50 protein-coding genes and 2 tRNA genes are annotated in these 45,987 nt (G+C 68.1%); 26 read left to right on the forward strand and 26 right to left on the reverse strand.

Annotation, left to right across the window (positions count from 1 at the left end):
* The 5 genes from ACT6QK_RS06300 to ACT6QK_RS06320 all read right to left on the reverse strand — a co-directional run.
* A partial coding sequence (locus ACT6QK_RS06300; RefSeq protein WP_444596965.1) for a cation diffusion facilitator family transporter occupies window positions 1–563 on the reverse strand: 563 nt, incomplete at its 3' end.
* A gap of 73 nt (window positions 564–636) precedes the next feature.
* Entirely contained in the window at window positions 637–1,296 is a 660-nt protein-coding gene (locus ACT6QK_RS06305) for a hypothetical protein (protein ID WP_444596966.1), read from the reverse strand.
* A 64-nt stretch (window positions 1,297–1,360) separates the two neighbouring features.
* A complete protein-coding gene (locus ACT6QK_RS06310) occupies window positions 1,361–2,107 on the reverse strand; it encodes an IPTL-CTERM sorting domain-containing protein (protein ID WP_444596967.1) in 747 nt (248 codons plus the stop codon).
* Between the two features lie 140 nt (window positions 2,108–2,247).
* Window positions 2,248–3,864 carry a hypothetical protein gene (locus ACT6QK_RS06315; protein WP_444596968.1) on the reverse strand — a complete coding sequence of 539 codons (1,617 nt, stop codon included), beginning with the start codon at window positions 3,862–3,864 and terminating at the stop codon, window positions 2,248–2,250.
* Between the two features lie 45 nt (window positions 3,865–3,909).
* Window positions 3,910–5,223, reverse strand: a complete 1,314-nt coding sequence (locus ACT6QK_RS06320) for a class I SAM-dependent methyltransferase (protein ID WP_444596969.1) — start codon at window positions 5,221–5,223, stop codon at window positions 3,910–3,912.
* A gap of 202 nt (window positions 5,224–5,425) precedes the next feature.
* Between ACT6QK_RS06320 and rplU the strand changes: the two genes are divergently transcribed.
* The 3 genes from rplU (at window position 5,426) to ACT6QK_RS06335 (ending at window position 7,046) form a co-directional block, all read left to right on the forward strand.
* Complete coding sequence (rplU, locus tag ACT6QK_RS06325) at window positions 5,426–5,968, forward strand: 50S ribosomal protein L21 (protein WP_444596970.1); 543 nt, start codon at window positions 5,426–5,428, stop codon at window positions 5,966–5,968.
* 91 nt (window positions 5,969–6,059) lie between these two features.
* Window positions 6,060–6,344 carry a 50S ribosomal protein L27 gene (gene rpmA, locus ACT6QK_RS06330; RefSeq protein ID WP_444596971.1) on the forward strand — a complete coding sequence of 95 codons (285 nt, stop codon included), beginning with the start codon at window positions 6,060–6,062 and terminating at the stop codon, window positions 6,342–6,344.
* Between the two features lie 168 nt (window positions 6,345–6,512).
* The gene (locus ACT6QK_RS06335) at window positions 6,513–7,046 is read left to right on the forward strand and encodes a GNAT family N-acetyltransferase (RefSeq protein WP_444597013.1); all 534 of its coding nucleotides are present in this window, start codon (window positions 6,513–6,515) and stop codon (window positions 7,044–7,046) included.
* A gap of 102 nt (window positions 7,047–7,148) precedes the next feature.
* Here the strand turns inward: ACT6QK_RS06335 and ACT6QK_RS06340 are convergent, their stop codons facing one another.
* A complete protein-coding gene (locus tag ACT6QK_RS06340; RefSeq protein WP_444596972.1) occupies window positions 7,149–7,346 on the reverse strand; it encodes a hypothetical protein in 198 nt (65 codons plus the stop codon).
* Between the two features lie 122 nt (window positions 7,347–7,468).
* The gene (locus ACT6QK_RS06345) at window positions 7,469–7,978 is read right to left on the reverse strand and encodes a hypothetical protein (protein WP_444596973.1); all 510 of its coding nucleotides are present in this window, start codon (window positions 7,976–7,978) and stop codon (window positions 7,469–7,471) included.
* A gap of 202 nt (window positions 7,979–8,180) precedes the next feature.
* Between ACT6QK_RS06345 and ACT6QK_RS06350 the strand changes: the two genes are divergently transcribed.
* Window positions 8,181–9,383 (forward strand): threonine ammonia-lyase, encoded by a 1,203-nt coding sequence (locus ACT6QK_RS06350; protein ID WP_444596974.1) that lies wholly within the window; start codon window positions 8,181–8,183, stop codon window positions 9,381–9,383.
* Window positions 9,364–9,906 (forward strand): FKBP-type peptidyl-prolyl cis-trans isomerase, encoded by a 543-nt coding sequence (locus ACT6QK_RS06355; protein ID WP_444596975.1) that lies wholly within the window; start codon window positions 9,364–9,366, stop codon window positions 9,904–9,906. Before ACT6QK_RS06350 ends, ACT6QK_RS06355 begins: the two co-directional genes overlap by 20 nt.
* A gap of 663 nt (window positions 9,907–10,569) precedes the next feature.
* Here ACT6QK_RS06355 and queG read toward each other — a convergent pair.
* Genes queG through ACT6QK_RS06370 form a run of 3 tightly spaced genes read right to left on the reverse strand, consistent with a single transcriptional unit; the run spans window position 10,570 to window position 13,382 of the window.
* A complete protein-coding gene (gene queG, locus ACT6QK_RS06360) occupies window positions 10,570–11,631 on the reverse strand; it encodes a tRNA epoxyqueuosine(34) reductase QueG (RefSeq protein WP_444596976.1) in 1,062 nt (353 codons plus the stop codon).
* Window positions 11,632–11,682: 51 nt separating this feature from the next.
* Window positions 11,683–12,366 (reverse strand): FtsZ-binding protein FzlA, encoded by a 684-nt coding sequence (gene fzlA / locus ACT6QK_RS06365; protein ID WP_444596977.1) that lies wholly within the window; start codon window positions 12,364–12,366, stop codon window positions 11,683–11,685.
* Between the two features lie 50 nt (window positions 12,367–12,416).
* Entirely contained in the window at window positions 12,417–13,382 is a 966-nt protein-coding gene (locus ACT6QK_RS06370) for a cation diffusion facilitator family transporter (protein ID WP_444596978.1), read from the reverse strand.
* Window positions 13,383–13,516: 134 nt separating this feature from the next.
* Between ACT6QK_RS06370 and ACT6QK_RS06375 the strand changes: the two genes are divergently transcribed.
* A complete protein-coding gene (locus ACT6QK_RS06375) occupies window positions 13,517–14,317 on the forward strand; it encodes an undecaprenyl-diphosphate phosphatase (protein ID WP_444596979.1) in 801 nt (266 codons plus the stop codon).
* A gap of 14 nt (window positions 14,318–14,331) precedes the next feature.
* Here the strand turns inward: ACT6QK_RS06375 and ACT6QK_RS06380 are convergent, their stop codons facing one another.
* Both ACT6QK_RS06380 and ACT6QK_RS06385 read right to left on the reverse strand, forming a co-directional pair.
* Window positions 14,332–15,321: a complex I NDUFA9 subunit family protein gene (locus tag ACT6QK_RS06380; RefSeq protein WP_444596980.1), complete on the reverse strand. Its 990-nt coding sequence runs from the start codon at window positions 15,319–15,321 to the stop codon at window positions 14,332–14,334.
* A 125-nt stretch (window positions 15,322–15,446) separates the two neighbouring features.
* Window positions 15,447–15,533 (reverse strand) — tRNA-Leu (locus tag ACT6QK_RS06385).
* A gap of 174 nt (window positions 15,534–15,707) precedes the next feature.
* On the opposite strand from ACT6QK_RS06385, the gene ACT6QK_RS06390 reads away from it, so the two are divergent.
* Genes ACT6QK_RS06390 through ACT6QK_RS06410 form a run of 5 tightly spaced genes read left to right on the forward strand, consistent with a single transcriptional unit; the run spans window position 15,708 to window position 18,697 of the window.
* Window positions 15,708–16,322 carry a ribonuclease D gene (locus tag ACT6QK_RS06390; protein WP_444596981.1) on the forward strand — a complete coding sequence of 205 codons (615 nt, stop codon included), beginning with the start codon at window positions 15,708–15,710 and terminating at the stop codon, window positions 16,320–16,322.
* A gap of 3 nt (window positions 16,323–16,325) precedes the next feature.
* The gene (lptC, locus tag ACT6QK_RS06395) at window positions 16,326–17,012 is read left to right on the forward strand and encodes an LPS export ABC transporter periplasmic protein LptC (protein WP_444596982.1); all 687 of its coding nucleotides are present in this window, start codon (window positions 16,326–16,328) and stop codon (window positions 17,010–17,012) included.
* A gap of 20 nt (window positions 17,013–17,032) precedes the next feature.
* Complete coding sequence (locus tag ACT6QK_RS06400; protein WP_444596983.1) at window positions 17,033–17,515, forward strand: LptA/OstA family protein; 483 nt, start codon at window positions 17,033–17,035, stop codon at window positions 17,513–17,515.
* 20 nt (window positions 17,516–17,535) lie between these two features.
* Window positions 17,536–18,327 (forward strand): LPS export ABC transporter ATP-binding protein, encoded by a 792-nt coding sequence (lptB, locus tag ACT6QK_RS06405; protein WP_444596984.1) that lies wholly within the window; start codon window positions 17,536–17,538, stop codon window positions 18,325–18,327.
* A 19-nt stretch (window positions 18,328–18,346) separates the two neighbouring features.
* Entirely contained in the window at window positions 18,347–18,697 is a 351-nt protein-coding gene (locus ACT6QK_RS06410; protein WP_444596985.1) for an EF-hand domain-containing protein, read from the forward strand.
* A 3-nt stretch (window positions 18,698–18,700) separates the two neighbouring features.
* Here ACT6QK_RS06410 and ACT6QK_RS06415 read toward each other — a convergent pair whose 3' ends face one another.
* The 3 genes from ACT6QK_RS06415 to ACT6QK_RS06425 form a co-directional block, all read right to left on the reverse strand.
* Window positions 18,701–18,916: a DUF4287 domain-containing protein gene (locus tag ACT6QK_RS06415; RefSeq protein WP_444596986.1), complete on the reverse strand. Its 216-nt coding sequence runs from the start codon at window positions 18,914–18,916 to the stop codon at window positions 18,701–18,703.
* 65 nt (window positions 18,917–18,981) lie between these two features.
* Window positions 18,982–19,776, reverse strand: a complete 795-nt coding sequence (lepB, locus tag ACT6QK_RS06420) for a signal peptidase I (protein ID WP_444596987.1) — start codon at window positions 19,774–19,776, stop codon at window positions 18,982–18,984.
* Between the two features lie 93 nt (window positions 19,777–19,869).
* On the reverse strand, window positions 19,870–20,718 hold the full coding sequence (locus tag ACT6QK_RS06425) for a DUF805 domain-containing protein (RefSeq protein ID WP_444596988.1): 849 nt from the start codon (window positions 20,716–20,718) through the stop codon (window positions 19,870–19,872).
* A gap of 168 nt (window positions 20,719–20,886) precedes the next feature.
* Between ACT6QK_RS06425 and rpoN the strand changes: the two genes are divergently transcribed.
* The 3 genes from rpoN to ACT6QK_RS06440 all read left to right on the forward strand — a co-directional run bounded on the left by rpoN (window position 20,887) and on the right by ACT6QK_RS06440 (window position 23,722).
* Entirely contained in the window at window positions 20,887–22,395 is a 1,509-nt protein-coding gene (gene rpoN, locus ACT6QK_RS06430; protein WP_444596989.1) for an RNA polymerase factor sigma-54, read from the forward strand.
* Between the two features lie 104 nt (window positions 22,396–22,499).
* Complete coding sequence (gene hpf, locus ACT6QK_RS06435; RefSeq protein ID WP_444596990.1) at window positions 22,500–23,174, forward strand: ribosome hibernation-promoting factor, HPF/YfiA family; 675 nt, start codon at window positions 22,500–22,502, stop codon at window positions 23,172–23,174.
* A gap of 83 nt (window positions 23,175–23,257) precedes the next feature.
* Entirely contained in the window at window positions 23,258–23,722 is a 465-nt protein-coding gene (locus tag ACT6QK_RS06440) for a PTS sugar transporter subunit IIA (RefSeq protein WP_444596991.1), read from the forward strand.
* Between the two features lie 144 nt (window positions 23,723–23,866).
* On the opposite strand, the gene ACT6QK_RS06445 is transcribed toward ACT6QK_RS06440, so the two are convergent.
* The 6 genes from ACT6QK_RS06445 to ACT6QK_RS06470 form a co-directional block, all read right to left on the reverse strand.
* Window positions 23,867–24,127, reverse strand: coding sequence for a DUF1150 family protein (locus ACT6QK_RS06445; RefSeq protein WP_444596992.1), 261 nt, complete (start codon window positions 24,125–24,127; stop codon window positions 23,867–23,869).
* 63 nt (window positions 24,128–24,190) lie between these two features.
* On the reverse strand, window positions 24,191–24,607 hold the full coding sequence (locus tag ACT6QK_RS06450; RefSeq protein WP_444596993.1) for an Hsp20 family protein: 417 nt from the start codon (window positions 24,605–24,607) through the stop codon (window positions 24,191–24,193).
* Between the two features lie 135 nt (window positions 24,608–24,742).
* On the reverse strand, window positions 24,743–25,030 hold the full coding sequence (locus ACT6QK_RS06455) for a hypothetical protein (protein WP_444596994.1): 288 nt from the start codon (window positions 25,028–25,030) through the stop codon (window positions 24,743–24,745).
* Window positions 25,031–25,090: 60 nt separating this feature from the next.
* Window positions 25,091–25,666, reverse strand: coding sequence for a DsbE family thiol:disulfide interchange protein (locus ACT6QK_RS06460; protein WP_444596995.1), 576 nt, complete (start codon window positions 25,664–25,666; stop codon window positions 25,091–25,093).
* Entirely contained in the window at window positions 25,663–25,824 is a 162-nt protein-coding gene (gene ccmD / locus ACT6QK_RS06465; RefSeq protein ID WP_444596996.1) for a heme exporter protein CcmD, read from the reverse strand. Before ccmD ends, ACT6QK_RS06460 begins: the two co-directional genes overlap by 4 nt.
* Before the next feature lie 10 nt (window positions 25,825–25,834).
* Window positions 25,835–26,554, reverse strand: a complete 720-nt coding sequence (locus ACT6QK_RS06470; RefSeq protein ID WP_444596997.1) for a heme ABC transporter permease — start codon at window positions 26,552–26,554, stop codon at window positions 25,835–25,837.
* Between the two features lie 145 nt (window positions 26,555–26,699).
* Here ACT6QK_RS06470 and ACT6QK_RS06475 point away from each other — a divergent pair, with 145 nt between their 5' ends.
* On the forward strand, window positions 26,700–26,948 hold the full coding sequence (locus tag ACT6QK_RS06475; protein ID WP_444596998.1) for a hypothetical protein: 249 nt from the start codon (window positions 26,700–26,702) through the stop codon (window positions 26,946–26,948).
* Between the two features lie 28 nt (window positions 26,949–26,976).
* On the opposite strand, the gene ACT6QK_RS06480 is transcribed toward ACT6QK_RS06475, so the two are convergent.
* Together ACT6QK_RS06480 and ACT6QK_RS06485 are read right to left on the reverse strand one after the other, a co-directional pair.
* Window positions 26,977–28,761 carry an IlvD/Edd family dehydratase gene (locus ACT6QK_RS06480; protein ID WP_444596999.1) on the reverse strand — a complete coding sequence of 595 codons (1,785 nt, stop codon included), beginning with the start codon at window positions 28,759–28,761 and terminating at the stop codon, window positions 26,977–26,979.
* Between the two features lie 73 nt (window positions 28,762–28,834).
* Window positions 28,835–29,572: a FadR/GntR family transcriptional regulator gene (locus ACT6QK_RS06485; RefSeq protein WP_444597000.1), complete on the reverse strand. Its 738-nt coding sequence runs from the start codon at window positions 29,570–29,572 to the stop codon at window positions 28,835–28,837.
* Window positions 29,573–29,731: 159 nt separating this feature from the next.
* On the opposite strand from ACT6QK_RS06485, the gene ACT6QK_RS06490 reads away from it, so the two are divergent.
* The 7 genes from ACT6QK_RS06490 to ACT6QK_RS06520 all read left to right on the forward strand — a co-directional run bounded on the left by ACT6QK_RS06490 (window position 29,732) and on the right by ACT6QK_RS06520 (window position 39,285).
* Window positions 29,732–32,143: a glycoside hydrolase family 3 N-terminal domain-containing protein gene (locus ACT6QK_RS06490; RefSeq protein WP_444597014.1), complete on the forward strand. Its 2,412-nt coding sequence runs from the start codon at window positions 29,732–29,734 to the stop codon at window positions 32,141–32,143.
* Between the two features lie 88 nt (window positions 32,144–32,231).
* The gene (locus ACT6QK_RS06495; RefSeq protein ID WP_444597001.1) at window positions 32,232–33,392 is read left to right on the forward strand and encodes a fumarylacetoacetate hydrolase family protein; all 1,161 of its coding nucleotides are present in this window, start codon (window positions 32,232–32,234) and stop codon (window positions 33,390–33,392) included.
* The gene (locus ACT6QK_RS06500; protein WP_444597002.1) at window positions 33,389–34,147 is read left to right on the forward strand and encodes an SDR family NAD(P)-dependent oxidoreductase; all 759 of its coding nucleotides are present in this window, start codon (window positions 33,389–33,391) and stop codon (window positions 34,145–34,147) included. Before ACT6QK_RS06495 ends, ACT6QK_RS06500 begins: the two co-directional genes overlap by 4 nt.
* Window positions 34,148–34,195: 48 nt before the next feature.
* Entirely contained in the window at window positions 34,196–35,632 is a 1,437-nt protein-coding gene (locus ACT6QK_RS06505) for a sugar porter family MFS transporter (RefSeq protein WP_444597003.1), read from the forward strand.
* 74 nt (window positions 35,633–35,706) lie between these two features.
* Window positions 35,707–37,149, forward strand: a complete 1,443-nt coding sequence (locus ACT6QK_RS06510; RefSeq protein ID WP_444597004.1) for an aldehyde dehydrogenase family protein — start codon at window positions 35,707–35,709, stop codon at window positions 37,147–37,149.
* Between the two features lie 5 nt (window positions 37,150–37,154).
* Complete coding sequence (locus ACT6QK_RS06515; RefSeq protein WP_444597005.1) at window positions 37,155–38,009, forward strand: SMP-30/gluconolactonase/LRE family protein; 855 nt, start codon at window positions 37,155–37,157, stop codon at window positions 38,007–38,009.
* Window positions 38,010–38,208: 199 nt separating this feature from the next.
* The gene (locus ACT6QK_RS06520; RefSeq protein WP_444597006.1) at window positions 38,209–39,285 is read left to right on the forward strand and encodes a LacI family DNA-binding transcriptional regulator; all 1,077 of its coding nucleotides are present in this window, start codon (window positions 38,209–38,211) and stop codon (window positions 39,283–39,285) included.
* A 225-nt stretch (window positions 39,286–39,510) separates the two neighbouring features.
* Here the strand turns inward: ACT6QK_RS06520 and ACT6QK_RS06525 are convergent, their stop codons facing one another.
* From ACT6QK_RS06525 to ACT6QK_RS06535, 3 genes are all read right to left on the reverse strand, one after another.
* Window positions 39,511–40,626, reverse strand: a complete 1,116-nt coding sequence (locus ACT6QK_RS06525; protein ID WP_444597007.1) for an aldose epimerase family protein — start codon at window positions 40,624–40,626, stop codon at window positions 39,511–39,513.
* A 293-nt stretch (window positions 40,627–40,919) separates the two neighbouring features.
* Window positions 40,920–40,995: transfer RNA gene (locus tag ACT6QK_RS06530), tRNA-Ala, on the reverse strand.
* A gap of 174 nt (window positions 40,996–41,169) precedes the next feature.
* The gene (locus tag ACT6QK_RS06535; RefSeq protein ID WP_444597008.1) at window positions 41,170–41,631 is read right to left on the reverse strand and encodes a TIGR02300 family protein; all 462 of its coding nucleotides are present in this window, start codon (window positions 41,629–41,631) and stop codon (window positions 41,170–41,172) included.
* A gap of 132 nt (window positions 41,632–41,763) precedes the next feature.
* Between ACT6QK_RS06535 and aroA the strand changes: the two genes are divergently transcribed.
* The 4 genes from aroA (at window position 41,764) to rpsA (ending at window position 45,912) form a co-directional block, all read left to right on the forward strand.
* Window positions 41,764–43,095: a 3-phosphoshikimate 1-carboxyvinyltransferase gene (aroA, locus tag ACT6QK_RS06540; protein WP_444597009.1), complete on the forward strand. Its 1,332-nt coding sequence runs from the start codon at window positions 41,764–41,766 to the stop codon at window positions 43,093–43,095.
* 4 nt (window positions 43,096–43,099) lie between these two features.
* Window positions 43,100–43,414 carry a hypothetical protein gene (locus tag ACT6QK_RS06545; RefSeq protein WP_444597010.1) on the forward strand — a complete coding sequence of 105 codons (315 nt, stop codon included), beginning with the start codon at window positions 43,100–43,102 and terminating at the stop codon, window positions 43,412–43,414.
* Window positions 43,411–44,061 (forward strand): (d)CMP kinase, encoded by a 651-nt coding sequence (cmk, locus tag ACT6QK_RS06550; RefSeq protein ID WP_444597011.1) that lies wholly within the window; start codon window positions 43,411–43,413, stop codon window positions 44,059–44,061. Before ACT6QK_RS06545 ends, cmk begins: the two co-directional genes overlap by 4 nt.
* 147 nt (window positions 44,062–44,208) lie before the next feature.
* Window positions 44,209–45,912 (forward strand): 30S ribosomal protein S1, encoded by a 1,704-nt coding sequence (rpsA, locus tag ACT6QK_RS06555; protein ID WP_444597012.1) that lies wholly within the window; start codon window positions 44,209–44,211, stop codon window positions 45,910–45,912.
* Window positions 45,913–45,987 lie beyond the last annotated feature (75 nt).

The raw sequence follows: 45,987 nt of genomic DNA on the forward strand, positions 1-45,987 counted from the left end.
ACCCCCGCGTCGGCCATCATGTGCAGATAGGCGCCGCGCACGTTGAGGTCGGCATGCTGGTCCTTGAGGAACATCAGGGCGGTGCCGAGATTGATGACGAAGCCGATGCCGGCGGTGATCATGACGATCCCCTCGGCCACCGGGGCCGGGTTGCTCAGGCGATGCACGGCCTCGACCGCGATCCAGCCGCAGGCGAGGATAAGCAGGAGGGCGTTGGCCAGGGCCGCCAGCACCGTCGCCTTGCGGTAGCCGTAGGTGCGCTGGGCGCCCGCGTTGCGTCGGGCCAGCCAGGTCGCGAACCCGGCCATGGCCAGGCCGAAGACGTCGGACAGATTGTGACCCGCATCGGCCATCAGGGCGGTGGACTGGGCGAACCAGCCGGCGCCGAACTCCACCGCGACGAAGGCGAGGTTGACGATCAGGGCGACCAGATAGCGCCAGTCGTCGGTATTGGCCGGGGCGTGGCTGTGGCCCGCATGGCCGTGGGAATGGCCGTGGCCGTGCGAATGCCCATGGGAATGGTCATGGTGCGCGTGATCGTGATCGCCATGATCGTGGGCCATGCGGCGCTGTAGTCCCCTGCCGTCGTTCCGTCAAATCGAGGGGCGGCTAAAGCCTTGAATGTAAATGTATAACCTAATGCTGATGGGTGACGACCAGCAGGCCGAGAGCGATCAGGGCGACGCCCAGAACCGCGCCCTCGTAGCGGGCCCAGCGCTCCAGCCTCAGGATCGAGAAGCCCGCCCGCGCCACTGCGGTCAGCAGCACCATCCCGCCGACGGTGCCGAGGGCGAAGGCCAGGGTCAGCAGGGCCAGAACATGCAGTCCCTCGGTGGCCGACGACAGATAGAGGGGCAGCAGCACCTCGCCCGGCGACAGGGCCATCATGGCCACCAGTCCGCCCAGCGCCGCCGCGTCGGACACGCGCGGCTCGGGCATTTCGAACTCCGGCCCGCCCGCCACGGCCGGGCGTTTGAGCAGGGCGCGGCTCAGATAGAAGGCGCCGAACAGGAACAGCATCACGGCCGACAGATGGGGCAGCAGGCCCTCCACCCAGCGGTCCAGCGCCAGTCCCGCCGCCACGATCAGCCCGCCGACCACGGCGGTCGAGACGATGTGGGCGATCCCCGCCGCCGCGGCGGCCCCCAGGGTCCGCCCCATGCCCCAGCCCTGGGCCCGGCCGACCAGAACGAAGGGCAGCCAGTGGGTGGGCAGGACCGCATGCAGGAAGGCGGCCACGAACCCGCCGCCCAGAAGCGACAACAGGACCGGTTGTTCGAGATCGGACGGCGACATCGCCGACCCCATAGCGCGTTACTTTATAACAGTCGAGAGAGAATCGCCATTCAGACGTCTCCGGTCAGGCCATCCGTCGGCGCTGGATCGTCATCGCCGCTCCGCCCGCCAGGATCAGGCCGAACAGGATCATGGCCCATTCGGTCATCGTCGGCACGGGTGTGGGCGCCACGACCGGATAGGGTGCGGTCGGGGCGACGGCCTTGGACGCGTTGGGATCGGTGCCGACGGCAGCATAGCTTGTGCAGCTTTCGGCCGTGCCGCTCGGGCTCGCGCCGCGCCTAGTGCAAGACAGATTGTGATAGGCCTCGGGCGGAGTGGTGAGGAAGATGAACAACTGATCGATCTTGTTCTCCGGGTCCACATAGCCGGCGCTCGTGTGCGTGGTCGGAGAACTGCAGGTGCGGGCTTCGCAGATCGGCAGATAGTTGGAGACCCTCCATCGTTGAATGATGGTGGAGATGCCGGTCAGGTTTCCGGCCGCGTCGGTCCAGACGTAAAAGCGATAGAGCCGGCTCTGTGGATCGCTCTTGTCATAGAGCGTCAGACCATCGTTGAACTGGTAGGCGGTGACTTGCGAGGTGATGTCCACCTGCGTCAGCCCGCCTGCGAGCGGCGTCGCCGTCTGGAACGTGCCCACGGGACGCTGGGCCGAGGAGAAGTTGGCGCAACCGCTTCCCGAAGAGCAGTTCGAGAAGTTGGTGAAGGTGTCATAGAGGTTGCCGTTGTAGCTGTAGGTCGTCTGCGCCGCGGCCGATCCGGCGACGAGCATCACGGCGCCGACCAGCAGCGCGCCAAGAGTTCTGAACATGATCGCGATCCCCGGACGCCCCGTGCGTCCCGGGATTCAAATTGCCCGAACCTAGCATGCGGCCGCGTGTCGCAAATCGTTGCAATGTGGTGCAAATCGCTGCGCCGCCCTGATCACTGGCGGAGCGCGGTTCCCCGGAGTCAGTTGGGGCGGGCCCCCGGGTCGGACAGCTTCAGGGCCGGCGCGTCCAGAACAGCCCAGACTTCGGGCATGTCCAGCGGCGCATCGCAGACCGCCTCGAGCGTGCGCCCGTCGCGGGTCAGATAGCGGACCGACAGGCCGGCGGCGCAACGGGCCTGAACCGCGTCGAACATGGCGCGGCTCTCGGTCTGGGGGTTGAAGCCCTCGACCGTGTCGATGATCGGTTCGCCCGACAGCACGCCGCAGTCAGCGCCGTCCAGCTTCAGGGCACCGGGGTTGTCGAAGAAGCCGTAGGAGCCGGTCTTGCAGTTGCGTTGGGCGACATGGAACAGGGCTGCGCCTTGCAGGTCCTTGTCGCCCGGCCGGTTCTCGATGCGGACGCCCAGGGCTGTTAGGCGGGCCTTGATCGTCGCCCACCGCTCAGCGCCGGGCCCATCGAGCAGGATGGCGACCGAGCTGTCCGGAGCAAGGCCGGCCCGGAAATCCGCCACGCCATAGCCTGTTTGAGGGTTCATGCGCGCGGCGTCGAGCATGGCCTTCCACAGGGTGAAGGCGTCGCCGGATCCGGCCTGACGCAGCTCCAGATCTGCGATCCACTGGATCAGGGCGCCGCAGTTGTAGGGGCCGCTGCCGGAGCGAAGGGTGGCGGGGCGAAGGTCGCGGTCGCCGAGGGTGCGCCGGCAACCATTCAGATAGCCGGTCAGCACGTCGCGGCCCTGAGTCTCGGTCAGGCTGTCCGTCGAAACGGCGCCGATGAGGGCCGCGAGATTGGCGCCGCCTTCGTGCAGCCAGGGCGCTGAGTCGCCGTCGCGGCTGACGACGCCGTGCCCGTTCCAAAGATGGAAGGTCTCGTGCCAGATGAAGGTCGTCAGCGCCTCCTCCGCGCCGCGCCAGGCGTCCCCCTGAAAGCGGAGCGAGATCACCCCCGTGTCCGTTACGTCGCCCCGGAAGGTGGCCGGCCCGGGACTGTCCACGCTGACAAGAAGCGCCGGGCGATAGGGCAGGGCCGCCCCGAGTTGGGCCTCGTAGAAGGCCATGGAGCGGAAGAAGGCGGGGTTGAGCTGGCTGACCAGATCGGCGTCGACACTGTCGCCGGTCGCCACATCGCCGCGCGGGTCCGCGACGATTCCGGACGCGGGCCCGATATAGGCGTAGCCGTCGATGGCGTCGGTCTCAGGCAGGAACGCCTCGCCGGGCGCGAGAGCAAACTCCAGCATGGTCTCACCCGTCGCGGCCTTGAGGCCCGGGCCATAGATCACCTGCCCCTGCCCGATACGGCTGAGGCCCGGATAGACACGGTCCACCTCGGCGGCATCGGGCTTCAACTCCAGCTCAAAGGTGTCGAAGGGCTGATCGCTGCTGACCGCGCCGTCCGCGAGAACCAGACCCGGGGTGGTCACCGACCAGAGGGTGCGGATGGTGTCGCGGTCGGCGAAGGCAAAGGTCGTGACGGGGGCGGGAAGGCGATAGCGGACACGGATCCCGTCCGGCGTGCGGGCCGCCACGGCCTGGGTGGTTCCGGGCGACGCCGCATCCTGTGCGACGACCGGACTTGCGAGGAGCAGCGATGCGCAGAGCATCATCGCTGCGCCCAGAACCCTCGCACGATCAAACATCCGGAAACTCCGCCGTAAGTATCAGGCCAACGCCGGTGGCCGGCGTCAGGAGTAGAGCGACGCCCGATCCAGCGGCAGGCCAGAGGGGCCCGGGCGGCGTTTCTGGGCGACGGTCTGGTAGACGAGCACCGAGCCGCGCTCGAAGGCCTTTTTGAACAGGGCGAAATAGATCAGCCACAGCCGGGTCCGGGGTTCGCCGACGAGGGCGTAGGCCTCCTCGCGCCGGTCGTAGAGCCGCTCGGTCCAGTGCTTCAGCGTCAGTTCGAAATGCTCGCGCATGTCTTCGACGTCGAGGGTCTCGAAGCCGAGGCGGCCCAGGTTGGTCACCGTCATGCCGATGGTGTCCAGTTCGCCGCCGGGGAAGATGAAGCGGGTGATGACCTTGGTCGTGTCGGTCGGCTTGATCGGGTCGCGCCCACCGCGCCGCACCGAGGCCTGGTGGAAATAGAGGCCGCGCGGCTTCAGCAGGCGATGCATCTCGAGGAAGTGACGCTCGTGGTTGGCGAAGCCGACGTGCTCGAACATCTCGACCTGGGAGATGGCGTCATACTGGCCGGTGACGTTGCGGTAGTCCTTGAGCTCCAGGGTGATCCTGTCCGACAGGCCCTCGCGTTCGACCTTGGCGCGGCCGTAGTCGAGCTGGGCCTGGGACAGGGTCACGCCGTGGACGGTGACGCCGTAATGTTTCGCCGCCCAGCAGGACAGGCCGGCCCAGCCGCAGCCGACGTCGAGCAGTGTCTGGCCGGGTTTCAGCCGCAGCTTCTTGCAGATCCGGTCCAATTTCTCTTCCTGGGCCCGCTCCAGCGTCGTGGCGTGGTCGAGGAAATAGGCGCTGGAGTAGACCATCTCCGGGTCGAGGAAGAGCCGATAGAAGTCGTTGCCGACGTCATAGTGGAACTGGATGAAGTCCTGATCGCTGCGACCCGCCTTGTCGGCGCCGATGCCGTCGTTCCCCGTCTTGTCCCATTCCGGCAGTTCGGTGGCGCCCGCGTCCGAGCCGCCCAGCAGGAAGGGCACGGCGGCCTTCGCGACCAGCATCTTGTCGGCCCGCTTGGCCAGATGGACGGCGCGGCCGTGGTCCCAGCGGTCGGCGGCCTCCAGCGGGCTGCCGCCCTCGATGCGCAGGTCGCCCGAGGCGAACATCTCGAACAGGGTCATCAGGCCGGGTTTGAGCAGCAGCCGGCGCACGGCCGAGGGACGGGCCACCACGATCTGGATGTCGTCGCGCGCGTTCGGACCGAGCGGCAGGACCTCGCCGTTCCACAGCCTCAGCGACAGGTCGGCCTGCAGCAGGTCGGCGACATGGGCGGCGATGCGGCGGGCGGCGACGATACGGCTGTCGGAGACGTCGGAAGGCATGCAGGCGTCCTGATTTGGCTTGGGCGTTCTATGCACACAGATGCAGGTCAGGGCCAGACCGGGGCCGGTTTCGCTCCGGATGCGCCGTTTTGAGGCCCTTCGGCGTTGACTCGGACGGCCCCATCCGTATATGTCGCCGCTCTTCGCCCGCAGGGTCCCCTGTCGGGCGCTTCCTTTTTTGCGTTTACGCCGAGGCTTCAACATGTACGCGGTGATCAAGACCGGCGGCAAGCAGTACCGGGTCCAACCGGGCGACACCATTGTCGTGGAAAAACTGGCGGGCGACGCCGGCGCCAATGTTTCGCTGGGCGAAGTCCTGATGCTGGGCGGCGACAAGGGCGTGACCCTGGGCGCCCCGCTGATCGACGGCGCCACCGTCGCCGCGACCCTGATCGAGACCCGCAAGGGCGAGAAGATCAAGATCTTCAAGAAGACCCGCCGCCAGGGCTATCGCCGCACCAACGGCCACCGCCAGCAGGAAACCGTCCTGCGCATCACCGGCATCGAAGGCGCCGGCGAGAGCGCCAAGTGGGACGGCGAAGTCTCGCTGCTGACAAAGGCCGAGATCAACTTGCGCGCCCGCAACCTGGCCTCGCGCACCGCCGTGACCGCCGAGACGGTCGTCGTCGATCATGACGGCGCCCATGTCGACGCCGTGGTGGTCGAGGGTTCGGCTCCGGCCAAGAAGGCCCCGGCCAAGAAGAAGGCCGCGCCCAAGGCTGAAGTTTCGGGCGACGAAGCGTAAGAATTTCTGCTGCGCCGGAAACGGCGCGGCGGTGTATGGAACATGAGCGCGGACGGCCTGGGGCCCGAGGCGTAGAGGACGGAGCAGACCTATGGCTCACAAGAAATCCGGTGGTTCGTCGCGTAACGGTCGCGACTCCGAGTCGAAACGCCTTGGCGTCAAGAAGTTCGGCGGCGAGCGCGTGCTGGCCGGCAACATCCTGGTGCGCCAGCGCGGCACCCAGTTCCATCCCGGCGTGAACGTCGGCCTCGGCCGCGACCACACCCTTTTCGCCCTTGAGCACGGCTCGGTGAAATTCGCCCGTAAAGCCAACGGCCGTTGTTACGTGTCGATCGTACCGGCCAATGACGACGCCAAGGCGATGGCCGCCGAGTAACACGCCCGACATCGCCGGGTCGTGTTGCTCCTTCAAAGAAGCAGCCGATCCGGACCAGGGAAAATTTTCCGCGGGGAGTCTGGAACACCAGGCTCCCCGTTTGCGTTCCCCGCCTCGAAGACCGCCCGAGCCCTCCAAGGAGGCGGATCCGTGAGTGAGGCCGCGTCCATGTGCATCATCGAAACCCAGCCGGTCATCGAGACCCGGCGGCTGACCCTGCGCTCGCCCGGGGCCCAGGACATTCCCCGCATCGCCGCCCTGGCCAATGATCCCGAGATCGCGCGCATGACCCAGCGGATGCCCCATCCGTTCGGTCTCGGCGACGCCGAGGCCTTCGTCCTGCATGTCGCGGCCCAAGACCCGGCGCGGGCCGTGGCCTTCGTCATCGAGCACGAGGACCTGGGGCCGGTCGGCGTCATCGGCTTGCACGAGAGCGGAGACCCGGCGCCCGAGACCGGCTACTGGATCGGGCGAGAATTCTGGGGCCGGGGCTTCGCCACCGAGGCTCTGGAAGGGGCCCTGGTCTGGGCGGGTCGCAAGTGGAAGCGCCGCGCCCTGATGGCCGGGCATTTCGCCGACAACCCGGCCTCGGGACGCGTGCTGGAGAAGGCGGGCTTCCTCTACACCGGCGAGGTGCGGCGGCCGTTCAGTGATGCGCGGGGCGCGACGGCCGACAAGCGGATGATGGTCTGGCTGGCTTGACCACTAGGCCGCGGTCGTCGGCTCTTCGGGGCCTCCCGACCCGACCCGACCCGCGCGGGCTGGCGGCAAAGCCGCTGGCCCATGTCTGAGGACGAGGGTCGCCTAACCTCCCGCCAGACCCGGACCGAAGGCGAGGAAGGCAGCGGTGAGGCCGGCGGCGGTGGCGGCCACGGCGCCGGCGGCGAAGGCCACGACGATCCGCAGGCGGCGACGGCGGCGCCCGCCGGCCGGAAGCGTCCGGATCAGGACGAAGGGACCGCGCTTGAACGCTTCGGACCCGCTGATGTTGTGCTGGGACAAGGACGCCTCCCCGACTGTGACAGGCGACCGTCAGGCAGGCGCGGGATGGCCGAATGAAGGCGAACGCCGCTCGGCGACGAAGTCGTGATCCGCCAGCCGATGTTCCGTGTCCGGCGTTATCTCTACATCGAGACGGTGATCATCCGGCCGCCGCGCGTCTCGACCCGCTTCATCAGGACCACGCGCTCGCCCCCGGCGCCGGCCGAGACGGGCACGATCACGAACCAGCTTCCGTCCGGCAGACCGGCGACGGTGAACCGGTTGTCGGCGCAGGTTCCAGCCCGGACGAAGGAGCGATAGTCCGCGTTCGGATCGGCGACGGTGCGGGCCCGGACGACAGCTTCGGGCACGGCGGCCTGTTCGGTCGAGCCGTAAAGGGTGCGGAAGCGCGCGCGGGTATAGGGGGTGTCCGGCGTGAGGGCGACCGAGCCGGTGCAGCCAAAGGCCACGCCGTCGCGGCGATAGCCGATGCGGCCCTCGACAGAGGCCTGGCCCTGGCGGGTCGACCAGCCGAAGGCCTCGGCGTTGAAGGCGGAAGACGGCGGCGGGCCGTAGTTGGCGGCCGGGCCGGTGGCGCAGGCGGCGGTTCCGGCGACGAGGGCCGCCACGACGAGGATGGAGCGAACGGACATGGGCGGCCTCCCTTGAAGCGATGCGGCCCGTTTGCCCGGACCGGCCCTTCGAGACATACGCCCGGTCTGTGACAGGTCAAGGTCGCGGGGCCCGTGTCATCGCGGCGCAGGATCACGGATGGTTGCGGGGAGGGTCTGCGGGCGCCACAACCCGTGCAAAGGCCGGCGACCAGATCGGCCGACAGTTCCAGGGATTTTCCGCATGACCGTCGTCTTCGCCGATATCGAGGCCGCCCGGGCCCGCATCATGGGTCAGGTGGACCGCACCCCCGTCCGCCATTCACGCCGCCTGTCGGAACTGACCGGCGCCGAGGTCTGGGTGAAGTACGACAACCTGCATTTCACCGGCAGCTTCAAGGAACGGGGGGCGCTGAACCGGCTCCTGCTGCTGAGCCCGGAGGAGCGGCGGCGCGGGGTGGTGGCGGCCTCGGCGGGCAACCACGCCCAGGCCCTGGCCTATCACGGCGGCCGTCTGGGCGTGCCGGTGACCATCGTCATGCCCGAGGGCACCCCTTTCACCAAGATCGACGGCACCCGCAGCCACGGGGCCAATGTGGTCATCCACGGCGCCGACTTCTCCGCCTCGACCGAGGAGGCCCACCGGCTTGAAGAGGAGAAGGGCTATATCTTCGTCTCCGCCTTCGACGACGCGGGGATCGTCGCCGGCCAGGGCGTCTGCGCCATCGAGTTTCTGGAGGATGCGCCGGACCTCGACAGCCTCATCATCCCCATCGGCGGCGGGGGACTGATCGCCGGCTGCGCCATCGCGGCCAAGGCGATGAAGCCGGACATCCGTGTGTTCGGGGTGGAGGCGGCCATGTACCCGTCCTTCTCGGCCAAACGCCGGGGCGAGGCGCCGAAATGCGGCGGCGCCACCATCGCCGAGGGCATCGCCATCAAGGCCGTGGGCGACATCCCCTTCGCCTTGGCCGATCCCCTGGTCGAGGACGTCATGGTCTGCGACGAGGAGGATTTCGAGAAGGCCGTGGCCTTCTACGCCACCTATGAGAAGACGGTGGCCGAGGGCGCCGGGGCCGGGGGGCTGGCCGCCCTGCTGCGGCACCCCGAGCGGTTCGCGGGTCACAAGGTCGGTCTGGTGCTGTGCGGCGGCAATATCGACGCGCGGATGCTGGCGGTGGTGCTGAACCGCGAGATGGTCCGTGAACGGAGATTGATCGTCTACCGCATCCTCGGCGACGACCGGCCGGGCATGCTATCGGCCATGGCGGCGGTGATCGGCGGCAAGGGCGGCAATATCATCGACGTGGTCCACAACCGCCTGGCCCTCGACGTCCCGGCCAAGGGCGCCGAGTTCGACATCATGGTCGAAACACGCGATAGCGCCCACGCCGACGAGATCGGCCAGGCTTTGAAGGACAAGGGCTATGCGCTTCGCATGGGGTAGATCGGTTGTCGCGACCGGCTTGGCTATCGCTTTGTTGACGGTCGCGGCCTGCAATCGCGGCGCGGGCGCCTCTCCGACCGAGCTTGCGGACAATGCGAAGGCGGCCGAGGAATTCCTGGCGAAGAACGGCAAGGAACCGGGCGTCGTCACCCTGCCGTCGGGCCTGCAGTACAAGGTGGTGACGGCGGCCCCGGCGACCGCGCCCAGCCCCGACCGCAACGACCTGGTCCGGGTGGACTATGAGGGCGCCCTGATCGACGGGACGGTGTTCGACAGCTCGTTCCGCAAGGGCGTGCCCTATGCGACGACGCCGGAAGAGGTCGTGCCCGGCTGGACCGAGGCCCTGCAGAAGATGAAGGTCGGGGAGGAGTGGCTGCTCTACGTCCCGCCCGCCCTCGGCTATGGCGAGCAGCGCGCCGGCCAGATCCCGCCCAACTCCCTGCTGATCTTCCGCATCAAGCTGCTGGACATGCTGCCCGTCGCCGGCGGCGAGGTCAGGGGCGTGGGATCGGCCAACGGGTGATGATGTCAGGCCTCATTCGCGGCCCTTCAGTTATAGGCCGCTGTTATCCCTCTGGACTTGGCCAGCCTTGCATTCCGAGAAATTTGGGTACTCGTATGCAAGCGATATGTAGGTGTCGCTCAGGCTGACGGCGTTCACCGTCAGGCCTATCCCAGGCCTAGACGGGCTATCTGATGCCCTCCAGTAGGAGGCTTTCGTTCTTTCGTTCTCACGAATAGACGCCGCCCATTCGTTGGGACCGTCCCAAAGAGCGCGGGCACGGATAAAATCAAAATCGCTGTCCGCAGGTCCGTAGCGTTCAACAAGCGTCGCGTGCAGAGTGTCGAAGACGCTCCGCGCCTGAGACCCGTCTCGGTCGGCGCGAAGCGTCTTCCCAATACCGACTACTTTGCAGACTCCGTGCTGTCGGGTTGCGTACACGAGGTATGATTCAAAATTGGAGTTCGGATTTGGGGGCGAAACTCTATAGAAATTATCACCTTGGTCTTGTTCTATTCTAAGCGAAGATAGTGGCGTCCCCTGAGAGAGGCCAAATGCTTGAGCAAAAGCCGGAGAGTTCCAGAGGACACCGGACAGGATGAGCATTAGAAATATTGAGGGGCGCATCGATGGTCCTCATGTGAGCGACGCATCTTAAATCTGCATATCCGCGTTTTTCAACTGTCAAGAAGCGGTTTTGGAAGGCAGTCTGGAAAGACTCCAAGCTGCGGCGTCTCGGACAACCGGATTACAATCAGTCAGTAGGCGCTTGACTGCAGGAATGAGTGCCGGATCCCCGCTGTTGCCGATGGCGTAGAGGACGTTGCGGATGAACCGGTCGCGGCCGATCCGCTTGATCGGGCTTTTCGAGAACAGGGTGCGGAAGCCGGCGTCGTCGAGGGCGGCGAGTTCGGCCAATGGCGGGCTTTCCAGTGCGGGGCGTGGGGCCAGGCGGATCTCACGCGCGGTCTCGGCGAACTTGTTCCAGGGGCAGACCGCCAGACAGTCGTCGCAGCCATAGATGCGCGAGCCCGTGGCGATGCGGAATTCCTCCGGCCAGGGATCGGCGTATTCGATGGTCAGGTAGGAGAGGCAGCGCCGGGCGTCGAGCTGGAAGGGGGCCGGGAAGGCCTTCGTGGGGCAGGCGTCCAGACAGGCGGTGCAGGAGCCGCAGTGTTCGGTCTCTGCAGCGTCGGGCTCATAGTCGGCGGCCGAGAGAATGACGCCGAGGAACAGCCAGTTGCCCCGGGTGCGGCTGAGCAGATTGGTGTGCTTGCCCTGCCAGCCCAGACCGGCGCGCTGGGCCAGAGGTTTTTCCATCAGGGGGGCGGTGTCGACGAAGACCTTGACGTCTGGCGCGACGCCGCGCGCCTGCTGCCGGGCCGCGACCTGGCCGGCCAGCTGTTTCAGCCGGCCCTTGATGACCTCATGATAGTCGTCGCCCCGCGCATAGACGGAGATATAGCCGTTCGACCGGTCGGCCAGTTGCGGCAGGGGATCGCCGTCGGGGCCGTAGTTGAGACCCAGGACGATCGCGGTGCGGGCGCCGTCCCACATGGCGGTCGGGTGGGCCCGGCGCTCCAGCGTCGTCTCCATCCAGCCCATGTCGCCGTGACGGCCCGCCTCGACGAAATGCGCCAGCCGCTCGCCCGCGCTCCACGGCTCGGCGGCCGAGGCGAAGCGGCAGACGTCGAAGCCGAGTTCGGCCGCCTGGCTACGGATGAAGTCGCGGGGATCGGCGGCCATGGCCAGCGGTGTCCCATAACTGGGCCTGCCGAGAAAGCCGGTCGGCGGGAATCAGAAGTCCAGGTCGGCGTAGTGGGCGGCGGCGGCCAGGCCCTGGAAGCGGTCGCTGAGCAGAGGGCGGAAGCTGGGCCGCGACTTCACCTTCACATACCAGTCCTTGAGCGAGGGCCAACTGGCCCAGGCGATCTCGCCGAAGTAGTCGAGCACCGACAGGTGGGCGGCGGCGATCAGGTCGGCCTGTGAGAGGTGGCGGCCCGCCAGCCGGTCGCGCGATCCGGCCAGACCCTCCAGCATCAGCAGATGCTCCTTCAGCGCCGCACGGCCGTCGCGCAGGGCGCGGGCCTCGGGTGGGCCGAGACGGAGCAGGGGTTTTTCCAGACGCTCGTGCAGCAAGACGGCGTTGACCTCGTCGGAGAAGCGGCGCTCGAACCAGGCGGTCAGGCGGCGGGCCTCGGCCCGTTCGCGCGGGTCGGCGGGGAGCAGAAGCGGCGATTTTTGCTGATCCTCGATCCAGCCGAGGATGGCCGAGGCTTCGCACAGGGTCAGGCGGTGACGCCCCTGTTCGATCTGCAACACCGGCGGCATGGCCGAGGGGTTGAGGGCGATCAGGGGGCAGTCCGGCTCCCACGGACGCACGACCGTCTCGGCGACCTCGATCCGCGCCTCGCCCAAGGCCAGACGCACGGTGCGCGAGGCGGGGTCGAACGGGAAATGGAAGAGGACGGCGGCGGACATCGCGCCACTCCTGCGCCCTAGTTCTTAAGGCCGCGTTTACCCCGACCGGTTCAGCCGCCGGTCACCGGGACGGAGGGCGCGCGCAGGCGCGGGTCGGGGTGGATGATGACGTCCGCGCCCGGGACGGCGGCGTGGATGCGGCCCTCGGCCTCCACGACGATGGCGTGGGCCTGATCGAGCGTCAGGGCCGGGTCGAGGTCGACATGCATCTGGATATGGGTGGCCGAGCCGGTCATCCGGGTGCGCAGGGCGTGCAGGCCGCCGATGCGCGGATCGGACAGGACGGCCGAGGTGACGGCGGCGGCGACGGCCTCCGGCGCGGCCCGGTCCAGCAACTGGTCGGCGGCCTGACGCAGCAGGCCGACCGCGCCCCAGAACAGCCAGATGGCGACGATCAGGCCTGCGGCGGCGTCCAGCCCGGGCGCCTTGAGCCAGGCGCCGGAGATGACGCCGATCAGCACCACGACGCTGGCGGCCAGGTCGGCGGCGTAGTGGCTGCGGTCCCCCTCGACGGCGAGGGACGGCGCCTGTTTCAGCGCCCGCCCCTGCATCCAGACCAGTCCCGAGGTGATGAGGATGGAGATCAGGACGACCCCGACGGCCCAGCCGCCCGCCACCACCGGCTGGGGAACGAAAATGCGTTGCAGGGCCTCCCAGCCGATGAAGACGGCCGAGGCGAAGATCAGGCCGGACTGGACCAGTGCCGACATGGCCTCGCCCTTGCCATGGCCAAAGCGATGCTCGGCGTCGGCCGGGGCGGCGGCCCAGCGCACGGCGTAGAATGTGGCCAGGGACGCCGCCAGATCGAGCGCCGAATCCGTCAGGGAGGCCAGGATGGAGACCGAGCCGGAGGCCCCGTAGGCGAAGGCCTTGAGCGCGATCAGGACGACGGCGGCGACCACCGACAGCCGGGTGATGTCGCGGGCGACCCGGGCTGCATCGACCGGCGCCGAAGCCGGGGCGGCCGCTTCGGGCGTTTCAGTCGGCGCGGGTTCGGCATCGACGGAGGAGGTCATCGGGGCCTTTTCGCCCAACGGCGCGCGATTGCCAATCCGATGCGCGTGCCGCGTCTCGCCTATCCGATCCGGCCTCGGTATGAACGGCCTGCGCCGCCCGACATCCTCGTCTCCGGGCCGCGAGGGATGTCGAGATGTCGGACTGGCTGGCGGCGCTGATTCTGGGTCTGGTCGAGGGGCTGACCGAGTTCATTCCGGTCTCCTCGACGGGCCACATGCTGCTGCTGGGCCATTTCCTCGGCTTCGAGAGCACCGGCAAGACCTTCGAGATCGTCATCCAGCTGGGCGCCCTCATGGCCATCATCAGCGTCTATTTCCGGCGGCTGTGGACCCTGGCCACGCGCTGGCCCTTCGATCCGGCGGCGCGGCGGTTCCTGATCGGGCTTCTGGTCGCCTTCGCCCCGGCGGTGGTGATCGGCTTTCTGGCCTATGACTTCATCAAGACGGTGCTGTTCGAGACCCCGACCGTGGTCTGCTGGGCCCTGATCGTCGGCGGGGTGCTGCTGCTGCTGCTGGACCGGATGAAGAAGGTTCCGGTCTATCTGGATGCGGACCGCTATCCGATGCGGGTCTATTTCCTGGTCGGCCTGTTCCAGTGCCTGGCCATGATCCCGGGCGTGTCGCGCTCGGGCGCCACGATCGCGGGCGGGCTGCTGCTGGGCACGGACAAGCGGTCGGCGGCGGAGTTCAGCTTCTTCCTCGCCCTGCCCACCATGGGGGCGGCGGTGGCCTATGACCTGCTGAAGAACTGGAGCCGGCTGGACTTCAGCGACGCCGGACTGATCGCCGTCGGCTTCATCGCGGCCTTCGTCACCGCCCTGGCGGTGGTGCGGCTGCTGCTGGACTTCGTGTCCCGCAACGGCTTCGCCCCCTTCGCCTGGTGGCGGATCGTGGTCGGGGTCGTGGGACTGGGCCTGCTCTACGCAGGCTTCTGAATTCACGCGGCCGGTCAGGCCGCCGCGAGTTCCGTAGCCGCCGGGCCTTCGGCGAACTGGCCGCCCTTGCGGTAGCGCCAGAGGTAGGAGGGGGCGATGGCCTCCAGGCCGGTCGGTTCGATGCCCAGTTCGGCCAGACCCTCGGCGCCGGGGGCGACGATGTTGTCGGTTTCCAGCATCACCACCTGGTCGCGCGTCAGGGGCGGGGCCATGCCGACGAACCGGGTCATCTGCATGAAGCCGCCCAGAATCTTCGCCGCGAAGAAGGGCAGGGGCGCCAGCAGGCGGTCACGGCCGGTCTCGCGCAGGATGTACTGGAGGATGGATTTGAAGCTCCACACCTCGGGCCCGCCCAGCTCGAAGGTGCGGCCGGCCGCATCGGCCCGGGTCACGGCGCGGGCGATGGCCTCGGCGACGTCGCCGACATAGACGGGCTGGAACTTCGTCTCGCCGCCGCCGATCAGGGGCAGGGCGGGGGCCATGGTCGCCATGGAGGCGAAGCGGTTCAGGAAGCCGTCGCCGGCGCCGAAGACGATCGAGGGGCGAATGATGACGGCGTCGGGACGGACAGCGCGCACCGCGGCCTCGGCCTGGCCCTTGGTGCGGGCGTAATCGGCCGCGCCGTTCGCATCGGCGCCGATCGCGGAGATCTGAACCAGACGGCCGACGCCCAGATCACGGGCGGCCTCGGCGATGTTGACGGCGGCGTCGACATGCAGGGTCTGGAAGCTGCGCTTGCCGGCCTCGTGCAGGACGCCCACCAGATTGACGGCGGCGTCTGCGCCCCGGAGGGCCGCGGCCACATCGGCCTTCGAGGTCACGTCGCAGCGTGTCAGCTGGATCTGGCCCACATCGCCGAGCGGACGGAGTTCCGGCGCCAGGTTCGGATTGCGCACGGCCACCCGCACCCGCCAGCCGGCCTTGGCCAGGGCGCGGACGGTCTGGGTTCCGACGAAACCGGAGCCGCCGAAGACGGTGACGAGGCCGGGGCTGAACGCGGACATGTGCGGCTCCTTCGCGATGCAGCGCAGGGCTTAAACCAAGCACACGAGGGACGAAAGAGCGCGAGGTCGATGTGGCCCGGAATCAAAAGCCCCGCCGCGTCGAAACGCGGCGGGGCTCAAGAATATGGTGCCCAGAAGAGGACTCGAACCTCCACGGCCTTTCGGCCACTGGCACCTGAAGCCAGCGCGTCTACCAATTCCGCCATCTGGGCCCAGACTGGTCCGTCTCCCCACACATGCGGAGGCGTCTTCGTCCGGAAGGCGCGGACCTCTAAGGCAGAGCCCGGAGGTGGTCAACAGGGTTTTTGAATGTTTGTTCTGGATTGCTGGCCGCGAGCCCGGAGGCCGTCAGGTGCAATCCCGCAGAGGCCGTGTATACAACGCCCATGACCGTATATCTGCACCAGGGCGACCTGCCCGACGGCCTGGACCTGGGCTCCGAGGTCGCCGTCGATTCCGAGACCATGGGCCTGCGCTATCACCGCGATCCGCTGTGTGTGGTCCAGCTGTCGGACGGCAAGGGCGACGCCCATGTCGTGCGGCTGAACCGGCCCGCCTATGACTGTCCGAACCTGAAGGCCCTGATGGCCGATCCGAAAGTGCTGAAGATTTTCCACTTCGGCCGGTTCGACATCGCCATGATGCAGCTCTACCTCGGGGTCGAGACCGCGCCCGTCTATTGCACCAAGATCGCCTCCAAACTGGCCCGCACCTATACGGACCGGCACGGGCTGAAGGATGTGGTGCGCGAATGCGCGGGCGTGGACCTCAGCAAGGCCCAGCAGTCCTCGGACTGGGGGGCGGCGGAACTCAGCCAGGCCCAGCTGGACTATGCGGCGTCCGACGTCCTCTATCTGCATCAGGTGAAGGCGCGGCTGGATCAGATGCTGGCGCGCGAGGGGCGGACCGAACTGGCCCGCGCCTGTTTCGACTTCCTGCCGACCCGGTCGAGACTGGACCTTGAAGGCTGGGAAGAGATGGACATCTTCGCCCATAGCTGAGCCATGACCGACCTGCCGCCCCTCCCGTCAGAACCCTCCGCCGATGCGGTCGAGGCGCGCCGCGCCGCCGACGAGGCGCGTCTGGCGGCGGCGGGCCAGAAGTGGCGGACGCGGTCGCGGCGCGTGGCGCTTTACCGCCGTTTGCTGCCGATCCTGATTCTGGTGCTGGCGGGCGGGGCCCTGACCTGGACGGTGTTCCGCACGGTCATGTCGGGGGTCGAGCGCAAGGCGGCCCAGAGCCGTGAGGTGCGGTTCGACAGCCTGATGTTCCGGGGTCAGGACGCCCAGGGCCGCTCCTTCCTGGTCGGGGCCAAGGGCGCCGTCCGCGATCCCCGCACGGGCCAGTTCAGCCTGGTCGGCCCGGTGCTGAAGCTGAACCTCGGCGGACGCAAGGTCACCGAGCTGACCGCCGACGCCGGCGTCTATGACGAGGCGAAGAAGACGGTCACCATCGGCCCCAATGTGAAGATTTCGGATGGCGGCTCCGGTTTCGTCCTGACCACGCCCGAGGCGGTGGTGGATACGGCCACCGGGGTGGTGACGGGATCCAAGGGCGTAAACGGCGCCGGACCCCTTGGCGTAATTTCGGCTTCGTCCTATGCCATCTATGATCAGGGCGAGCGGGTGGTGTTCAACGGCGCGCCCGGAACCAAGATCAAGGGCGTGTTCAACACGACGCCAAACGAATGATGCGGGTGAACGAGATGTCCATGAAACGCTCCGTCGTCGCGGCCGCCGCCGCCCTGTCGCTGTTGGCCGTGGTCGGCGGCGCGACGGCCCAGTCGCGCGCCAACGTCAGCCGTCAGCCGATCCAGGTCGGGGCCAACACCGGCGAGTACACCCCCACCGGCTTCTCCCTGCGCGATCAGGTCGAGATCACCCAGGGACCGAACCGGCTGCGCGCCGACGCCATCGAGGGCGCACGCGGGTCGGGCGACCAGATCAATACGGTGACCGCGTCCGGCGGCGTCTACTACGTCACGCCGAACGAGACGATACGGGGCGACCGGGCCGTCTACACGGTGTCCAACGCAACCATCGTGGTGACCGGCGACGTGATCCTGACCCAGGGCAAGAACGTCCTGACCGGCTCGCGCCTGACCTATAATGTCGATACGGGCGCGGCCAGCATGGCCTCCAGCGCGGGCAGCCGCATCCAGGGCGTCTTCTATCCGCAGGGCAGCGGCGGCTGAGGCCGTCGGGAATCTGATTCGTGGCGCGCAAGGAACTCTCCGCCCTCAATGTGAACGAGCCCGCTCCGGCGGTCGCGGCGGTGCGCCCGGACGACAAGGGGCTGAGGGTGCGCAACATAGCCCGCAGCTTCGGCGCGCGTCAGGTGGTGCGTGATGTCTCCCTGACCGTCCAGCGGGGCGAGGTGGCGGGCCTGCTGGGACCGAACGGGGCGGGCAAGACCACCTGCTTCTATATGATCACCGGCCTGATCCCGGCCGACAGCGGCTCGATCTGGCTGGACGGCGAGGACATCACCGGCCAGCCCATGTACCAGCGCGCCCGCATGGGTCTGGGCTATCTGGCGCAGGAGGCCTCGATCTTTCGCGGCATGACGGTCGAGCAGAACGTCATGGCCGGGGTCGAACTGCAGCTGAAAGGTCAGGCGGCGATCGCGGCCGAGACGACGCGACTGCTGGAGGAACTGCGCATCGACCATCTGAGGCACGCCCCTGCGGGCGGCCTGTCGGGCGGCGAGCGGCGGCGGGTCGAGATCGCGCGCGCCCTGGCCGGTCGACCGGCCTTCATGCTGCTGGACGAACCCTTCGCGGGCATCGACCCCCTGGCCATCGCCGACATTCGCCAGGTGATCCGCTATCTGGCCAGCCAGGGGATCGGGGTTCTGATCACCGACCACAATGTGCGCGAGACGCTCGACATCATCGACCATGTCTCCATCATCTCGAACGGGTCGGTCCTGTTCGAGGGCACGGCCGACGCCGCCGTTCACGATCCGGAAGTGCGTCGCGTCTATCTCGGCGAAATGTACGCCTGACCTGAAGGGGAACTGCCGCATGTCCGCCCGTCGTCAGCCCAAGAAGACCGAGACGCTGGAAATCCGGCTTTCGCACGAAGAAAAGCAGACCTTCATGGCCCGCTGTCGTACAGACGGGCTGACGGCCAGCGAGGCGGTGCGCAGCCTCATCGCCGGGCGGGTGTCGCGATCGCCGAAACGCAGGACGGGTCTGGGCTGGACCGTGGCGGCGGCTCTGGGCGCCGGTCTCGCCGTCGGGGCCATCGCTGCGCCCTCCCTGGCCCAGTCGGCCTCGCGGGCGGTTCACGCCCCGGATGACCGCGCGACCTTCCAGCGTCTGGATCGCAATGGCGACGGCGCGATCAGCTTCGCGGAATTCCAGTCTCGCTGACGCCTATTTGAGCCCGTCCTCGGCCAGGGTGTGGGCGACGACGGCGTTGGCGTGCCCGTGCCCCATGCCGAACTCCGACTTCAGCCGGGCGACCAGTTCCATGTGTTTGCCGGGGTAGGCCGCGCGGACGCGCGCCTTCCATTCCGAGATCGGCAGGCCGTAGGTCTTTTCGATGGAAGGGAAGTAGGAGGCAGGGCCGCGGACGGGGGGTTCGGTCATCGGCGTCTCCTGTTGGCCCTCCATTAGAGCGAAGCGGCGTTCGCCGCGCAACGGCCCCGGACCGCTCAGCGGATACGGCGCAGGAAGCGGCCGGGCTGCAGCTTCACCCAGGTCCAGGGCTTGAACAGGCTGGCGCCCGGCTCCCACGAGGCCACGATCCATTCCGCCCGCCCCATCAGGTTGCCGGCGGGCAAGAGGCCGACCCCCACCGAACGGTCGAACCGGCCGTCCAGCGAATTGTCGCGGTTGTCGCCCATGACCAGATACTGTCCCTGAGGCACGATGATGGGCGGGGTGTCGTCGCCGGGCAGGCCGGGACCGCCGTCGTAGGTGACATAGCTGCGGCCGGAGGTCTGGGTCTCGCGCACCTGTTCGACCGTCCGCCAGGGCGCATCGTGGTCCTGGGTCGGGCCGAGCGGGGTCTGGGCCCAGGCGACGCCGTTCACGAACAGCTGTCCGCCCTTCACCTGGGCCGTGTCTCCGGGCAGGCCGATGACGCGCTTGATCCAGGTCTGCTTCGGGTCGCGGGGCAGGCGGAAGACGACCACGTCGCCCCGCGCCGGATCGCGACCGAACAGGCGCTCGCCGGGCGCGCCCATATGGAAGGGCAGGGAGGCGAGGCTCCAGCCGTAGGGGTATTTGGACACCACGATATAGTCGCCGGTCACCAGCCCGGGCTCCATCGAGGAGGAGGGAATGGTGAAGGGCTGGAACAGGACCGCGTGCAGACAGAGGGCCGCCAGCAGGCCGAGGCCGACGGTGCGCACGATGTCGAAGATCTCGTGCAGGGCCGAGGGCGTGGTCGGCTTCGGCGACACTTCGGTGGGGGCGTCGGTCGGGGCGGGGGCGGTGTCGGTCATGCGTCCACACAAGCGTGCGTTCGGACGGGGACCAAGCAAATGCGTGTCCGGACAGGTCGGAAATCGCGTCCGGACGGTGCGGGCCTGTGGGGATCAGGCGCCGCGGCGGCCGAAGGGACGCGCCGGGGCGTCGGCGGCCCAACCTCTGTTCGTCCAGCCTTGGGCCGAAGATAGAGACGGAGCGGCCGCCGGAGGGGGCGGCGCAGCCTCCCGGTCCAGCGGACGCATCATGGGTCCAGTTGATCCGGGGGTGAAATCGAAGATTGGGCGATAGGCGCCGGCGGGTGCGGGCTCGGCGTCTAGGCCCTGTTCCCTCTTGGCCTGGGCGAACAGGGCCTCCAGCCGGTCCTCATCGTAGCCGGAAAAGCCGGATCCGGACGGGTCGTCGACGCCGCCCGGCTGGCGTGGATCCGGCCCGAAGCGGTTCGGACCCTGCGTACCCGGCAGGAGGGTGATGACGAACAGGACCATCTGGCCGATCATGCCGATCAGGCCCAGAAGCCCGGCGGCGCCCAGGCCGGTCAGGGCGGTGGCCAGGAAGGCTTCGCGGCTCGCGCCCGCGCCGACGGCGGCGATGGCGGTGGCGATCGTGCCCAGGGTCATCAGCGAACTCAGGATCGACGGCAGCATCAGGCACAGCCAGACGGCGCCCCGGCCGCTGTCGTGCAGCCGGCGCACGACGACGGCGTAGTTGGGTACGATCAGGCCGGCGATGCTGAGGAAAATCAGTCCCACCCCGATCATCACGCCGGGCGTGGCCTGTGCGGGTTCGCCCTGGTCCATGGCCATCGTCGTCAGCCCCAGCAGCAGCGCGTACCAGACCCCCTGAAGCAGGCTGAACAGCAGGTATTCGCCGCGCGAGGCCCGGCCCCGGAAGTCGGCGTAGCGCAAAAGAGGGCGGAACATCAGCATGGCGAGGAAGCCGCTTCCGTGAATGAACACGAGGCAGCTTAGCCATTGAAGGTGAATTCACAGGCAATCGTCATGGTTAACGCTCGGCCGGGCGCCTGGAGCGGCCGGGCTTAGAGGGGCGTTAACCGCTGCGCCTCATTCTCCCCACAGCAAGTTCCGGGCCAGAGGGGTCCGCTACGGCTTTGGGGCGCAGACGACGTGGTCGGTCAGAGGCTGGAGATCAGGCAGGGCCAGGGGCTGGTCATCACGCCCCAGCTGCAGCAGGCGATCAAGCTTCTGCAACTGTCGAACCAGGAGCTGGACGAGTTCGTCCAGTCCGAGATCGAACGCAACCCCCTGCTCCAGCGCGACGAGCCGTCGGGCGGCGACGCAGAGGTCACGGCGCCGCAGGTCGCCGTGACGGACAACGCCGAACTGAGTTTTTCCGACGACGGGGTGGGCGAGCGCAGCCGCAGCGTCGACGCGGCCGAATCCGACGTTTACGGCGACGCCGCGCCCGGCGAACGCGGCGCCGACCGGATGGGCGACGAAGCCCAGCCCGGGCTGAGCGACTGGTCCGGCGCCGGCAAGGGCGGCGGCAGCTTTTCCGACGGCGAGGGCGGCGAACGTCCCGATCATCGCGCCCCCACCCTGTGGGAGCATCTGCAGGCCCAAGCCTCCTCGGCCGGGTTCAGCGCGGGCGACCATGCGGTCGCCCTGACCCTGATCGACATGGTGGACGAGGGCGGCTACCTGCGCGGCGACCTGAACGAGGTCGCCGACCGGCTGGGCTGCGGCATCGACCGGGTCGAGGCGGTGCTGAGCGTCTGTCACGGGTTCGAGCCGACCGGGATCATGGCGCGGTCCGTGCCTGAATGTCTGAAGCTGCAGCTGGTGGAGCGCAACCGGTTCGATCCGGCCATGGACGCCCTGCTGAACCATCTGGACCTGCTGGCGCGGCGCGATCTGCATGGCCTGCGCCAGGTCTGCGGCGTGGACGCCGAAGATCTGACCGACATGATCGCCGAGCTGAAGGCCCTGACGCCGCGCCCCGGCGCCGGCTTCGGCGGCGAACCGGCCCAGACGGTCATTCCCGACGTTCATGTACGGCCCGATCCGGCCGGGGGCTGGAAGGTCGAACTGAACGCCGACACGCTGCCGCGCCTGCTGGTCGACAAGCGCTATCACGCCACCGTGGCGGCCGGCGCCCGGTCCGAGACCGAGAAGGCCTATGTCGCGGACATCGCCGCCCAGGCCAACTGGCTGGTCAAGTCGCTGGACCAGCGCGCCAGGACGATCCTGAAGGTCGGGTCCGAGATCGTGCGCCAGCAGGACGCCTTCCTGGCCTTCGGGGTCGAGTTCCTGCGGCCGCTGAACCTGAAGACCGTGGCGGACGCCATCGGCATGCATGAATCCACGGTCAGCCGGGTCACCTCGAACAAATACGTCTCCACCCCGCGCGGAGTGTTCGAGCTGAAATTCTTCTTCACCGCCGCCATCCAGTCGATGGACGGGGCCTCGACCCATTCGGCCGAGGCGGTGCGTCACCGCATCAAGTCGATGATCGACCACGAGGTCCGCGACGGCGACATCCTGTCCGACGACCGCATCGTCGAACTGCTCAACGAGGCCGGAATCGACATCGCCCGCCGCACCGTGGCGAAATACCGCGAGGCCCTGAGAATCCCGTCGTCGGTCCAGCGTCGGCGCATGCTCCGGGCGGGTTGAGCCGCAGAAATACGCGCCCTCACGGACAAGGCTTTCCTTCCAAGCTTCACCACAATTCGGTGATCGAGATTGACACCAAACGCAGACCGTCGCGTTCTATCGACATGCAAGTCCAGGTCAGCGGCAAGCAAGTGGATGTCGGCGAAGCGTTAGGCTCGCGCATCTCCCAGGAACTCCAGGAAGGCGTCGGAAAATACTTCGAACGCGGCGGACAAGACGCCGAGGTCGTGGTCTCCAAGGACGGGCACGGGTTCAAGGTGGACTGTTGGGTCCGCCTCGCCTCGGGTCAGAGCCTTGTGACCACCGGGCTCGGCGGGGACGCCCATTCGGCCTTCACCGACAGTCTGGACAAGCTCGAGAAGCGGGTCCGACGTTACAAGCGCCGCCTCAAGGATCACCATATCGGGCCCAAGGGCCTGTCGCCCGAAAAGACCGAAATGGCCGCCGCAGACGTGGCGCGCAGCATCGTCCTGAGAAATCCCGACACGGTCGAGGACGATGTTTTCGGCGCGGCGGGCGAGGCCGACGGCCCACCCCCGGTCGGCATGGTCATCGCCGAAACCCAGTCCGAAATCCGCACCATTACGGTCGGACGCGCGGTCGCCGAGCTGGACATGACCGGCTATCCGCTCGTGCTGTTCAGGAATGCGGCCCATGGCGGGCTGTCGGTGGTCTACCGCCGCCCGGACGGCAATGTCGGCTGGCTGGACCCGGAACGGACGGCGCCTGGAACGAACGGTCACGCCAAACCCAACGGCCAGGCGGCCGCCACCGCCTGATCGACGATCAGGGCTTCCCGAGGGGCGCGGAAGGGTCTAGATGCCCGGCCGCGCCTTCGGGTGGATGAAGGTCAAGGTAAGAGATGGACATCGGTGATTTGCTCGCGGAGGGCGGCGTCGCTCTGCGCGGAGGCGCTTCGTCGAAGCGCCAGGTTCTGCACATGATCGCCGAGACGGCCGCCCAATGCCTTGGGCTGGACGAAGCCCGTGTCCTCGACTCCCTGATGGAACGCGAGGCTCTGGGCTCGACCGGACTGGGGTCCGGCGTCGCCGCCCCCCATGCCCGGATCGAGGGGCTGGACGCCGTCCGAGGCGTTTTCCTGCGTCTGGATACGCCCGTGGCCTTCGACGCCATGGATGATCGGCCCGTGGATCTGATCTTCGCCCTATTCGCGCCGCCCAAGGCCGGGGCGGAACACCTGCGGGCCCTGGCGGCCGTGTCGCGCGCGCTGCGGGCGCCCGAGATGCGCGAGAAGCTGCGCCACGCCCGCACGGTGGACGCCCTGCGCGCCCTGTTCGTCCGCGACGAGGCCGCCACGGCGGCTTGATGCAGGGCGCTGTCGCGCCGCGCTAACGCTCGGCTCGCGGAGCCTCGCTGCTTGAGCGCAGATTCGGTGCGCTATGTTCGCGACGCGGTCGCTCACGACTTGCGCGCAGAAGCTCCGCCAGACCTCTATGCCCCGGACGTGCCTTCAGTGGACCGAGACCGGGTCCAGTTCGTGGGCGACGGCGGCGGCGAAGGCGGTCTCGCGGTCCAGCATGACGGCCAGACGCTCGCCGTCGGCGCTGTGGACGGCATAGAGAATCTGGTCCGGGTCGATGTCGAGGCGTTGCCCCTCACCCGGCGCGGCGTCGGCCAGGACGTCGGCGGCGCTGATCTCGCGCACATAGACCAGATCCGGGGCGCCGAGGCCGGCGAATTCGGTGGTGTTCAATTTGCTCATGGGCGTCATGGGACCGCCTCCTTCAGTCTGTGAACGCTCGACGGACCGATCCGGCTCCGGGAGCGTATGGGGTCAGCCTGCGCTGATGGGGATGCGCCGCACGATCTGGGCGTCCTCGGGACGGGTCAGATCGACGTGCAGCAGGCCGTGTTCCAGTCGGGCGCCGACGATTTCCAGCCCGTCGGCCAGAACGAAGCTGCGCATGAAGCCGCGCGCGGCGATGCCTCTGTGGAGAAAGGCCTGATCTTCTCCCGACGCCTCTCGCTTGCCGGAGACGGTCATCTGGCGGCCCTCGAGGGTGACCGACAGGTCGTCCGGCGTGAAGCCCGCCACCGCCAGGGTAATGCGCACGTCGCGCTCGCCGCGCTGCTCGACATTGTAGGGCGGATAGCTCTCGGCCGCGGCCTTGGCGGCGCGGTCGATAAGGGCGCGGGTCTGGTCGAAGCCCAGCAGGAAGGGGCTGTCGAACAGGAGGGTGCGTGTCGTCATGGCTCAGTCCCGATCTAGCGACTGCGATCCGGGCGTCCCCCGACATCGGCGGGACGCGGACCGTGACGAATAGATAGGGCGTATCCGGCGCGGTTCAATCCGCAACCGATCAGGCTTCAGATCGGTCTGCGGGCCTCAGATGCGGATGTCGAGCAGACTGCCGGGGCGCAGGGGACGATCCGGGTCCGGAGCGGCTGTCGCGCGGGTGGTCGGCGTGATCTGGGGCGTCAGGGTCCGTGACGGGTCGGACCGGGCGGTCGAAGCCTGAGACGCCGGCGGCTGGGCGGCTGGAGCCGTCGCGCCGCCCCCGGTCTGGCCCAGAGCGGCGCGGAAGAAGGCGGCCTGGGCCTCGCGCGCGGCGCCGCCGGGCGCGGGCGCGGTGGGCTGGCCGAAGGCAGGCAGGTCGGGACGGATCGCGCTCATATCGACAAGGTTAACGAAACCTGTCGAAGAAGGGTTAACACGATCCCGTCAGCGGGCGCGTTATCTGGAGCGGGAGGTCGCGGTCGGCGGCGCGCGGGGCGGGGCCTGCAGGGCCGCGACCAGGCGGTCGATCTCGGCGTCGTCGAGAAGCGGACCGGACTGTTTGGCCACGACACGACCGAGGGCGTCGACGGCGAAGCTCTCGGGCACGCCCGAGACCCCAAGGTCCAGCCCGGCGCGGCCCTCCCGATCGACCAGCACCATGCTGTAGGGGTCGCCCAGCTCATCGAGGAAGGCGGCGGTGGCTTCCGGCTCGTCCTTGTAGGCGACGCCCACCACGGCCACGCCCCGGGCCTTCAGCGCCATGAGCTTCGGGTGTTCCAGACGGCAGGGCGCGCACCAGCTGGCGAAGACGTTGACGATCATCGGCCGCCCGACGCCCGCAGTCTTCAGGTCCACGTTCTGGGGCCCGGCCACGCCGTCCTGAAGGATCGGCAGGACGGTCTCGGGAACAGCCTGGCCGACAAGCGCATCCGGCTTGTAGGTCGGGTCGCCCTGACGGACGACCCAATAGACGAACAGGCCGGCGAGGCCGGCGAGGACGACCAGGGGCAGCAGCGCTAGCCAACGCTTCATGCCGGGTCCGCCTTCTCGGCGTCCAGCGCCGCCAGTTCGCGGCGGCGGCGGCGCGAGGCCATCAGGGTGCGGGCGACGAGGCCGCCCAGAACCAGGGCCGTGATCCCCCAGGCAGGCCAGACGAAGGCGGCGTAGGGGCTCATGTCCAGATCGATCACCGCGAGATCCTCAAGCGGCCCAGGCGGCGCGGGCGCGAAGCGACAGGATGCGCCGCCGCGTCACCTCCGTCCGGATCGCCGTCAGCCACAGGGCCAGGAACAGGGCCCCGTAGGCCGCCATCATGGTCAAAAGGGGTGTCAGGAAGACCGGGTCCAGACTGGTCCCGCCGGCGCGCAGCAGGGAGGCCGGCTGATGCAGGGTGTTCCACCAATCGACGGAGAATTTGACGATCGGCAGGTTGATGAGCCCGACCAGGCCCAGGACGGCGGCGGCGCGGGAGGCCTTGGCCTCGTCGTCGATGGCCGACCTCAGGGCCATGTAGCCGAGGTAGAAGAGAAACAGCACCAGCACCGAGGTCAGGCGCGCGTCCCAGACCCACCAGGTCCCCCACATCGGCCGGCCCCACAGGGAGCCGGTGACCAGGGCCAGGGCGGTGTAGGCCGCGCCGGGCAGGGCGGCGGCCCGGGCGGCGGCGTCGGCCAGCGGGTGGCGGAACACCAGCGACAGGAAGCTGCAGACGCCCAGCGCCGCGTAGATCATCAGGCCCAGGGAGGCGGCGGGGACATGGACGAACATGATCCGCACCGTATCGCCCTGCTGGTAGTCGCCGGGCGCGGCGAACGACAGCCAGGTTCCGACCGCCAGCAGCACGCTCGCCGCGCCCCAGACCCAAGGGACCAGGGGGCCGGTGAAGCGCATGAAGCGCTCGGGATTGGCGAGGCCGAACATGGCGGCGGCTTACCGGGCCGGGCGCCGCTCGGCAAGGGATCGGACGGTCGCGGCCGGCCCCGGGGCGTCGCGGACTGGCGCGCCGGCCGGGTCGGCCGTAGGATCGGCGAGCCGGGGGGCAGTTCACGATAGGAGACTCGTCTTGATGTCCCGACCCCTTCCGCGTTTTTCGGCCGCCGTTCCCGCCTGGGCCATGATGGCGGGTCTTGCCCTGTCGGCCTGCGCGGCCACAGGGGCGGTCAGGCCCAACGAAGAGCTCGCCAAACTGGAATCCGACTGCAAGGATCGGGGCGGAATCCTGACGCCGAGCGGTCGCGCGACAGGGCGTGAGAACCTCGACAATGTCTGCCGCATCTCGGGCGGGCCATCTGATCGACTGCGGCCGCAGAACTGAGCCTCCGGGTCGGGCCCACGGCGCGAATCTAGTGGTTGTCGCGGGGGTTGCCGAACCGGTCGATGATGCGGTGGTATTTGACGGCGGGTTCGAGCACGGCGCCCGAGCCCAGCTGTCCGACCGTGGCCCTCTGCATCTCCTGCCACGGGGTCTGGGACGGCGGGATCTGGAAGCCTCCTGCCGCATCGAGGGCTGAGCGGCGGGCGGCGAGTTCGGCGTCGTCGATCAGGACATCGACCCGGCAGGTGTTCAGATCGACCCGCACCGGATCGCCGCTCCTCAGCAGGGCCAGGTTGCCGCCGGCCGCGGCCTCGGGCGAGGCGTTCAGGATCGAGGGCGAGCCCGAGGTGCCCGACTGACGCCCGTCGCCGATGCAGGCCAGGGCGCGAACGCCCTGTTTTATCAGGTGCGCGGGCGGCCGCATGTTCACCACCTCGGCCGCGCCCGGATAGCCGAGGGGCCCGGCGCCGCGCATGAACAGGATGCTTTTCTCGGTGATGCCCGTGGCGGGGTCGTCGATGCGGTGGTGGTAGTCTTCCGGCCCGTCGAAGACCACGGCCGGGCCCTCGAAGGCGTTCGGGTCGTCGGGGTTGGACAGGTAGCGTTCCCGGAACTCGGCGGCGATGACGCTGGTCTTCATGATGGCGTTGTCGAACAGGTTGCCGCTGAGGACGAGGAAGCCCGCGTCCTCGACCAAGGGGGCCTGCATCGTCCGGATCACATCAGGCAGGACGATCTCGGCGGTTCGGCAGTTGTCGCCGATGGTCCGGCCGTTGACCGTCATCGCGCCTTCGCGGATCAGGCCCGCGCCCATCAGTTGGTTGACCACGGCGGGAACGCCGCCCGCCTGATGATAGTCCTCGCCGAGATAGGTTCCGGCGGGCTGGAGGTTGACCAGCAGGGGCACGGCGTGGCCGACGGTCTGCCAGTCCTCGATGGGCAGATCGACGCCGACGTGGCGGGCCAGGGCGGTGATATGGATCGGGGCGTTGGTCGAGCCGCCGATGGCCGAGTTGACGACGATGGCGTTGTGAAAGGCGTCGGGGGTCAGGATGTCGGAGGGCTTCAGGTCTTCCTGGACCATCTCCACGATCCGCCTGCCGGTCTGGTAGGCGATCTGGGGTCGTTCGCGATAGGGGGCCGGGATGGCGGCCGAGCCCGGCAGGGACATGCCCAGGGCCTCGGCCAGGGAGTTCATCGTCGAGGCCGTGCCCATGGTGTTGCAGTAGCCGACCGAGGGCGCCGAGGTGGCGACCAGGTTGATGAAGCCCTCATAGTCCAGCTCGCCCCGCGCCATCATCTCGCGCGCCGTCCAGATGATCGAGCCCGAGCCGATCCGCTCGCCCTTCAACCAGCCGTTCAGCATGGGGCCGACCGACAGGGCGATGGCGGGGATGTCCACGGTCGCGGCCGCCATCAGGCAGGCTGGGGTGGTCTTGTCGCAGCCGATGGTCAGGACGACGCCGTCCAGCGGATAGCCGTAGAGCAGTTCCACCAGACCCAGATAGGCCAGGTTGCGGTCGAGGCCCGCCGTCGGCCGCTTGCCGGTCTCCTGGATCGGATGGACCGGGAATTCCATGGCGATGCCGCCCGCTTCGCGGATGCCCTCGCGCACCCGCTTGGCCAGTTCGATGTGGTGGCGGTTGCAAGGGCTGAGGTCCGAGCCGGTCTGGGCGATGCCGATGATCGGCTTGCCCGATCGCAGCTCCTCCAGCGTCAGGCCGTAGTTGAGGTACCGCTCCAGATAGAGGGCCGTCATGTCCGGGTTGTCCGGATTGTCGAACCAGGCGCGGGAGCGGAGCGGCTTTGTCATCGGTATTCTCTGAGGAGCTTTACTCAGACAATTAGCGAAGAGCGCCCCTTATGGCAACCGGGTGCTACCGGTGTCATTTCTTGCCCATCGCCCCCGATGTTTGCGCCAGAGCGTGGTTGACCAGGGCCTCCATCGCCGCGCGCGCCTCGTCGGCGTCGCCGGCGGCGACCGCGTCATAGACCCGCCAGTGCTCGGGCATCGGATCCGGCGGCAGTTTGCGTTTGCGCTGCTTGTAATGGGTGGTCCACCGGACGCCGGCGCCGATCGTCGAGGCCAGGCTGATCAGGGGCGGATTGCCGGTCGCGATCAGCAGGGTCTGGTGGAAATCCCGGTCGGCGGACTGACCGGCCTCCGTCTTGAGGGTCAATCGCTCCATGTCGTTCAGCGCCTGTCGCATCTGGCCGAGTTGCTGGGTCGTGCGACGCACGGCCGCCAGGGCGGCGGCGGCGGGCTCGACGATCAGGCGAAGTTCGAACAGGCCGTCGACCATGCTGCGGCTGGGCTCGCTCTCGAAGAACCAGGCCAGGACATCCGGGTCCAGCAGGTTCCACCGCTCCATCGGCAGGACGCGCGTGCCGGTCCGGGGGCGGCTTTCGACCAGCCCCTTGGCGGCCAGGATGCGGATGGCCTCGCGATAGGCGCTGCGGGACACCTGGAGTTGCTCGCTGAACTCGATCTCGTTGGCCAGGACGTCGCCGGGCGGGCGTTGGCCCGAGACGATCGCGATCCCGAGATCGCGAGCGATGGCTCCGTGCAGGCGTCCGGGCCTCGAAGGCGTGCGGGCGAGGGCGAGATCGGTCTTGGGAGGCATGGAAAGCTCCAGGGGTGTCGGACAGTTTCTACAGGATTTTTGACGCGCGGCGACCATTGACCGGACCTCGCGATCAGCCCTATGGTCATGGTAGCGCTATCATCATCGGGTCAACCGGTGGGTTGTACAGGGAGAGACGAAATGACCGACAAGGGCTTGATGGGCGCTCAGCTCGGCCGGCGCACGCTGCTCGCCAGTTTCGTATCGACGATCGCCATGACCCAGATGCCTGTCGCCGCCCGGGCGCAGGACATGGCCCGGCCAGGACGCGACGCCCTGTATCGCGACCCGACAAAGCCTGTGGATCAGCGGGTCGAGGACCTTCTCCAGCGCATGACGCTGGAGGAGAAGGTCGCCCAGATGGTCGGGATCTGGGAGACCAAGGGCCTCATCCAGAACCCCGCCGGCGACTTCGACGCGACCAAGGCGACCGCCGCCTTCCCGCACGGCCTGGGCCAGATTTCACGTCCGCAGGACAAGCGCGGCGTCGATCCCAGCCTCAACGGCGCCGCCGGCGCGGCGGGGGACGCGGTCAACAGGACCGGCCGCGAAACCGCGCAGTACGTCAACGCCGCGCAGAAATGGGCTGTCGAGAACACCCGGCTCGGCATTCCGCTGATCCTGCATGAGGAAGCCCTGCACGGCTACGTCGCTCGCGGCGCGACGAGCTTCCCGCAGTCCATCGCCTTGGCCAGCACCTGGGATCCACCCCTGCTGACGCGGATATTCAGCGTCGCGGCGCGGGAAATGCGCGCCCGGGGCGCACAGCTCGCTCTCGCGCCCGTAGTGGACGTGGCGCGCGATCCGCGTTGGGGCCGGATCGAGGAGACCTATGGCGAGGACCCGCATCTGGTCGGAGAAATGGGCATCGCGGCGATCCGCGGCTTCCAGGGCGACACCCTGCCCCTGGCGCCTGACAAGGTCTTCGTCACGCTGAAACACATGACCGGCCACGGCCAGCCCGAGAACGGCACGAACGTGGGCCCGGCCAATATCTCGGAGCGGACCCTGAGGGAGAACTTCTTCCCGCCGTTCGAGCGCGCCGTCACCGAGCTCCCCGTCATGGCCGTCATGGCCTCCTACAACGAGATCGACGGCCTGCCCTCCCACGCCAACCGCTGGCTGCTGCATGACGTCCTGCGCAAGGAGTGGGGCTACAAGGGCTCGGTGGTGTCCGACTACTTCGCGATCCGCGAGCTGAACACGCGTCACCGGATGTTCGCCTCCATCGAGGAGGCCGCGATCCGGGCCATGGACGCCGGCGTGGACGTCGAACTGCCCGACGGCGAGGGCTACGCCAAACTGCCGGCCCTCGTGAAGGACGGGAAGGTCGATATCGCCGCGATCAACGATGCGGTGCGTCGCGTTCTGACGATGAAGTTCCAGGCCGGGCTGTTCGAGGCGCCCTATGTCGATGCGCGCCGCGCCGACGCGCTCACGGCCACGCCGGACGCCGTCGCCCTGGCCCGAGAGGCGGCGGCCAAGGCGATGGTCCTGCTCAAGAACGCCAACCAGACCCTTCCGCTGGATGCGTCGAAGATCTCGCGGATGGCGGTGCTGGGCACCCACGCCCGCGACACGCCGATCGGCGGCTACAGCGACGTGCCGGCCCATGTGGTCAGCGTGCTCGAAGGCCTCCAGGCCCAGGCCGCGGGCCGGTTCACGGTCGACTACGCCGAGGCGGTTCGGATCACCAAGAGCCGGTCATGGAGCGCCGACAAGGTCGAGCTGGTCGAGCCCGAGGTCAATGCGGGCCTGATCCGCGAAGCCGTGGCCACGGCCCGCAACGCCGACGTCATCGTCATGGTGCTGGGCGACAACGAACAGACCAGCCGCGAAGCCTGGGCCGACGAGCATCTGGGCGATCGCGATTCGCTGGAGCTGATCGGCCAGCAGAATGATCTCGCCCGCGAGATCTTCGCCCTGAACAAGCCCACCATCGTCGTCCTGCTAAACGGCCGACCCCTGTCGGTGAACTATGTGGCCGAGAACGCCGACGCCCTGATCGAGGGCTGGTATCTGGGTCAGGAGACCGGCCACGCCGTCGCCGACGCCCTGTTCGGCAAGGTCAATCCCGGCGGCAAGCTGCCCGTTTCGATCGCGCGGTCCGTCGGGCAACTGCCGATCTTCTACAACTACAAGCCCACGGCGCGCCGCGGCTATCTGTTCGACGAAACGACCCCCCTGTTCCCGTTCGGTTTCGGCCTGTCCTACACGACCTTCGACATGTCCGCGCCCCGGCTGGCGCGCGCCACGATCGGCCGTTCCGACAAGGTTCGGGTGGAGGTTGATGTGACCAATACCGGAGCGCGCGCCGGAGACGAGGTCGTCCAGCTCTATGTGCGCGACGATCATGCTTCCGTCACCCGCCCGGTGCTGGAGCTGAAGCACTTCAAACGCGTCAGCCTGGAGCCCGGCGCCCGGACCACGGTGTCGTTCGAACTGACGCCGCGCGACCTGTCGTTCTGGAACATCGACATGGAGCGGGTGGTGGAGCCCGGAACCTTCACGATCAGCGCCGGTCCCAACTCAGTTGACCTGAAGACCGCGACCTTGACCGTCTCGGCCTGATCGTCCGCCCCCTTGACACATCACCCGGACGCCCCGAAGCGGTAGCGCTAACAACCAAGACCGGACGTGCTCGGCCGGCCAGGACCCCATGACGCAGATCACTCCCTACCTGCCCGCCGACTGGCGCGACGCCCTGCTCCTGGGGCGGATCCAGAGACCCGAAGGCCCGACCCCCGTGCTGGTTCGTGAGGGGCGGGTGCTCGACATCTCCCGGTTCGCGCCGACCACCGCAGAGGCCTGCGCCACGCCCGGTCTGCGGAGCGCGTCCGGCCCTGACCTGGGCGCCCTCGACGCGATGGAATTCTCCGTCGCCTGGGACGAGACATCCTCGCCCGGCGAGACCCTGCTGTCGCCGCTCGACCTCCAGTGCGTGAAGGCCTCCGGCGTGACCTTCGCCGTCTCGGCTGTGGAGCGGGTGATCGAGGAACGGGCGCGAGGCGACGCCGGACGGGCCCAGGAAATCCGCAGCCAGCTGGCCGAGCGGGTCGGCAGCGACCTGTCGGCCGTCAAGCCGGGATCCGACCAGGCGATGGCGCTCAAGGCGGCCCTGATCGCGGACGGTCTGTGGTCGCAGTATCTGGAGGTCGCCATCGGCAAGGACGCCGAGATCTTCACCAAGGCGCCGGTGCTGTCGTCCGTCGGCTGGGGTGACTGGATCGGGGTGCGGTCGGACAGCGCCTGGAACAATCCCGAGCCCGAGGTGGTGGTCGTCTGCGACCCCTCGGGCACGCCGGTCGGCGCCGCTCTGGGCAACGACGTCAATCTGAGGGACATCGAGGGGCGCAGCGCCCTGTTGCTGGGCAAGGCCAAGGACAACAACGCCTCCGCCGCGATCGGTCCCTTCATCCGGCTGTTCGATGAAGGCTTCACCCTGGACGACGTGCGGTCGGCCGAGGTCTCGCTCGAGGTCCGTGGCGACGACGGCTTCGTCATGAGCGGAGCCAGTTCGATGAGCCTGATCAGCCGCGATCCGCTGGAGCTGATCGGCCAGACGGTCGGCGCGGCCCACCAGTATCCGGACGGCTTCGCCCTCTATCTCGGCACCATGTTCGCGCCGATCCAGGATCGCGACGCCCCGGGCCAGGGCTTCACCCACCATATCGGCGACCGGGTTCGGGTCTCGTCGGAGCGCCTCGGCGTGCTCGAAAACAAGGTCACGACCTGCGAGCAGGCGCCGCCCTGGACCCTCGGCATCTCGGGCCTGATGCGAAATCTTTCTGGCCGCGGCCTGATCGGAGGCGTGGCATGAGCGAGGCGATCTATCCGTCGCTGAAGGGGCGACTGGTCGTGATCACGGGGGGCGGCTCCGGCATCGGCGGGGGCCTGACCGAGGCGTTCACGAAACAGGGCGCGCGCGTGGTCTTCCTCGATCTGGCCGAGGCCGAGTCCCGCGCGCTGGAGAGCGAACTGGCCGCGATGACCCCGGCGCCGCGCTTCGTCCCGTGCGACCTCAAGGACCTGTCGGCCCTGAAGGCTGTGCTCGAAGCGATCATCGAGGAACACGGGCCGGTGGACGTCCTGGTGAACAACGCCGCCAACGACGATCGCCACAGCCTGACCGAGGTGACGCCCGAATACTGGGACGACCGGATCGCGGTGAACCTGCGGCATCTGTACTTCGCCGCCCAGGCCGTCGCCCCGGCCATGCGGACGGCGGGGCGCGGGGTGATCCTGAACCTGGGCTCCATCAGCTGGCATCTGGGTCTGCCGGACCTGTCGCTCTACGAGACCGCGAAGGCGGGCATCGAAGGCATGACCCGGGCCCTGGCGCGGGAATTGGGGGTCGACGGCGTCCGCGTCTCGTGCATCGTGCCGGGCAATGTCAAAACCCCGCGCCAGATGAAATGGTACACGCCCGAGGGCGAGGCCGAGATCGTCGCGGCGCAATGTCTGAAGGGGCGGATCGAGCCCCGGGACGTCGCGGCCCTGGCCCTGTTTCTGGCGTCCGACGACGCCCGGTTCATCACGGGGCACGAGTATTTCGTGGACGCCGGCTGGCGTTAGGCCAACGGTTCAACAGGGCCGACAGAGCCCATCGGGAGGAAGACGGATATGGCTGGACCAACAGGGGGGCTTTCGGGTCCCGATATCGCGGGCGCTGACCGCGTCAACATGGGCTTCATCGTCCTGATCGTGGCTGTCGCCACGATCGGCGGCTTCATGTTCGGCTACGATTCCGGCGTCATCAACGGCACCCAGGACGGGCTGGAGAGCGCCTTCAACCTGTCGGCCCTGGGCACGGGCTTCAACGTCGGCGCCATCCTGCTGGGCTGCGCCTTCGGCGCGTTCGGCGCCGGACGACTGTCGGACCTGATCGGGCGCAAGGGCGTCATGCTGGTCGCGGCCGGCATGTTCATCATCAGCGCCATCTGGGCCGGCGCCGCCGACACCTCGGCCCACTTCATCATCGCCCGCTTCATCGGCGGACTGGGCGTCGGCGCGGCCAGCGTTCTGGCCCCGGCCTATATCTCTGAAGTCACCCCGGCCTCGATCCGCGGACGGCTGTCCAGCATCCAGCAGATCATGATCATCACCGGCCTGACCGGCGCCTTCGTGGCCAACTATGCTCTGGCGGCGACGGCGGGCGGCTCGACGGCCGAGTTCTGGATGGGTTACCCGGCCTGGCGCTGGATGTTCTGGCTGCAGGTCATTCCGGCGGCCATCTATCTGCTGGCCCTGCTGCTGATCCCCGAGAGCCCTCGCTATCTGGTGGTCAAGGGCCGCGACGCCCAGGCCGAGGCCGTGCTGACCAAACTGTTCGGCGCCGGCGCCGCGCGGCGCAAGGTGGAGGAGATCCGCGCCTCGCTGAACACGGAGCACAAGCCCCGTCTGTCGGACCTGCTGGATCAGACGACGCGCAAGGTTCGCCCCATCGTCTGGGCCGGCCTGATCCTCGCGGTCTTCCAGCAACTGGTCGGCATCAACATCGTCTTCTACTACGGCGCCGTCCTGTGGCAGTCGGTGGGCTTCTCCGAGAACGACGCGCTTCAGATCAACATCCTCTCCGGCGTCCTGTCGATCGCCGCCTGCCTGGCCGCCATTTCGGTCATCGACAAGATCGGCCGCAAGCCGCTGCTGCTGATCGGCTCGGCCGGCATGGCGGCGACCCTGGGGACCATGGCCTGGTGTTTCTCGCAGTCCACCCTCGTGGACGGCGCGCCGCACCTGCCGGGCAATGTCGGCGTGATCGCCCTGATCGCCGCCAACCTGTATGTGATCTTCTTCAACTTCAGCTGGGGCCCCGTCATGTGGGTCATGCTGGGTGAGATGTTCCCGAACCAGATCCGCGGCTCGGCCCTGGCCGTCGCCGGCTTCGCCCAGTGGATCGCCAACTTCGCCATCTCGGTCAGCTTCCCGTCGATGGCGGTCGGGCTGGGTCTGCCGGTGACCTACGGCTTCTACGCCGCCAGCGCCCTGATCTCCTTCTTCCTCGTCCAGGCCTGGGTGAAGGAGACGCGTGGGCGTGAACTGGAAGACATGCAGGGCTGACCTCCCTGAAGGTCTGACAAATACAGCCGGGCGGCGCTCCCTAGCCGCCCGGAACTCCATCAAGGATGGTTCTCATGACCGACACCCTCGACCTGTCGCACTGGATCAACGGCGAGAAGGTCACCCTCGACCGACCCGGCGAGAGCCACAATCCGTCCAACACGAACGAGATCGTCGCGCGGACCCCCAAGGGCGGGGCCGCCGAGGTCGATCAGGCTGTCGCCGCCGCCAGGGCCGCCTTCCCGGCCTGGTCTGAGGCCTCGCCCGAGGTTCGATCCGACATCCTCGACAGGGCCTCCAACCTCCTGATGGAGCGTCGCGAGCAGGTCGGTCGGCTGCTGTCGCGCGAAGAGGGCAAGACCCTGCCCGAGGGCATCGGCGAGACGGCGCGCGCCGCCCGCATCCTGAAATACTTCGCCGGCGAGGCCCTGCGCGTCCACGGCCAGAACCTGATGTCGGTGCGGCCCGGCGTGGAGATCCAGACCTATCGTCAGGCGGTGGGGGTGTTCGGCCTGATCACGCCCTGGAACTTCCCCATCGCCATTCCGGCCTGGAAGATCGCGCCCGCCATCGCCTTCGGCAATACGGTCGTCATCAAGCCCGCCGGCCCGACGCCCGCGACGGCCGAGGCCCTGATCGCCATCCTGCATGAGGCCGGCCTTCCCAAGGGCGTGGTCAATATGGTCATCGGCGACGGCGACGTGGGCCGCGCCATCGTCGCCCACAAAGACGTCGACGGCCTCAGCTTCACCGGTTCGCAGGGCGTCGGCGCGGGCGTCGGCAAGGGGGCGATGGAGCGTCAGGCGCGGGTGCAGCTGGAGATGGGTGGCAAAAATCCGCTGATCGTTCTGGACGACGCCGATCTCGACCGGGCCGTGGCCATCGCCCTGGACGGCTCCTTCTTCGCCACCGGCCAGCGCTGCACGGCCTCGAGCCGGCTGATCGTCCAGGACGGGATCCACGACCGCTTCGTCCAGGCCCTGGGTGAAAAGGTGCGGGCGCTGAAGGTCGGCGACGCCCTTGATCCGACAACCCAGATGGGTCCGGCCGTGTCCGAGAGCCAGATGGAGACCAGCTACAAATACATCGACATCGCCCGCTCGGCCGGGGGGCGGATCGTCACCGGCGGCGAGCGGCTGAACCTCGACAATCCGGGCTGGTATGTGCAGCCGACCCTGATCGCGGACACGACGCCCGACGCCGTCATCAACACCGAGGAGGTCTTCGGCCCGGTCGCCTCGACCATCCGCGTCAAGGACTATGAGGAGGCCCTGGCCATCGCCAACGGGGTCGAGTTCGGTCTGTCGGCGGGCATCGCCACGACCTCGCTGAAGTACGCCCGCGACTTCCAGCGCCGCGCCAGGGCCGGGATGGTGATGGTCAACCTGGCCACCGCCGGGGTCGACTATCACGTGCCCTTCGGCGGCTCGAAGAAGTCGAGCTATGGCGCGCGGGAGCAGGGCTTCGCGGCGGTGGAGTTCTTCACCCAGCAGAAGACCGCCTACAGCTGGAGCTGATCGCCGTGGGCCAGCCGGAACTGATCTGGGATGTGCAGGCCGAACTGGGCGAGGGCCCGGTCTGGTCGGCGCGCGAGCGGTGCGTCTGGTTCGTCGACATCAAGGGGCGAAAGCTGCACCGCTATGGCGTCGACGACGGCTCGCAGCGGTCGTGGGCCACGCCGGATCAGACCGGTTTCGCCCTGCCGGCCGAGGACGGCTCCCTGGTCTGCGGCGTTCGCGGCGGTCTGTATCGGTTTGAGCCGGCGACCGGCGCATTCGATCTCGTCACCCCGGTCGAACAGGACCGGCCGCAGAACCGTCTGAACGACGGCTTCGTCGCGCCCGACGGGTCATTGTGGTTCGGGTCGATGGACGACAGCGAGCAGACGGTTTCGGGCGCTCTCTATCGCTACAGCCACGGCCTCATCACCCGCCACGACGACGACTACGGCGTGACGAACGGCCCGGTGCTGAGCCCTGACGGCCGGATGCTGTTTCACAACGACACGCTTGAGCGCAAGATCTACGCCTTCGACCATTCGGACGGGGTGCTGACGAACAGGCGCCTGTTCGCCGAGACGCCGGACGGATACTGCGACGGGCCCAGCATGGACGCCGAGGGCGTGCTGCACGTCGGTCTGTTCAACGGATGGGGCGTGGCGCGGTTCGGGCCGGATGGGACCCGGCTGGGCACGATCCGCTTCCCGGTCCAGACCGTGACCAAGGCCTGTTTCGGCGGCGACGATCTGAAGACGCTGTTCTGCACGACCGCTTGGCTCGGCAATGCGGACAAGCGCGCCGACCAGCCCACGCTGGGCGGGCTTTACCGGCTTGCGGTCGAAACGCCCGGCGTCGCGCCCTCGTTGTTCCGGTGGTGATGTCGGGCGATCCGTCCCGGCCTCACGACGCCCGGGTGTAGTCGGCCAGAAAGTCCTCATGCCGGGGCAGTCCGGCGGCCAGGTCCTGGATCACCCGGACCCACGTTGCCCGCCGCCCCGCTGACGCGGCGCTATCCGCAAGTCCTCGCGCTTGATTCACCACAGGATTATGAAGCTTAACGTCAGGGTGGAGACCGGATTGGATCAGAGGACGAAGCGGCGCCGCGTGGGCGGCCAGACGATCACCGACGTGGCGCGCCACGCCGGGGTCTCGCCTATGACCGTGTCCCGCGTAATCAATGGGCAGAAGAATGTTCGCGAGGCGACCCGCGAGCGTGTCGCCGAGGCGATCCGCGAACTGGGCTATTCGCCCAACGCCGCCGCGCGGAGCCTGGCCAGCGCCCGGGCCGTCAGCGTCGGCCTGCTCTATTCCAACCCCAGCGCGGCCTACCTGAGCGAGTTCCTGCTGGGCAGCCTGGACCAGTGCAGCCGCAGCGGGTTCCAGCTGGTCGTGCAGAAGTGCGATACGGAAGAGGCGGAGATGCGGGCGGTCGATCGCCTCGTCGCGGCCGGCGTCGACGGCGTGATCCTGCCCCCGCCCCTGTGCGACGCCCGCACCCTCGTCGAGGGCCTCAACGCGGCCGGCCTTCCCACGGTGGTGGTAGCTACGGGCGAGCCTCCAACGTCGGCCTCGGCGATCCGCATCGACGACTTTCATGCCGCCGAAGCCATGACCCGGCATCTTCTCGAGCGTGGGCATCGCCGGATCGGCTTCATCCGCGGCCATCCCAACCAGACCGCCAGCGCGCGACGTTACGACGGCTATGTGTCCGCCCTGAAGGCCGAAGGGATCGAGGTGGATCCGACTCTCGTGATGCAGGGCTTCTTCACCTATCACTCCGGTCGCGACGCGGCGGACCGGCTTCTGTCGCTCCCCGTCGCCCCGACCGCCATCTTCGCCAGCAACGACGACATGGCCGCCGCGACCATCGCCGTGGCGCATCGACTGGGGCTGGACGTCCCCCGCGATCTCACGGTCTGCGGCTTCGACGACACCGCCCTGGCCACCACCGTCTGGCCGGAACTGACGACGATCCGGCAGCCCGTGTCAGAGATGTCCCGCAACGCCGTCCTGCTGCTGGCCGAGGCCATCAGGCGGCGAGGCGCGGGAAAGGTCGCCAAGCCCGTAGACGAAATCGTGCCCTTCCATCTGGTTCTTCGCCAGTCCGACGGGCCGCCCCCTCGCCATGCGCCGAGATCGAAAAAGGCGTCCTGACCCCTCTGCGGCCTGCGGCGCCGATTTTCGTCCGCGCCTGATCTCTCAGTCAGCCCGGCAGAGGGTGTTCAGATCGGCGGGTATCACCGAGCCCGCCGGTTCGCCCGCATGGGACGGCAGGCCCACAGGATCGACCGCGAGCGGCGCTTTCACGTCGTCGGCAGAGAAGAGCGCGTTCCAGGGAGGCCCGCATGTCCGTCCGCGCCTCGACCGTTGAACCTTCATTCAGTCGGCCGCGCCGAGGCGATAAACCATCACATGCCGGTACGGTCGGTCCGGATCGACGCGAGCGGAGATGAAGGACGGCGTATTCGGCGCATTTGGGAATTTCTGCGGCTCCAGCGCTAGGCCGTCCCCCATCCGGTAGAGATGTCCGCCCTTGCCGACCAGGGTCCCGTCCAGGAAGTTGCCGGAATAGACCTGAACGCCCGGCTCGGTGGTCAGCACCTCGAGGACCCTCCCGCTTTCCGGGTCTTCCAGCCGCGCCGCGAGTTGCGGCTGGTCTGTCAGACCCTTGTCCAGGGCGAAGTTGTGGTCGTAGCCCCGGCCGACACGGATCTGTTCGTCACGCGCGTCACGAAGGCCGTCGCCGATGACGCGCGGGGTGCGGAAGTCGAACACCGAACCCTCGACCGCCCGCAGTTCTCCGGTCGGGATCAGACCGGCGTCCACCGGCGTAAAGGCCGCCGCCGGAATCGTCAGCCGGTGCCCTTCGACGCCGCCCGGGGCGCCCTCGCCCGCCAGGTTGAAGATGGCGTGGTTGGTCATGTTGACGATGGTCGGCGCCGAGGTCGTGGCGGCGAAGGCGATGGTCAGGGCCCCGGCCTCGTCCAGGCTGTAGGTCACGGTCGTCTCCAGCCGGCCCGGATAGCCCGCGTCGCCGTCAGGGCTGACATGGGACAGAACCAGGCGCGCCTCGGGGCCGTCTTCGACGGACTCGACCCGCCACACCACCTTGTCGAAGCCCTGACCGCCGCCGTGGAGGGAGTTCAGGGTGTCGTTGAGCGGCAGGGCATAGGTGCGGCCGTCCAGGGTGAAGCGTCCGCCCGCGATCCGGTTGGCGTAGCGCCCAACCGTCACGCCGAAATAGTTGGGATGATCTTCGTAGTCGGCCACATGGTCATAGCCCAGGACGACGTCGGCGATCCGGCCCTGGCGATCGGGCCCGCTCATGGACTGCAGGGTCGCGCCATAGGTCAGGATTCGGGCCGAAACGCCGCGCGCGTTGCTGAGGACGATGGCCTCGACGGCCGTTCCGTCCTTCAGGGCGCCGGCCGCCTCGCGTCGCGCCTCGGCCGCCGATGCGCCGTTCGCTCCCGCCATCCCGAGCCATATCGCCATGACCAGTCCCGCTCACCCATCGACATCCCCCGCTTGATCGCCGCGCTTGGCGATCGGTCGGAGTCTTACAATAGTCAGACAAATTAGGCTAGAAGAAGCGACCGTCTTTCACCCGACAGGCCAGCTCGGCAGAGGCCTCGGCGATCACGAACCAGCAGTATGTCGTCGACGGCGGCTGGACCTGAACTCCTGTCGGACGGACGGTGGCGCCATGAAAGTGACGGCTGCTGGATCGAAGATGTAGGGAAAGTTGGCCGGTCCCTTCAAACGCCGCGAGCGTCTGAAGGGACCGATGGTGGAGCTTAGCGGAGTCGAACCGCTGACCTCTTGCATGCCATGCAAGCGCTCTACCAGCTGAGCTAAAGCCCCGAACCTTTTCAGGTGGGTATCGCCGGGTTCTGGTGGCCCCCGGCGAGGCGGCGGAACCTATGTCAGGGCTTTTTGAGGATCAAGCCCGTGACCGGATTTATTTTCGCCCCCGCCGGGGGCGGCTTCCGGGCCTGTCCGGAACGGTCGAAACCGCAGCGGACAGGCCCGAAACCATCAGTCCTCGTCCTTGCCGCCCTTGACCAGATCCTCGTCGAAGGCGTCGTCTTCCTCATCCTCGATGAAGGGCACGGAATCGTCGTCGTCATCGTCGCCGAGGACGTCGTCGTCGTCACCGTCGGTCGTGCCCATGCCGGACTCGTCCTCGGGGCCGGCGGGCGTGTCATCGTCGTCGTCCGGGGTCAGGATCGGCTCGTGGCCTTCCTCGTCGATTTCCGGCGTGACGGCTTCGTCCTCTTCATCCTCGTCGTCGGAAACCTTCTTCTCCTCGACCTGATCCTCGGCGTCATCGGCCGGGTAGCCGCCCGGGCGGCCGCGGCGGCTGCGCAGCTTGATCGCCTCTTCGGGATCGAATTCGGTGTCACACTTGGGGCAGTGGGCGGGGCGGCGGTTCAGGTCGTAGAACTTGGCCTGGCAGTTCGGGCAGACCTGCTTGGCGCCGAGTTGGGGATCAGCCACGGTGGGAGAGCCTTTGAAGGTGGGGGGATTTCGGTCGCGTCCCTTGCCACTGTGGGGGCTCGCTGTCAAAAGCCGTCTTTCACGGCGCCCCGCGCTGTCTGTTCCCGATACAGTCGAACGGAGCCGCTGCGGATGCCTTCCGCCCCCCAACTGACCGCGCGTCCCGCCGGGCGAGCCCTGACCGGAACGGTGCGGGCGCCGGGCGACAAGTCCATCTCCCACCGCTCGATGATCTTCGGCGCCATGGCTACGGGCGTGACCGAGGTCGAGGGGCTGCTGGAGGGCGACGACATCCTGGCTACGGCCCGGGCCGCCGAGGCCTTCGGCGCGACGGTGGAACGGCTGGGCGAGGGCCGTTGGCGAGTGACCGGCCAGGGCGGGCTGAAGACGCCGGCCTCGGTCATCGACTGCGGCAATGCGGGGACGGGGGTGCGCCTGCTGATGGGCGCCGCCGCCGGCTATCCGATCACGGCGACCTTCGACGGCGACGCCTCCCTGCGCAAACGGCCGATGAAGCGGGTGACGGGGCCGCTGACCGAGATGGGCGCACGGTTCGACTGGGCGGCCGTGGAGGATCGGCTGCCGGTCACGGTGCACGGCGGAAACCTTGAGGGCATCGACTATCTGCAGACCGTCGCCTCGGCCCAGATCAAGTCGGCCATCCTGCTGGCGGGTCTCAACGCGACGGGCGAGACGGTCGTCACCGAGCCGGAGAAGAGCCGCGACCACACCGAACGGATGCTGCGCGCCTTTGGGGCCGAGGTCGGGGTCGAGCCCCTGAATCTGAACGGGGGCGGCGAGGGCTGGAAGATCACGCTCAAGGGTGGGCAGACCCTGACCGGCACGACCGTCTCGGTGCCCGGCGATCCGTCCTCGGCGGCCTTTCCCCTAGCGGCGGGGCTGATCGTCCCTGGATCGGTGGTGACGGTCGAGGGGGTGATGCTGAACCCGCTGCGCACCGGCCTGTTCGAGACCTGGATCGAGATGGGCGCCGACCTGACCATCGCCGACGAACGCGAGAGCGGCGGCGAGCGGATCGGCGACGTCACCGCCCGGCATTCGGCCCTGAAGGGCATCGTCGTGCCCGAGAGCCGCGCCGCCTCGATGATCGACGAATATCCGATCCTGGCCGCCACGGCCGCCTTCGCCGAGGGCGCGACGGTCATGCGCGGCGTGGGCGAGATGCGGGTCAAGGAGAGCGACCGGATCTCGCTGATGGTCAATGGGCTCAGGGCCTGCGGCGTCCGCGTCGAGGAGGAGGCCGAGGGCTTCATCGTCGCCGGCGGCCCCGTGCGGGGCGGGGCGACCGTCGCCACGGCCCACGATCACCGCATCGCCATGAGCCATCTGGTGCTGGGTCTGGCGGCGGAACAGCCTGTGTCGGTGCTCGATCCCGAGATGATCGCCACCAGCTTTCCGGGTTTTGTGGAGATGATGAACGGGCTGGGGGCGGAGATTGTCTAGATCAATGGGAAGCTGGCTTGGCGACTGGCTGTTCGATTTCCTGCCCGGAAACCGGCCGGTTCGGCCGCCGCCTCGCTGGAAAAGCGCAATCAAGCTCCTCGTTTCGAGCCTGTTTTGCCTGCTGTTCGTCCTGCTGCTTGTCGGGACGCTTGATGGCGAAGCGACGTTTCAGGGCGTGCTAGTGACCTTTGAGGAACAACCCCGTCGTATTATTGCGGCACGGATCTTAACAGGCGCCGTCGCTGGCTTCTTCGCGTGGGGCGGGCTGATCCACGCCCGTCGTCTGGTGGCCCCCGTTGGAACGGACGAGACGGCATGACCCAGTCCCTCGTCATAGCCGTCGACGGCCCGGCCGCGTCGGGCAAGGGGACGATCGCCGCGCGGCTGGCGCGCGAATATGGCCTGCCGCATCTGGACACGGGCCTGCTGTATCGCGCCGTCGGGATGAAGGTGCTGGCTGACGGCCATGATCTGGCCGACGAGGCGGCGGCGGTCGCGGCGGCCCAGTCGCTGGTCCCGACCGGTCTGTCCGACGACGAACGGCTGACCACGGGCGAGGCCGGAGAGGCCGCCAGCCGGGTCGCCGGCTATCCGGGCGTGCGGGCCGCGCTTCTCGACCTGCAGCAGGCGTTTGCGCGCCAGCCGGGCGGGGCGGTGCTGGACGGGCGCGACATCGGCACCGTCATCACGCCCGACGCGCCGGCCAAGCTGTTCGTCACCGCGACGCCGGAGGTGCGGGCCTCGCGCCGGTGGAAGCAGTTGACCGCGCGGGGCTTTGATATCGCCTATGAGGCCATGCTGACCGACATCCGCATCCGCGACGAACGCGACGCCGGCCGCGGGGCGGCGCCGATGGTGCAGGCCGAGGATGCGGTCTTGCTGGATACGACCGACCTGTCTATAGAAGCCGCCTTCGATGCGGCCCGCCGTATCGTCGAGGCGGCGCGCGCGAAACACGGTCTCTAGGCCGCTCTCGCAAATCCAACGCGCCTCCCTCGGCTTCCGCGGGCGTTCTGGCTTTACGGCCTCGCGTCAGACGACCGACTTCCTGAACCTCAACATCCACCTCGCGCGGGGACCGTCCGTCCACGCGCCACAGCCCTATCGGAATATATGACCGACACCCTGTCTCCTACCCGCGACGATTTCGCCGCTCTCCTCGACCAGACCCTCGGCGGCCGTGACCTCGGCGAAGGCCAGGTCGTCCACGGCCGCGTCGTCGGCGTGGAAAAGGACATCATCATCATCGACGTCGGTCTGAAGACCGAAGGCCGCATCGCCGCCCGTGAATTCGGCATCGGCGAAGGCGCCGTCATCCCCAAGGTCGGCGACGACGTCGAGGTCTACCTCGAGCGCATCGAAAACGCCCTGGGCGAGGCCGTCAACAGCCGTGACAAGGCGCGCCGCGAAGAAGCCTGGACCCGTCTGGAAGTCGTCTTCGCCGAAGGCCAGCCGGTCAACGGCGCCATCGTCGGCCGAGTCAAGGGCGGCTTCACCGTCGATCTGGGCGGCGCTTCGGCCTTCCTGCCCGGCTCGCAGGTCGACATCCGTCCGGTCCGCGACGTCGGTCCGCTGATGGGCAAGGAACAGCCCTTCGCCATCCTGAAAATGGACCGTCCGCGCGGCAACATCGTCGTCTCGCGTCGCGCCATCCTGGAAGCCGACCGCGCCGAACAGCGCACCGAACTGGTCGGTCAGCTGCAAGAGGGTGAAGTCCGCGACGGCGTCGTCAAGAACATCACCGACTACGCCGCGTTCGTGGACCTGGGCGGCATCGACGGCCTGCTGCACGTCACCGACATGTCTTGGAAGCTCGTCTCGCAACAGTCGCAGGTTCTCGCCGTCGGCGACACGGACAAGGTCCAGATCGTCAAGATCAACCCGGACACCCAGCGCATCTCGCTCGGCATGAAGCAACTGCAGTCGGACCCTTGGGACGGCGTGGAAGCCAAGTATCCGGTCGGCGCCAAGTACACGGGCCGCATCACCAACATCACCGACTACGGCGCCTTCGTGGAGCTGGAGGCCGGTGTCGAGGGCCTGGTGCACGTCTCGGAAATGTCCTGGACCAAGAAGAACATCCACCCCGGCAAGATCGTCTCGACCTCTCAGGAAGTCGATGTGGTCGTGCTGGACGTCGATTCGTCCAAGCGCCGCATCTCGCTGGGTCTGAAGCAGGCCCAGGACAATCCGTGGGACGCCTTCGTCGCCGCCCATCCGATCGGTTCGACCGTCGAGGGCGAGGTCAAGAACGCCACCGAGTTCGGCCTGTTCATCGGCCTGGACAACGACATCGACGGCATGGTCCACCTGTCGGACCTGGACTGGAACGTCTCGGGCGAGGAAGCCATTCAGCGCTACCGCAAGGGCGAGATGGTCAAGGCCAAGGTGCTGGACGTCGACATCGAGAAGGAACGCGTCTCGCTGGGCATCAAGCAACTGGGCGGCGATCCGATCGGCGAGGGCGACACCTACAAGCGCGGCCAGACCGTGACCGTCACCGTGACGGCCATCGAGTCGGGCGGCATCGAGGTCAAGTTCGGCGATGACGACGCCCCGGTCACCAGCTTCATCCGCAAGTCGGACCTGTCGCGCGACCGCAATGAACAGCGCACCGAGCGCTTCGCCGTGGGTGACCGCGTCGACGCCCAGGTCACCGCCGTGGACAAGGCCTCGCGCCGCATCTCGGTGTCGATCAAGGCTCTGGAAATGGCCGACGAGAAGGAAGCCATCGAGCAGTTCGGGTCGTCGGACTCGGGCGCCTCGCTCGGCGACATCCTGGGCGCGGCCCTGCGCGAGAAGGCTGGCAAGGAGTAATCCTTCCTCTCTTTCGTGACTGCGATCAGGCGGCCGGAGCGATCCGGCCGCCTTTTTGCTGGGTGAATCCCCGGA

It is taken from the genome of Brevundimonas sp. (genome assembly GCF_052436175.1).
Classification (GTDB): domain Bacteria; phylum Pseudomonadota; class Alphaproteobacteria; order Caulobacterales; family Caulobacteraceae; genus Brevundimonas.

Bases quoted from the DNA above. Each gene is read 5' to 3' on its own strand.
- ACT6QK_RS06410 (WP_444596985.1), top strand. From the start codon at position 18,347: ATGTCCGCCCGTCGTCAGCCCAAGAAGACCGAGACGCTGGAAATCCGG.
- ACT6QK_RS06505 (WP_444597003.1), top strand. From the start codon at position 34,196: ATGGCTGGACCAACAGGGGGGCTTTCGGGTCCCGATATCGCGGGCGCT.
- ACT6QK_RS06315 (WP_444596968.1), bottom strand. From the start codon at position 3,864: ATGTTTGATCGTGCGAGGGTTCTGGGCGCAGCGATGATGCTCTGCGCA.
- ACT6QK_RS06450 (WP_444596993.1), bottom strand. From the start codon at position 24,607: ATGACGACACGCACCCTCCTGTTCGACAGCCCCTTCCTGCTGGGCTTC.
- ACT6QK_RS06400 (WP_444596983.1), top strand. From the start codon at position 17,033: ATGAAACGCTCCGTCGTCGCGGCCGCCGCCGCCCTGTCGCTGTTGGCC.
- ACT6QK_RS06415 (WP_444596986.1), bottom strand. From the start codon at position 18,916: ATGACCGAACCCCCCGTCCGCGGCCCTGCCTCCTACTTCCCTTCCATC.
- ACT6QK_RS06390 (WP_444596981.1), top strand. From the start codon at position 15,708: ATGACCGTATATCTGCACCAGGGCGACCTGCCCGACGGCCTGGACCTG.
- ACT6QK_RS06335 (WP_444597013.1), top strand. From the start codon at position 6,513: ATGTGCATCATCGAAACCCAGCCGGTCATCGAGACCCGGCGGCTGACC.
- hpf (WP_444596990.1), top strand. From the start codon at position 22,500: ATGCAAGTCCAGGTCAGCGGCAAGCAAGTGGATGTCGGCGAAGCGTTA.
- cmk (WP_444597011.1), top strand. From the start codon at position 43,411: ATGACCCAGTCCCTCGTCATAGCCGTCGACGGCCCGGCCGCGTCGGGC.
- ACT6QK_RS06320 (WP_444596969.1), bottom strand. From the start codon at position 5,223: ATGCCTTCCGACGTCTCCGACAGCCGTATCGTCGCCGCCCGCCGCATC.
- ACT6QK_RS06460 (WP_444596995.1), bottom strand. From the start codon at position 25,666: ATGAAGCGTTGGCTAGCGCTGCTGCCCCTGGTCGTCCTCGCCGGCCTC.
- ACT6QK_RS06545 (WP_444597010.1), top strand. From the start codon at position 43,100: ATGGGAAGCTGGCTTGGCGACTGGCTGTTCGATTTCCTGCCCGGAAAC.
- ACT6QK_RS06445 (WP_444596992.1), bottom strand. From the start codon at position 24,127: ATGACGCCCATGAGCAAATTGAACACCACCGAATTCGCCGGCCTCGGC.
- ACT6QK_RS06345 (WP_444596973.1), bottom strand. From the start codon at position 7,978: ATGTCCGTTCGCTCCATCCTCGTCGTGGCGGCCCTCGTCGCCGGAACC.
- ACT6QK_RS06370 (WP_444596978.1), bottom strand. From the start codon at position 13,382: ATGACCTCCTCCGTCGATGCCGAACCCGCGCCGACTGAAACGCCCGAA.
- fzlA (WP_444596977.1), bottom strand. From the start codon at position 12,366: ATGTCCGCCGCCGTCCTCTTCCATTTCCCGTTCGACCCCGCCTCGCGC.
- ACT6QK_RS06305 (WP_444596966.1), bottom strand. From the start codon at position 1,296: ATGTCGCCGTCCGATCTCGAACAACCGGTCCTGTTGTCGCTTCTGGGC.
- ACT6QK_RS06440 (WP_444596991.1), top strand. From the start codon at position 23,258: ATGGACATCGGTGATTTGCTCGCGGAGGGCGGCGTCGCTCTGCGCGGA.
- ACT6QK_RS06475 (WP_444596998.1), top strand. From the start codon at position 26,700: ATGTCCCGACCCCTTCCGCGTTTTTCGGCCGCCGTTCCCGCCTGGGCC.
- ACT6QK_RS06495 (WP_444597001.1), top strand. From the start codon at position 32,232: ATGACGCAGATCACTCCCTACCTGCCCGCCGACTGGCGCGACGCCCTG.
- rpmA (WP_444596971.1), top strand. From the start codon at position 6,060: ATGGCTCACAAGAAATCCGGTGGTTCGTCGCGTAACGGTCGCGACTCC.
- ACT6QK_RS06500 (WP_444597002.1), top strand. From the start codon at position 33,389: ATGAGCGAGGCGATCTATCCGTCGCTGAAGGGGCGACTGGTCGTGATC.
- ACT6QK_RS06480 (WP_444596999.1), bottom strand. From the start codon at position 28,761: ATGACAAAGCCGCTCCGCTCCCGCGCCTGGTTCGACAATCCGGACAAC.
- ACT6QK_RS06350 (WP_444596974.1), top strand. From the start codon at position 8,181: ATGACCGTCGTCTTCGCCGATATCGAGGCCGCCCGGGCCCGCATCATG.
- lptC (WP_444596982.1), top strand. From the start codon at position 16,326: ATGACCGACCTGCCGCCCCTCCCGTCAGAACCCTCCGCCGATGCGGTC.
- ACT6QK_RS06455 (WP_444596994.1), bottom strand. From the start codon at position 25,030: ATGAGCGCGATCCGTCCCGACCTGCCTGCCTTCGGCCAGCCCACCGCG.
- ACT6QK_RS06470 (WP_444596997.1), bottom strand. From the start codon at position 26,554: ATGTTCGGCCTCGCCAATCCCGAGCGCTTCATGCGCTTCACCGGCCCC.
- rpsA (WP_444597012.1), top strand. From the start codon at position 44,209: ATGACCGACACCCTGTCTCCTACCCGCGACGATTTCGCCGCTCTCCTC.
- ACT6QK_RS06375 (WP_444596979.1), top strand. From the start codon at position 13,517: ATGTCGGACTGGCTGGCGGCGCTGATTCTGGGTCTGGTCGAGGGGCTG.
- ACT6QK_RS06355 (WP_444596975.1), top strand. From the start codon at position 9,364: ATGCGCTTCGCATGGGGTAGATCGGTTGTCGCGACCGGCTTGGCTATC.
- queG (WP_444596976.1), bottom strand. From the start codon at position 11,631: ATGGCCGCCGATCCCCGCGACTTCATCCGTAGCCAGGCGGCCGAACTC.
- ACT6QK_RS06380 (WP_444596980.1), bottom strand. From the start codon at position 15,321: ATGTCCGCGTTCAGCCCCGGCCTCGTCACCGTCTTCGGCGGCTCCGGT.
- lepB (WP_444596987.1), bottom strand. From the start codon at position 19,776: ATGACCGACACCGCCCCCGCCCCGACCGACGCCCCCACCGAAGTGTCG.
- ACT6QK_RS06525 (WP_444597007.1), bottom strand. From the start codon at position 40,626: ATGGCGATATGGCTCGGGATGGCGGGAGCGAACGGCGCATCGGCGGCC.
- ACT6QK_RS06485 (WP_444597000.1), bottom strand. From the start codon at position 29,572: ATGCCTCCCAAGACCGATCTCGCCCTCGCCCGCACGCCTTCGAGGCCC.
- ACT6QK_RS06490 (WP_444597014.1), top strand. From the start codon at position 29,732: ATGGGCGCTCAGCTCGGCCGGCGCACGCTGCTCGCCAGTTTCGTATCG.
- rplU (WP_444596970.1), top strand. From the start codon at position 5,426: ATGTACGCGGTGATCAAGACCGGCGGCAAGCAGTACCGGGTCCAACCG.
- ACT6QK_RS06310 (WP_444596967.1), bottom strand. From the start codon at position 2,107: ATGTTCAGAACTCTTGGCGCGCTGCTGGTCGGCGCCGTGATGCTCGTC.
- aroA (WP_444597009.1), top strand. From the start codon at position 41,764: ATGCCTTCCGCCCCCCAACTGACCGCGCGTCCCGCCGGGCGAGCCCTG.
- ACT6QK_RS06510 (WP_444597004.1), top strand. From the start codon at position 35,707: ATGACCGACACCCTCGACCTGTCGCACTGGATCAACGGCGAGAAGGTC.